The organism is Shewanella olleyana, assembly GCF_023283825.1.
GTDB lineage: Bacteria > Pseudomonadota > Gammaproteobacteria > Enterobacterales > Shewanellaceae > Shewanella > Shewanella olleyana.
Window position 1 is genome coordinate 115,344 of sequence record NZ_JAKILD010000005.1, and the last position, 57,671, is coordinate 173,014.

Below are 57,671 nucleotides of genomic sequence, written 5' to 3' on the forward strand. Positions count from 1 at the left end.
CAATAGAGGTTGAGGCGGCTGTATTACCACTCACCATGCCATAAATGCCGCTGGCAGTATTGTGCACGGATTGACTAAAGGCGAGGGGAGATAAGGCTTCTTTGCTTACAATATCTTGTAATAACCCGAGAGTGCGGGTGAGCTCGCCGTGTCTTGAAGCAAATACACTACGACAGTTGTTAGCAGGCTGACAATCATGGGCAGCAGTCAACATCATTTTAGTTAAACGACTAAAACGGCGACGCTGCATAGCGGGAACGTGAGCTAATGCAGGGGATGTTTTATTGTCTGATGACGCTGTGACGTTATTATCCCAATTGAGCCAGCTTTCTTTATCTTGAAAGTCGACAGACCAGGCGCCCCACGAAAGAATATCAAATACTAATTGCACTACATTGCCTCTGATATGACTCAGTAATCCCTAGCTGAGAATTTTGTGCTGTTGGATAGATAGAATTGGTATTAACTAGCTGTTCTAAAATCGCTATCAGATTGTACCGTAATACCTGCGATTTGATGAAGCTTTTTCAATGGCTGAAAAATAAAAAAGTAGCGGCACTTATGCCACTACTTTCTTTACACGGTAAAACCTAATTTTTAACTACACTAAAATTTATAATTAAGCTTTTATAGCAATAACTTATTTTGCTAATTCTTGCTGTAGTTTTCTAACGGCAGCTTTAATCTTACGTGTGTTTTCTGGCCCCATTCGTACCATGAATTTCTGCACGTTGGGTAGGGCTTCAAGCTTAGTATCAACAAATTGATAATTCACACTGATTGACGAAAGCTCAATAGGATCTTCGATAATCGGTGCAGCTAAGATCATTTTAAATGCATCTTGCATGCGATCTTCAAAGGTCATGTCACCATAGCCTAGTTCATCAAATGCTTGATTAAATAGAGGAGATAGCTCTTCAAAGGTGCTAACCAGTTGCTCGTCATTCATACCTGAAATCATATCTGCGTATAAATCGTAGCGGTGGTAACTGTCTGGGTTTAAATAGGTTTTGTTGGTAATCTCACTCACACTAAAGCTGTCTTTCGGGCCTTTTAATGGGCTCGCTTTGCGGATGACTTCACCTTGGGCCATATTATCGACAAATACTACAAACTGGCGGGCAATATCTTTTTTCAAAATGATCGATTCGATTTTCATGCCATCAGCCATATCGATGGTCTTTTGCTCGACAAAATCATCACTTTCAGTCAGTGCCGGTAATGGTTCAACCACCACTTCAGGTTCGGCAGGAAGCACTTCTGGCTCAATGACTTCAGGTTCTACAATCACTTCTTCAATCGGTTCTTGCTCAATAGGTTGCTCAGGCACAGGTTCAGGTAGTTGAACCGGAATAGGCTCAATGACTTCAGGTTCTTTCTCTGAAGTAAAATAAAAATAACCCGCAGCCGCTAATAATACGGCTACAGTGATTCCGATGACGCCTGCATTGCTACCACTGGCTTTGTTTGACTGTGGTGTCGCTCTGTCTTCTTGATTGACTTGCATTTCTATTCCTTAGCTTTAAACGCCGAAAGTGGAACTGAACACGGGATAAAAGTATTTAACCTTAAGCTCAAATCTCATTCTGCAATATTCTTAACGCTTGTCTAGTGATAACAGACTTAGGTTAACAATAATTTATGCTTGTACGTATTGTTGGCGATCACCTAACCAGCGATGAATGATGCCATCAACATTATCAGGGACTTGCTGCATCACATGTCCTGCTAGCTTTTGAGTATTCTCAATTAAATACTGGTCCCTGACTAAATCTGCAATTTTCATTTCAGCCAGCCCAGTTTGACGAGTGCCGAGCACTTCCCCAGGGCCGCGAATTTCTAAATCTTTTTGAGCAATCACAAAGCCATCGCTACTTTCTCTTAAGACACCTAAACGTTTGGTGGCCGTTTGAGATAAAGGGGCTTTGTAAAGTAATACACAGTGACTGGCAATGGAGCCACGTCCTACTCGGCCACGTAATTGATGAAGTTGCGCTAAACCTAATCGCTCTGGGTTTTCAATGATCATTAAACTGGCATTGGGCACATCAACGCCCACTTCAATGACTGTGGTAGCCACTAATAAATGTAGCTCACCTGCTTTAAATTGGGCCATTATTTGCTGCTTTTCGGCGCTTTTCATGCGCCCATGTACTAGGCCAATTTTAAGCTCGGGCAGTAAGCGGCTAAGTTCTTCTGCTGTATCTTCAGCAGCTTGGCACTCTAAGACTTCCGACTCTTCGATTAAGGTACAAACCCAATAGATTTGTCGATTGTCGTTAAGCGCCGCTTGTTTTACTCGTTCAATGATTTGATCGCGTCGGTTATCGCTAATAGCAACGGTGGACACAGGAGTACGCCCTGGTGGTAACTCATCAATCACTGAGGTTTCTAAATCAGCGTAAGCTGTCATTGCCAGCGTACGCGGAATTGGGGTCGCGGTCATAATCAATTGATGCGGATGAAAACCTTGGCTAACCCCTTTTTCACGTAAACCTAAACGTTGGTGCACACCAAAACGATGTTGCTCATCAATGATGATTAACGCGAGTTTGTTGAAGCTAACTTGCTCCTGAAAAATAGCATGAGTGCCAATCACCATTTGAGCGCTGCCATCTGCAATGTCAGCAAGGGATTGCGCACGAGCTTTACCTTTTAACTTACCCGCAAGCCACCCAATTTTTAGCCCCAGAGGTTCAAACCAAGCGGCAAAATTAACCGCATGTTGTTCAGCTAACAGTTCAGTGGGCGCCATCATGGCGACTTGGTAGCCGTTTTCAATCGCTTGCAGTGCGGCAAGTGCAGCCACAAGGGTTTTACCTGAACCAACATCACCTTGCACCAAGCGCATCATAGGGGTTGGTTTTTCGATATCTAGCGAAATGTCTGCGCCAACCCTTTGCTGAGCGCCAGTAGGCTTAAAGGGTAAAGAGGTTAAAAATGGATTTAATAACTGGCCTGTCGCTGGCAAAGTCACAGCTTTATCGAGATTGTTTCGCTGACGCAGTTTAAGCATACTTAAGTTGTGAGCCAACAGTTCTTCTTGCACTAACCGCTGCTGCGCGGGGTGCATACCCAGCTCTAAGTCGGCTTGGGCAATATCATTGGGTGGTCGATGAATAAGCTGTAAAGCTTGGCCAATACTCATGTTATTGGGCTGCAACTCAATTGGCAGCAATTCGCTTAGGCCGCCTTGGGACAATTTATTAAGTGCTTGCTCAGTAAGCTTGATCCAACTGGCTTGTTTGAGGCCTTCAGTGGATGGGTAAATTGGCGTGAGTGAATCACTTAAGGCAGGGTTTTCGCCTTCTTTGATAATTTTGTATTCTGGATGAATTATCTCAAAGTGACGTTTGCCGCGTTTGATTTCGCCATAGGCACGGATAATGGCGCCGTTTTGCATGCCATTGCGCTGGGCGACAGAGAAATTGAAAAAACGTAATGTCAGCATACCGCTGTCGTCAGCAATAGTGCAGGTCAGCATCCGTCTGCGACCGGGGACAATTTGAGTCGAGATAATCTCAGCTTCAACGGTGCCATACATGGCAGGGTATAATCCGGCAATAGGGTAGATTTGGGTGCGGTCTTCGTAGCGCATAGGTAAATGAAACAGCACATCTTGTACTGTTTTGATACCCAGCTTCTCGAGCTTTTCAGCGACTTTTTTAGCGACGCCTTTTAAGTCGGTTATAGGAACCTGATCCAATGGTTGCAAATCCACAATGCCTTTATATTGTCAGTGACGACTATATTTACGAATTACCTTTCACTCTTTTAGGGTTTAACTAAATAGAGTTATCCCAAGAGTTATCCAACTCACTATTCAGCGTTAATGCTTGCTAGGGACGATAGTACTGTAAATATATACAGATATATGGCTTATCTTAGCAGAGTTTTAAAACAAGGCAATAATATTACCCAATTCTATGCTAAGCGACTCTATAACCAGCCTTTTTGTTTGGCAATACGGGCGGCATCGATGCGATTGGTGGCATTGAGTTTACTGATGGCCTCCGACAGGTAGTTTCGCAACGTCCCTTCAGCAATAAATAATTGAGCTGCAATATCACTGGTGGTTAATCCTTCACTGGCAAGCCTTAGGGCTTTGCGTTCTTTGTCATTTAGCGGGTCGATATCACCAATGGCGCTTATGGCAAGTTCAGGGTCGATGACCTTCTTGCCTGACATCACTTGCTTAATCGCAGAGAGCAAGCTCTCAGTTGGCGCATCTTTTAACAAGAAACCTTCAACACCAGCGCTTAATGCACGTTTGATATAACCTGCACGGCCGAAGGTGGTTAAGATAATAATCTTGGTTTTGTGGTCTGATTCGGCTTGAAAACCTTGTAGCCATTGGGCCAGCTCAAGTCCTGTGTGTTGCGGCATTTCAATATCACTTAACAGTAAATCATATGAATGCTGCTTTAATAACGCCATTGCTTGAGCACCATCTTCTGCCTCAGTCACTTCAACTTGGCCAAGCTCAGTATCATCGGTAAGTGTTAATAACGCGGAAAGTGCACCGCGTACCATGGCCTGATCTTCAGCCAGCAAAATTTTCATTAATTAATATCCTTATTAGATTCTTCATTTGCAGCTGGATTCGGTAAAGCTATCAGTGGATAGAGGCAGTGAAATCGTGAATCGATATCCATCGGTAATATCATAACTAAATTGGCCAGCAAGTAGCTCAACACGCTCTCTTATACCTTTAATGCCATTGCCTTCAACAATGTCTTTAGCTGCAGCGTTGTCACTGAATTGAATGTTGATTTGGTCATTAGCTGATTCAAATTGCCACAGACACTGAGTCGCATTGCCGTGCTTAATCGTATTATTGACCAGCTCTGTAAACATCAGTCCTAATTGCGACTCGACTAAGCTGGGCATAGTCGGCAGCGAGCCACTGACATGAACCTCTATGCTTTGCTCGCGCAAAAGCTCGGTTAATTGCTGTAGCGTGTTGGCAAGCCCTTTATGTTTATAGTCTGATACGGTTTGGCGTATTTGGCTTAAACTGTCTCGAGCGATATCAGCAAGCTGCTTAAGGTGCTCTTGAGCTAAAGGTAAGTTGCCTGTTTCAACTAACTTCTCAGCCAGCTGGGCTTTAAGGGCAATTGAGGACAAGTTGTGACCCATAATATCGTGTAAATCTCGGGCAATACGTTCACGCTCTAATGCAGTCGCAAGACTGGCGATTTCATCTTTAGATTGGCGCTGTTGGCGTCTTACTCGTTCATTATTGTGCTCGATGACACCAAATACACCGACAACAAACACGATAAGCATGCCATAAAGCGGGAAGTAATAGCCCTGAAAACCAACTAGGTAATCAAGTATCCACAGCCAAGTCGAAATAATGATAAAACTTATCACAGCTGTGCGAAGTGAATAGAAAAAACCAATAAAGAACGCAGCAAAGCTGAAAAATGAAATTGCACCAGCGGTAAAGGGGGCGGCAATACTCGCCGTGAACAGCATTAAGCCGATGGGGTAAATGGCCTTTGTTGATGAACTTTTATATGCCCAAAAGTAGCTATATAAAAAAGGCACCAACAGCAGCAGGCTGACACTGACTCTTAATAAATCATCCTGTAAAAAATACAAAGGAATAAAGTAAAAAATCAAATTGATCAGATACACCCATGCTGTTTTTTGCTTATAAGCTCTTTCTGGGTGGCAAATATCTTGAGTGGTCATATCCTTGTGAACCATTCCTTGTTTGTTGGCTGATAATTGTGGGTTATTCATAACCTTTCCTTAAGAAGTTAACATACTGCTACTCATTAACAATGGGTAGCAGTTGCTATCGTTATCTAATATTGGGTTATTCAGCTGCAGGTGGGTTTAACAGAAAGTTAGCCCATGCGTATTTAGGATCAATATCGATAGCTTGTTGCCAGTCTTGCTCTGCGCCTTGTTGATTACCTAACTCTTGTTGAGCAAGTCCACGCCACGTATACGCTTCGCTGTGTCCCCAGCAAATGTCATCACAAGGGTTTTGATAACGCTCAATGGCAACTGAAGCAAATTGTTTGGCTTTTTCCATGCCTCCACCGTATTCCGTAGGGGTATAAAAGGCACTCATGGCTTTGACTAGTGCAATGCGAGGGTTATTAGGTGTTAACTGTTCTGCGCGCTCAAGTAGCACACCAGATTTCATCCCTAATATTTGCCCTTTGCTTGGGTCTGCTGATATTTGCATGCCATAAACTGAGGCGAGTAATGCCATTGATTCAGCATCATCTTCACGAGTAAGAATACTTTCTAAGGTTGATTGTGCTTCATCAAGAGCACGTTTTGAAACGCTACGTTGACCAACAATATTCGCTGTAATTGCTGTGCGGTATTCTGCATAAGCATGTTCGTAATCCACGCTTTGTTCACTAATCTGTTTAAGCTCATTGATGTTCATTGTGTTGGCAGCGGCATCAATTGCGCTGATATCTGCCAAGCTGCTATGGCTGACTAATGACAAGGTTACTGCGATAAATAATGTTTTCATGATTAACTCCGTTTAACTCAATTTAGTGTGGGTTGTTTTTTAGTACAGAGCTAGTATTCAAGATTTGGCTAAATTAGTGCAGGCACAAACGTCATCAGTTTGGTGTGACAAATGTCATGGATGTATTTTCAATGGCGTAAAATGCAAAACGCCAGCCTATTGCATCAATAGACTGGCGCTTGAAAAAGGCTAGCGTTTAAAAGACTGGCTTTGAAATAGACCTGTGTTTGAAAAGAGGAGTGAAGCCTTACGCTTGCAAGACTAAATAACCGATATAACCAAGATAACTGAGAACTAAAAAGCTAGCTTCACGGCGACCTATACGCAGCCCTGTATAAGCAAAAGGCAGTAATACCATCGCCAGCGCTATCATAGTGAACCAATCAAGGGAGCTAATTTCGCTGTTCAAAATTGGATGAATTAACGCTGTTACACCTAAAATACCTAAGATATTAAATAGGTTTGAGCCAATAACGTTGCCAATGGCAATATCACTTTCGCCTTTCATTGCCGCAACGATAGAGGTAACTAACTCTGGCATGCTTGTCCCAATCGCGACGATGGTTAAGCCGATAATCACTTCACTAATGCCAAACGATTTCGCCATAGCAACCGCGCCATCAACAAATAAAATACCACCGCCCACAAGCATAGAAATACCAATAATGATTAATACTATTGATAGCCAATTACTTTGTGAATTCGCCGCTAAACCTTCGTCATTACTTTGCTTGTCTGCAGTAAAATAGCTAAAAGATAAGTAACCGACGAGCAAGGTTGTCAGCAACATTCCATCCCAAATGCTTAAGCCCCCATCTAATAATAAGCTCCAAAACAGCACTGAAGCGGCAATCATGATTGGAATATCACGGCGCACCATTTGTGATTCAATTTTTATTGGACGAATGAGTGCGGTAATACCCAAAATTAAACCGATATTGGCAATGTTTGAGCCAATTACGTTACCTAATGCGATGCCACTATTGCCCGCCATCGCAGACTTTACACTGACCGCAAGCTCAGGTGCACTGGTACCAAAAGCCACAATGGTGAGACCGATGATTAACGGCGTCAGTCCTAATTTTAGTGCTATCTGACTCGCACCTCGCACTAGGGCTTCAGCTCCTATGGTTAGGATTAAAAAACCGCCAATAATCGATAGTAGAATTAACATGATTAACGCTCACAAGTGGGGTAAATCGAAAAGGATGGCAAGCATAGAGCCTTTTGTACTTTGCGCAATTTAATTTAGTGGTTGCAGGGTTAAATTTCGTTAATTCAGCCAATAAAAAGGGCGCACTAAATAGTGCGCCCAATAGGTTAATCAATGTCGAAAGTATCCCTGCAAGTTACAGCTCGTCTTCCCAAGTTACTTTAGCACCACGTACACCATCAACTTTAGCGCTAAATTGCTTTTCAAGTACATGACGCTTAATTTTTAACGTTGGTGTTAGCGCATCATTTTCAACAGTCCAAGGTTCAGTCACCACAACAACAGCATCCACATGTTCATGTGATTCAAGATTTGGATTAATGCTATCAAGTGTTGCTTTAAGCGATGAGCGCACTTCTTCACGAGGTTGCAAAGCTGAGCCTTCAGATAACTGCACTAAGGCCACAGGATGTGGTAAACCAGACCCAATCACACATAACAATTCAATATGTGAATCTTGGGCTAACTTACGCTCAATTGGCACTGGCGCAACATACTTACCTTTAGAGGTTTTAAAGTTATCTTTTACACGACCAGTAATTGAAATGTAGCCATCTTCATCGATTTCACATAAATCACCGGTATGGAAAAAACCATCTTCATCAAAACAAGCTTTGGTGGCTTCTTCTTGCTTATAGTAGCCCGTCATTAAACCAGGGCTTTTAACCATTAGCTCGCCATCATCAGTGCGGCGCACTTGGCAGCCTTCGACTGGGCGACCCACGGTGCCAATTTTACTGACATCGAATGGGAAGTTAATAATTGAATAAGCACAGTTTTCGGTCATACCCCAAGCTTCTGAGATATTCATTCCAATTTTGTTGTACCACTCCAATTGTGTCGGCGGAATTGGCGCAGAACCAGAACCTAATAAGCGGCAATGCTCAAGGCCCAATCCTTTTTGAATCTTACGTTTAACTAGGCTGCTAATAATGGGGATTTTAAGTAAGAAGTCCAGTTTAGCTTCACCCGCTTTATTAATAATGTTGAGCTGAAACAGAGTCCATAAACGCGGCACTGAAAAGAATACTGTCGGTCTACAGCGCTGAACGTCAGCCACAAACGAATCTAGGCTTTCAACAAATGCAACCGAAGAGCCTGAATAGAAAGACGAGCCTTGAATAGCCACACGTTCAGTAATGTGCGCTAAAGGCAGGTAAGACAATAAGCGATCTGCAGTATTGGTTTTTAAATCACGCACTACCGCCTCACAAGTCCAGCCGTAGCTACCAAAGGTCTGCATTGCACCTTTAGGTTTACCGGTTGAACCTGAGGTATAAATTAACGTCATCATTTGCTCAGCTGATGGCGTAGGTGCATCAACGAGTGGGGTGCCTAATTCAAGGAACTTTTCCCAATGGTACTGAGCGGGCATAGTTTCGTATGGCATAGAAATACGTAGAATTTCGCCACCGACACCGGCTTCTTGATCAGCCCAGTAATCTAATTTACCCGTGAAAATGGCTTTCGCGCCGCTATGTTCAAGGACATAACGAATCGTTTCTGCGTTGGCAGTCGGATAAATTGGCACACTGATATAGCCGCCATACATTAAGGCTAAGTCGGTGATAAACCACTCGGCGCAGTTTTTTGATAACACAGCAATTTTATCACCTGGCTCAAGGCCTAAATGACGTAACGCGCCCGCTACTTGCTGTACTTTTTGTTGTACTTCACGCCAGGTAAAGTCAACGTATTGACCATTAATTGGTTGGCGTAAATATACCGTGTCGCCTTGAGTCTCAACCCAGTGCGATAACATTTCTACCGGCGTTTTCATTAGATTTTCCATCGACAATTCCGTGTTCGTTTTTGTTTTAATGTAGGACGTACATATTTCAATGTCATTAACGCAATAATCTATTGTAATCGGATTGAATATCTAAGCAGTTCAGACCAGTCTCAATTAGCTTTAAATGGGCTTTATGCAGTAAAAGCGAATGGCTATTACTGGATGAAAAACCTTAAAGCTTATTTCGACCAGCCCCCATTGAACGGTAAGATATTGAATAAGATTGGTATCAGTATGGCTTTATAAAGATACCTGCGCAAACGATAACCTATAAAATTTAGGTAATTACGACTAATAAACTAGCAGGTTTCGCTGAAAAGTGAACCACTATCGAGTAATAGCTCTAATAAAAAGGGCGCCATTAGGCGCCCTGTAGTGGAAAAGTCGGTTTGTGACCTAGATCTCCATTATTCCATCCATTTCGACTAAAGAGCCTTTTGGCAGCTGTTTTACCCCAATTGCAGCTCGTGCTGGGTAAGGTTGAGTGAAATAACGCGCCATAATTTCATTTACAGTGGCAAAGTGCGATAAATCAATCAGGAAAATATTTAGCTTAACGATATCAGCCATGGTGCCGCCAGCAGCTTCAGTCACAGCAGTTAAGTTTTCAAATACTTGAACCACTTGATCAGAGAAGTCATCGCTAACCATTTCCATGGTGCTTGGTACGAGTGGGATTTGGCCCGATAGGTAAACAGTGCTACCTACTTTTACAGCTTGAGAATATGTGCCAATTGCTTGTGGAGCTTTATCGGTTGCGATAATGATTTTTTCTGCCATGACGCCCTCTACGAATTTAAAATCTGCGAGATGAATAAAAGATGCAAACACACCTAAACCGAGTGAGTCAGTTAGGAGAGTTAAATCAGCAAACAAACCTAAGCTGACTCATAAAGTTAGAGTTATTCAGCTTAGGAAAGTGAGATATTAGGTTAGCAATCTTACTAGCGATTACGTGAGGTACGCAAGACTTCCGGTAATACACGAATACGGCGCATTACATTAGCGAGGTGAACACGGTCGTCGACCGAGATACGCAGATTGATTAAATAAACTCGACCATCACGTTCTTCAGTGCTCAAGTTATGAATATTTGAGCCAGCAGCTGCGATGATATTGGTAATTTTAGCCAAAGCGCCTTGATGGTTAACAATCTCAACTCGAAGGTTTGCTTGGTAAGTTTCGCCTTCAACATTATCCCAATGGACTGGAATATACTTGTCTGGCTCGCCTTGATAACCTCGGATGTTGGCACAGTTTTCCATATGGACCACTAAGCCCTTGCCTGGACTTACATGGGCAACAACGGCATCACCTGGAATAGGACGACAACAGTTAGCAAAGGTCACTAGCATACCTTCAGCACCACGGATCGGCATCAAGTGCTCTTCGGTGTCGTCATCGTTATTGGTTGTTGTCAGTTTTTTACCTAACAAACGCTGAGCAATAACAATACTCATGGCGTTGCCTAAACCGATATCAGCAAGTAATGAAGCTAAGTCGTCATGCTTGGTTTCTGAAATCACTTTTTCGAGCAGATCTGGATCTATGCTATCAAGCTTGGTTTCACCCAAAGCGTGATTTAATAGGCGTTTACCTAGTGCTACCGCATCGTCACTGGTTAAGCTCTTTAAGACTTGGCGTATTTTGCCACGGGCTTTACCGGTTACCACAAAGTTTAGCCACGCCGCATTAGGGCGGGCGCCTTTGGCAGTAATAATCTCAACGGTTTGACCGGAGATTAATGGTTGGCTTAACGGGTAAGCTTGACGGTTAACACGAGCACCAACACAGGTATTACCTACATCGGTATGCACTTCGTAAGCAAAATCGACAGCAGTCGAGTTGACGGGTAATTCTAAAATACGGCCTTCAGGGGTGAAGACGTAAATTTCCTCAGGGAATAGTTCGGTTTTAACGTTTTCCACAAACTCAAACGAACTACTGGCACTTTGTTGCAGTTCCAGCAAGCTTTGCATCCACTTATGGGCGCGAATTTGAGTGGTACTTTGTTGTGAACTATTGGTGCCGCTCTTATACATCCAGTGAGCAGCAACCCCTTTGTCCGCCATCAGATCCATTTCTTCAGTACGAATTTGTACTTCAACAGGAACCGCATGAGGGCCAAATAATGAGGTATGCAATGATTGGTAACCATTGGCTTTTGGTATGGCAATATAATCTTTAAAGCGGCCAGGATGTGGCTTATAAAGACCATGCATGGCACCTAATACGCGGTAACAGGTATCAATGGTATCGACCATGACTCTGAACGCATAAATGTCCATGACTTCTTGAAACTGCAGTTCTTTATTGCTCATCTTACGATAGATGGAATAAAGGTTTTTCTCACGACCTTTGACGGTGCCTTTAATGCCGGCATCTTCAAGGCGAGTCGTAATAGCAGCTTCAATACTGTTAATCAGTTCTTTTCTATTACCACGGGCTGCTTTAACCACTTCTTTAAGCACACGATAACGCATTGGATAGTAGGCTTGGAAACCTAAATCCTCTAACTCGCTTTTGATATTGTGAATACCAAGACGGTTGGCGATCGGCGCATAAATCTCTAAGGTTTCGCGAGCAATACGACGACGTTTGTCAGGACGTAATGCCCCCAAAGTACGCATGTTATGCGTTCTATCAGCAAGCTTGATTAAAATAACGCGGATATCCTGCGTCATTGCCATCATCATCTTGCGGAAGTTTTCAGCTTGGGCTTCTTTTTTATCGCGAAACTTAATTTTGTCGAGTTTTGACACGCCTTCGACAAGTTCAGCCACAGTAACGCCGAATAACTCAGTGAGTTCTTCTTTAGTAACTGGGGTATCTTCGATGGTGTCATGAAGCAGGGCTGCCATTAATGTCTCGTGATCAAGACGCATGTCAGCCACGATGCGGGCTACCGCAACGGGATGGGTAATATAGGGTTCGCCACTTGTGCGCATTTGCCCTTCATGGGCATCACGCGCAACAATGTACGCCTGCTTGAGTAATTCTACTTGCGCGGGTTCTAAATAACCTGACGCAGACTCCTTAAGACCTTCAAACAGATACAAGTGGCGCTACTCCTTAAAGTGAACGGCCTTCAGCAATTGCTGCAACAGCGGCAATTTCAGCTGCTTCGCGTTCACGAACAGTTTGACGCTCATCAGCGTCTAATGTGTTAGAGGTGACTAAGCCTAATTCGATTTCGCGTAAAGCGATAACCGTTGGCTTATCATTCATCTCTTCAACCATTGGGTCTTTACCTTGCACAGCGATTTGGCGTGCACGACGCGCTGCAACCAGGATCATATCAAAACGGTTGCCGATTTGTTCTACGGCGTCTTCTACAGTTACGCGAGCCATGTGGTGAAACTCCAGTGTTATATATGGGAAAAAATGACGCAAAATTGTACACTATGACAATTAATCTGCCAATAGATCGCTAATCATATCATTGTGAGTATGGATCTGACTAGCACAGGTTGATCTTTGACTGCGAATGATCGCGCAAAGATCGCCTAAAGCGACATCAAAATCATCATTTACTATAATATAATCTGCATCTTTATAGTGTGACATTTCAGATACGGCCTCAGCCATACGTCCATCAATCACGTCTTGGCTGTCTTGACCACGGCCTGTTAGGCGGCGTTCAAGCTCAGCTCTCGAAGGAGGTAAAATAAATACCCCAATTGCTTCAGGCATGAGTTTTTTTACTTGTTCGGCGCCTTGCCAATCAATATCTAAAAATACATCAATACCGTTTGCTAATGTTTGTTCAATAACCTTGCGGGAGGTGCCGTAATAGTTGCCAAACACTTCAGCCCATTCAAAGAAAGCTTCTTCAGCAATTAATGCCTTAAATTCTTCAACCGAGACAAAGTGATAATGTTGACCATTCACTTCACCTGGGCGAGGCTGACGGGTGGTGTGAGACACTGACACTTGCATGTCGCTTGGCTTATCTTTTAATAATGCAGAGATAAGTGAAGACTTACCGGCGCCACTTGGGGCAGACACAATAAATAGATTTCCACGAGCGCTCATAGTGCAATTTCCAACCAGATTATTTATCAGGCCGAGTATTATACTCAAAGCGATGCAATTTGCGAGATTTGTGATGGAGAAAAGTGCAGAAATCTATCCTTACACCGTTAGGCCAATACGACGGGAAATTGTTATCAAAGGCCTTTGCAGCGTAAGCTTAGCAGCCTAACAGACTGAAATTAACCTTAATTAAAAATCGGGCTGGCTGTGGTTTCGAAGTGATTTAGCTTCAAATTGACGTTTTTAGAATTAATTTATGTCATTTTTACACGGTTTCACTGACTTTAGCGGTGAAATTGTTTAGTCTGCCAACAGATCATTTTTTAGATAGTAGGATTTCTCGTGTCAATCGCATTCTTATTTTGTCGTCAAGGTCGAGACAATGGCCTAAGAGCCTTAGCCATTCAATTAAGCTGCTTAGTGTTTGTGTTGATCATCGCGCTATTATTTTCAAATACAGTGGTGACCTTAATAGCGGCTGCTATCGCGCTGCCTGTTTGTGGCTTAAGCAGTTTACGCCGTGTAAAAGACGCTGCTAAACCTAATTCTTTAATTGCCGCTCCGCTCACTTTGTTATTGATATTCAGTTTATCACTGAGTTTGAGTTTTCCTGCCGTTGTGAGCAGTATTGTATTTATTTTAGCTGCATTAGTCAGTGCGGCTTTTGCGTGGTTACCTGCGCCAAAAACCAATCAACGTAAAATGACCTATGTCATGGGGTACAACGGACCACATGTAAAATCGGATTCAGTATCTGGCCAAGCGCGTCGCAGACGAGAGCCAACGATGGGGGAAACTGGTCACGGTAATCTAAATTCGGGCAGTTTGGATGCGGGATTTGATGACGAACAAGCGTACGATCAAGATTTTGAACCTGGATACCAGCAAGAAACCGTATATAAAGAAGAGTCAGATACAGCATCTGACTTTGGTGATTCAGGACAAGGCTATTCTGCTCAAAATCACGATGATACAGAGTCAGCTTACGCCTCTGATGATAAACCAAGCTATCGAGTCGATCGCGGCGCATTAGAATCAGGCTCGTTATCAGAGCTATTAAAATCTTGGCTTATTTGGGCGCAAAGCAATCAAAAAGCATTAATGATGGTGGCTAAAGGTTTAGGCGTAGTATTAGCCATAAGTTTAGTGATTTATCTTATCAGCCTGTTATTTTCAGGTGATGAGGTTGAACAAGAACCAGTAGAGATTGCCCCAATAGCTCAACCAGAAACCATTAACGAAACCGCACGCGTAAAACTACCCGATGGCTTTTGGCTGATACTACAACAAGACGTATTAGTGCTGCGCTGGTTAGGGGACGAGGGGGATGCTCAGCCTATTTGGCGTTTAGATACTGCCGAAGGTGATAACCGCTGCGCCGAAATGATTTTCAACGATGGCAGTAAATTCCGCCCAATGCAGGTGGATTTAATGGCAGACAGTGGCACCGAAGCAAGGTTTTCGCCCTTAGATAACAAACGAATCATCGACAGTATTGCCATGCGTGGCAGCTTTAAATTGTGCGGCTATAACTTCAGTTTGAAAGGCAGCCAAGCAACGTTATCAAGCCAGCCAGCCTTTGAAAAATACCTTAAAGGTTTATAAGGTCAGTTACAGAGTATTACACCAAGCTAAATGTAATACTCAGTAAAATACACTTTGTAAGTGTTGTGCTTTATATCAATCGTATTAAACTGTCCCGCTTGCAACAAAAGTTATGGAGACTTGGGTGGTTGAGTTTATTAGGCAAACAATTCTGCCTTTATATGGAATTACTGATGAAAATGCGAGCGTTTCGCCGTTAGGCAATGGTCATATTAACCAAACTTACCTAGTAAGATGGTCAACTGGCCAGATGGTGCTACAACAAATTAATACCACTGTGTTCACCAAGCCAGAAGTGTTAATCGACAATGCCGCAAAAGTCAGCCATCACCTCATTCAAAAAGCCAGCAATGGCGAGTATCAACTCGACGTGATTTCCCCTGTAGTGTTAAAAGATGGCAGCTTATCCGTCGACTTAGCCGATAAAGGCTTTTGGCGTGCGATTCGCTATTTAGCCAACAGTCACACCATTGAAGTGGTATCCAATCAAGATGAAGCCAAAAGGGCGGCCAGTGCATTTGGTCATTTTGCCCATGCGTTAAGTGACTTAGACGCCAACACGCTTGAAGATGTTATCCCGAACTTTTTAAATCTCCCTCAACGTATTGAGCAGCTTAAGCAAGCCGTTGCCGATGACAAATCTGGCAGACTGGTAGATTGCCGTGAGTGGGCAGAACTTGCCTTGTCGCAACAAAACTTGTTTGACGAGCTCGAGCAAATTGAAAGCGAGTTACCGCTGCGCATTTGTCATAACGACACTAAAATCAACAATATGTTGTTTGATAAGCGTGATATGTCGAGCATGGCCGTGATTGATATCGACACCTGCATGAAAGGCTTCTTAATGTATGACTTTGGTGACATGGTGCGCGCATTTTGCTCGCCAGAGGAAGAAGACTCCACCGCGCTTGATAACGTCATCGCGCGGCCTGAAATTATCGCCGCCGCGTGTGAAGCTTACACCGAGCAACTGGCTGATATTTTAACGCCAATTGAAAAACGCAGTTTGTGGTTAGGCATTAAAGTGATGGCGCTTATGCTGGGTTCGCGCTTTTTAACTGATCATTTAAACGGTGATGTGTATTTTGGTATCCACCGTGAAGGCCATAACCTTGACCGTGCAGCCAATCAACTGACCGTATTCAAAAGTTTAGTCGCACAAGAATCGACACTTAAAGCTTTGTTTGAATAGCAAGCCTTGTTTGAATAGAAAGCCTTGTTTGAAAAAAGCAGTTTTGAGTTTGTGCTAAAAGGTATATGTATCACCTCATCTTGTGCAAGCATCCTGCTGTTAATTATCTAAAACCCTAAGGGCTAGCAATGAAGTACCAATGGATATTGTTTGACGCTGACGAAACCTTGTTTGATTTCGATATTTTCGCAGGGTTAAAGCTGATGTTTTCCCGCTTTGATATCGACTTTGATACTACTGATTACGCGTTTTACCAGTCGGTAAACAAACAGCTGTGGGTTGATTACCAGCAAGGCTTAATCGACGCTGCCGAGTTGCAGCACACTCGCTTTTTACATTGGGCGCAAAAACTAGGCGTGACCACCAAAAGGCTTAACAGTGACTTTTTAGCCGCCATGGCCGATATTTGTCAGCCGCTGCCAGGGGCGAAACAATTGGTTTCAAGCCTTGAAGGTAAAGCGAGTTTAGGCATTATTACCAATGGTCTTACTGAGCTGCAACATGTTCGCTTAGAGCGCACAGGTTTTAAAGCCTCATTTGAACATGTGGTGATTTCAGAGCAATTTGGCAAAGCAAAACCTGATGTGAGCATTTTTGAGCACACCTTCGAACTCATGGGCAATCCTGATAAAAACACCGTATTGATGGTGGGTGATAACCTGCACTCAGATATCTTAGGCGGAGTTAACGCTGGCATTGATACCTGCTGGCTCAATCATCATGGCAAAGATGTAGTGGATGGCATTACTCCAACGTTTGAAGTGAAAGACTTGCATCAGTTACATGATGTACTGCATTCGGCTAAGTAAGTTTTTATTTATTTTAAGACAATGAGCTTCTAAAAAGTTTGAGTTAATCAGGCTTAAGTCTATATAAGCAAAACCACTCAATTGAGTGGTTTTTATTGCATTTGTTATTGCGTTTGTTGTTGCATTAAACCTTATCCGGTTTAGGAAAGGCCGTGTGATAAATTTCCATAAAATCTTTTCTAATATCTTGCTCTAAGTGTGTTGCGCGCTCTGTTGGACAGAAAATCATAATATGCACAACCTGCTCACCAGCAGGGCCACTATTCACGTGAATGTGCGGCTCGGGCCCCGGTAAATCGACCCCAGCATGTTTCTCAATCACATAATTGTAGCGTGTGGCAACTTCGTGAAAGTCCTCACAATGCGCCTCTATCTTCTTGTGAAGTAAGGGAAATAACGGGTACAAATTGACAAAGTCTACCACCATAATACTAAAGCTGTGGTACACATAGCGTTTCATAAAGTTAAGGTTTTTAACCGCATAACTGAAGAACATACTATTAGGGAAGGTGACCGTTTTACCCGTGTAATGGTATTGGCCGTGGTGTAAGTCAATCTCCTGGATCACCGTTGCCATTAAGTTGTGCTCAATCACTTCACCGCACAATTTACCCACTTCAATCCAATCGCCAATCACGAACGAGCGTGAACTCGCTCGCTGAATCGAGCCAGTAAAACACAAAATAATTTCTTTCGAAGCCACCACAAAAGCAATGGCAATCGCGGTGACCGACAGGGCAAACTTGTTGATCTCGGTTTGCCACAAGATAAACAACACCACCACAATTAAGATAAAGGTGCCGTTTTTAGTCCGCGACATCCACTTACGTTGATCTTCGCTAACAAAAGCGACATCACCGCGGATTTTCGACACAACAAAGCGTTTAAGCATTGATAAAAATAGAATGATTAAAACGGTAACAAACAACTTATAGCTTGCTAAAAAATCAATGACGATAGCCAGTTTTTCCACAAAACCCTCTTAAATATCGATAACTTGGTAGTAATTTGCTTGGAAAGCTCACTGTAGCATAGACAAGAATTAAGTCAGCTTTGACCAGTAGTAAAGCGACAAATAAATCAACTCATTTGAAGTGCTGCTCTACCTGCTATAGCGTGTAAATCTTGATTTACCTGTTGTAGCGTGTAAAGAGAGTGATATATAAGCGTTATAGGTACAAAATATGAAGGTGACAAACTCAAAGCAGCTCAGCGCATACCTTAAAGATGCACGATTGAATATGAAGCTGCCTCAAAGCAAAGTGGCAAGTAAAGTGGGTATTCGTCAAGATACCTTTTCAAGCTTTGAGCAAAGCCCTGATACAACCAAAGCCCTGATTCAACCAAAGTAGAAACCTTATTTAAAATCTTATCCGCATTAAACCTTGAACTCGACATTAAGGTGAGAGGTACTGATCCCGAAAACCAGAAAGTCAGTGATGATAACAAAGTTACTGGACCACACTGGAAAGAGGAATGGTAATGGCCACGCTTGATGATTATATGAATGGCTATTTGATGGTAACCCACTAAATGATTTGACGGTGCTGACTAACCCGGAAGATAACTTCCGCATCATCATGAAAGACGGCAAGGTGTACAAAAATACCACAGAGCAATAATGCCTATGCGTTAAAGTTGAAGTTGAATTGGCATTGGTATTGAGTTAGTTCAATGAACAATAAACCCAGCGAAAGCTGGGTTTATTTGTTTTGGGGGAGTTCACACATACACAATTGCCATAGTGCAGGCTGAGTTATTACTCGCAGTTTTCACTCAAATAACAATTCAGATAAATCTTCCATTTTTTGATTCTTAACATAGTGAGCCATGACGTCATTAGGGCATACGTAATAGCACGTAATAGGTGGATACTCGGGATCTAAAACTGCACCCGATGATTTATCACGCATATGAACCTTTCTGATAGGGCCTGACTCTGAACCTGGAAATATAAACGCATTACTCACTGAAGAATTGTCTGGAATTATTGTTTTCAATGCAGTTACATAAAAGAACTGCTTAACTAAGTCTGCCCAAGCCGGTACGGAAGCAATAGAAGAAGCACCGTAGTACTTAGCATCAACAACACTATACTCATCAGTATATGGTCGCCTTAAAACTATATCCGTCCGCTGTGAATTCTTTTTAGCATCAACAATTGATTCCGTTCCGTCAGAATTTTGCATCAGATAGGCAGGTGAAGGTAATAGAGTATTAACCTCAATGGTATTTTTAAGCACCTTGCAAAGCATGTGCTCCCACATAACATGGAATGAACGGAGCCCCATCACTTCAGCTACTGGTTTATTGCCTCGTTGCTGGCTAATAAAGCGCTTTAATTGGGTTAGTAACCAGATATCACGGTCAGAATAAGTAACTTGTAACTCCTTATTTAACATAGATAACTGTATTGGAACTTTATCTGACTTGGGATTAGGGACTTGTTCTAGTTCTTTAACTTGTAAGCTACCGGATATCAACCAGCCAAAACGACTAATTAACTGCTTCATAATAGCTGCATGAATCCTAGTAACCTCACTATCTTGGCTGTAGCTATGCTTAGTCCCCCAAGTATCAAAATACAACGGCCCATTTTTACTAGGGAAGGCCATCGATTTAGCTATTGTTTTACTCCAATTAGTTTTGCCAGAGTTAAACACGGACTCTACAAGCCTATGGCTATAGAGACCGTTTATTTGATAGTCCTTAAGTAAAGAAATAATTAGACCAAGCTGCGAGTCGCCGATAAAACCTGCGCCATCATCATCAGCGTATTTAATAGCTTTAGATTGAAGAGAAAAGTTATAAATAGCTTGAACAAAAAGTCTAGATGCATTCTCTTTAACCGAAGCTGTGGTTGCTAATGTAGAATTGCGCGGAAAAAATATATGCGCTTGATTATCACTTACAATCATCCCACAAAATTGAATGCGCCTATCTTTATCTAACAATAACTTATGAGTTTTCAAAACAGCTTTTATATCGCTTGGAACCTCATTAAGATGACTTCGGTCATGGTAAATTTCTATCAATTTACTCACCTACCTCAGCATCTAGCAGGCTTTTCAACTCCGATATAAAGGTGTCGCTAAATATATTTTCATTAGATTTTATACCGTTTACGAGCTTGTAGAGTGTAGGGTATACATCAGTATTGAATATGGTATCTCGACCACCATGGCGCAGAACATCCTCCCATAAGTACATCACTATTTTACCAGCAAGAGCCTCAATAGGATTGGCCAGTTCATTCGTAGATACAAACCAAGGACCAAGCAGTCTATCTTCAGGAATATGTTCCTGTTCACTAAGAAGCATATTGATAGTTTTAGATAAGCTCTCCCAACTAACTATTAAGTCACCAGTAGGATCTGAAATAGTAAAATCACCTTGAGGGTACTCGACGCTTTCTAGACTTACATATTCAAACTGCCACCTGCGCTTAAATGCAGAGTCCATAGGCATTACAGCTTGGTCACTACTGTTCATTGTGGCTAAAAATGATAGATTAGCAGGGATAAATAATCTGCCACCTTTGAGAACATTGGGGGCATGCTCTTCAAGGTAAGTTTGCATATCAGGATCAGTGATATCAATAGAGTATTGGCTTCTACCGTTATCAGCTCTATCCAATAATTGGAACGTTTCACCAAAAACAGCAGCTGCGGTAGCACGGTTAATTTCTTCAATCACTAGATATATAGATTTACTAGAGTCCAAAGAAGCTTTTTTTAAAGCCAAACAGAAAGGGCCAGGTCTAAAAGAATACTCAATCCCTCTTTCTGACATACTAGGCTTTAAACAGCCAACAAAATCACTATTTTGAGTATCCGTATGAAATACAGTTCTTACTGAATTATTATTATTTACTCGCTGTTCAATCCTATGGCTTTTACCTGTACCTGGTGCACCATAGTAGATTTTGTTCTCACTAATACCAGTGAAGTTACTAATACTCTTAAGGTATTCTTCATTACTTGGTAGTTGTGTCTTTAAATACGAAACCACATTGGATATGCGTACTGGAGAAAGCGCCATTGTCTTCAAAATGAACGGCTCTTCTATTCCATTAACAATATGATTAACTTTGTTAATAACAGAAAATAAAGGAAGAGTTTGAACTGTAGACAGAGCATTCACTATTTCGTTAGTTAAATAATGAGAGAACAGGTCACGCCACGTACCCTCAACGTAATGTTGATTTGGTTCAAACTCATCAAAATGAGCATTAATATCTTCAAAAACAGATATTAACTGAGTAAGAGATATAGAGAAATATTTAGGTTCACCTCTTCTCCCTGTATTCGAAAAGCTTATTGATGGAGCTAGATTTAAGTAACTAAAATCCATAGAATCATCGAGTGCCTTACACTCCATGGCAAACTCGTCCATTCGTTTATCAAACATATATAACCTTGTCTCTTGTCAGTTTTAGTACCTAGTGCTACCATCCGGGTAATAAACCGGATAAATTAAGCGTGCTAATGAATCATATAACAAATACCAAAGCAGAATATATCAAAAAAACAAGAGAAAACCTTGGCTTAGGTCAAACTGAGTTCGCTAATTTACTGGGAATGGCATCAACAGGCGAAAGAACGGTAAGAGGATGGGAGTCTGGAGAGCATAAGCCCAGCCCTAAAAAATGGTTAGATATAACCATGCTCGAAGAAAAAATGAGCGAGAAACTACAACAAGCGCCTTTTAGTCATGACCCACTTTCAGAGGTGAAATTTAAGTTTATTGATTTATTTGCAGGCATAGGCGGGATACGCCTGCCATTTCAAAAGGAAGGTGGACAATGCGTATTCACCTCTGAATGGGACAAGTTTGCTCAAAAAACGTATTTAGCTAACTACGGTGAAATGCCAAAAGGCGATATAACTCAAATTCCAACAAAAGATATTCCCGATCACGATGTGTTACTCGGTGGTTTCCCTTGCCAGACATTTTCACAGGCAGGGTTAAAGAAAGGCTTCAGTGATACTCGAGGAACGATGTTTTTCGAGATCCAAAGAATTCTAGCGGACAAGAAACCTAAAGCTTTCCTTCTTGAAAATGTGAAGCAGTTAAAAGGGCACGACAAAGGAAAAACGCTCGAAACTATTTTAGCTATAATCCGTGGTGAACATACCCAAGATATCCCAGAAGATGTACCAATGAGCGAAGAGGCAAGACATGCGTTAAGTGAAAAGCTCAATTATTGGGTTGATTATAAAATACTAAGAGCTGCTGATTTTGGTGTGCCTCAAAACAGAGAGCGAGTATTTATAGTCGGGTTTGATAAGGACCACTATAAAGATGTCGATTTTGATGAAGCTTTTAGTTGGCCAACACCTCCTAAAACTCCCACTCGTTTAGGCGATATTTTAGAAGATCTTACAGAGTTAACAGAAGAACAAGATAAATTTACTATTTCAGATAGATTGTGGGCAGGTCATAAAAAGCGTAAAGAAGCTCATAAAACAAAAGGTAATGGTTTTGGTTATTCACTATTCAATAAGGAAAGTGAATATACCAGCACTATTAGTGCCCGGTATTATAAAGATGGCTCTGAAATCCTGATTGACCAAGAGGAACTGGGGAAAAATCCAAGAAAACTAACACCTAAAGAATGTGCAAGTTTGCAAGGTTTCCCTAAGAATTTTATTGTAGATGCTGTTTCACAAGGACAGATTTACAAGCAATTTGGTAACTCGGTATGTATGAAAGTTGTAGATGCTGTGGCAAGCCAAATGATAAAAACAATGACAAATAATAAATAAATCGGGTTGGATTAAACTTTATCACTTGGAATTATTTCTTCACAAAAAACCAGCAATTAGCTGGTTTTTTAGTTTCAAACACAGAGAAAACCAATTACTCAACGTTTTGGATCTGTTCTCTCATCTGCTCAATCAATACTTTAAGCTCTACCGCTGCTGCAGTGACTTTTGCACTGATTGATTCAGACGTTAGAGTGTTCAGCTACAGCTTGATATGTTTTATCTCTTCAGCTTGTGCAAGATAGTATTCACATCGTGTTTTAATGGACTGCTTATAGGCTTTTGCATACGCAAATTCTGCTTCCGTTAGTTCTCCAGCTTGTTTTGCCACGTTATCCAGATTGTCGATGATTGCTTTTGCCATTTGCTTGAGGGTTAATTCAAGTATGTTTTGTTTAATTCCACACTCTTCTGCAAATGTCATTAATTGATAGGCGTGGATCTTATTGGCTTCAAATTCATCACCAATCGCCATTGCTAGTTCTTGATCAAAGTCAGGATACATCTGCACGTTGACAAGGTCATACCATGGAGTCGCTTCAAGCCCATTAGCAGTTACATAGAATGAATAGTTTTTGCCATGTGAGTCAGCATTGCATACGAGCAAGTTAAAGATTGTCCAACGAAGCATGTCGAACTTGGCTTGGGCAGGGTTAGCGCAGTACTCAGCGATGCTAAACAGCTTTTCTAAGCTCACCCCTTCACGAATATCTCGCACGTCACGACCACTTCCCAGATGTCGTTCATATTTTCTTGCGACGGAATAACCTAAAGCCTGACATGCATCGATTTGGTGACGACGCATCACTCTATGATGCGTAGAGTCATATAGGCGATCAAAGCGGGTGACAGACAATGCTTTGTATTGCCCAATTGGCATTATCTCAACGTCGGCTACCTGCATGCCAATAAGTTTAGCCAGTGTCATGGTCATAAATTCATTGAGTACCAGATGCTGCTGATTGTTCTTTTCAAATTTAATGATATGTGTTGAACAGAGTTCTCCTTCACCAAAGCCGTAATCATCATCGATGTGAAATAGATTTAACTTTGATTGAACGCCCGCCACCGAAAGGCGTGGTTTTCCGTCCCAAACTTCCATCGGCCAATATTCAGGGTTTTCGATGCGCTTGATGAGGTCGGCTTTACTAATTGGGGTAAAAGAAGTCTCTGGTGGTTTAGTGCCTTCTGGGAGGTACAATATTGCACCAGAGGTATCAAACCCAATGCCCTTGATCAAAGCATATGTATTACTTCTGGCAATGCCAAGGGCTTCAATTAGGTGATCAAGTCCCTTATTTTCAGGAAGTAGGTTAGTTAAGTAAATGGAAATTTGAGAGCTACTAGCTTGGCCATCAAGTGGTAGTTTGGGTGAAATTGGAAAGCCATTTTCCTGCCAAGCTTGAGTGTATTCGATAGAGAATTGTTCTGTGTCTTTATCAAAACTTATCGCACCAATAATCATGTCTCTAAAATGCATTTCTAGAGTGTGAACGTTAGAACCATTCATTGCTGCCACCCATTTTACTATTAGGTGTATTAACGGTCAGCTTGATGCCAAGACCATTGAGGATTTTAATTATTGTTGAAAAGTACACATCTTCGCCTTTCTCGACTCTAATCAAGGTCTTCTTCGTCACACCACAAAATGATGCGGCTATTTCCTGATTCATACCTGCGGCTTTACGACAGTCTTTAATTCGCTTGCCTAAACTGCTGGGATCGAGTTGAGAGGCCATTTTTTTTCTCTTAAAAAGTGTACATACGGTTACTTTAGTGTTTTATATACGACTTATCAAGATAAAGGTGTAACAAGCTACACTATTGAAGTGGATGAAAGTTATTTCTGTTAAATAGTGTAATATTGTACACCTTTAGTGCGAATGTACCTTAATGTGTTTTAAAAGAGTAACAAAGTACACTTTTGAGTGGGGAGTCAGTCACTACTTTAATGTTAGTGGCTAAGCTTGAGTGCTATTCGTTCGAGTATCATTTCTTTTTGTGCAGTGCTTTGAATGAGATTGCAGCATATAAAAAGCCCAGCATTCGCTGGGCTTATCGTTTGAGCGTAAATAGAGACTAATTACTCTACGTTTTGGATCTGTTCTCTCATCTGCTCAATCAATACTTTAAGCTCTACCGCTGCGGCAGTGACTTCTGCGCTGATTGATTTAGACGCTAGGGTGTTAGATTCGCGGTTGAATTCTTGCATCATGAAGTCTAAGCGGCGGCCTTGTGCGCCACCTTTTTTAAGGATTAAGCGCGTTTCAGCAACGTGTGCGTCAAGGCGATCCATTTCTTCTGCCACATCCATCTTTTGTGCAAGTAATACCATTTCTTGTTCCATACGTGCTGGATCAAGTTCGCCAGTGATTTCGGCTAAACGGTTGGTAAGTTTGTCACGTTGCCATTGCATAACTGCTGGCATGTGCTCACGCACTACTGCAACTTGCTCAACGATTTGGTCGAGGCGAGTTTGTAGCATGGCGTTGATGGCTTCACCTTCACGGCCGCGGGCTTCGATAAATTGTGCCACTGCACCGTCGAATGCGCCGAGTAAATCTTTATTGATTTCGCCCATGTCTTGTTCTGCACCGGCCATAACACCAGGCCAGCGGAGAATATCAACTAGGTTCAGTTCGCCTTGATTAGCTTCTTTTTTAAGCCATTCTGCTGCGTTTAATAACTGCTTGGCTAAGTCTTGGTTTAGGCGCATTTCGCTGCTGCCAGATTCAGATAGTTCGTAACGTAGATTGACCTCAACTTTACCGCGATTTAAGCGCTTACGTAGGCGATCACGTAATACTGGCTCAAGGCTACGCATTTGCTCTGGTAAACGTAGGTACGTTTCTAAGTAGCGTTGATTGACTGAGCGGATTTCCCAAGAGGCAGTGCCCCATTCGGCTTTATGCTCAATGCGAGCGTAGGCGGTCATACTTTGGATCATGGTTGAGCCCTGAATAGTTAGCAGCAAGTGTGTTGTCGATTATAGTCTGCTGGCATTGAAGGTCAAAGCGAACAGACGTAAATTCAGTTTAATTATCGAAACTTAACCCGTTTTACACGGTCACATCACTGAAGTGTTTATCGCTTTGGGTTATCTCGGCCTGTTAAATGGCGTTATCGATGGGTTTGTCATCGAATTCGTTAAGTGAATTGTTTATAGTAGGCTCAATCACCAACTTAGATCTGCGGATTTAAGGTGTTATCAAATTTTGGAGTAGGCAATTGGACCATTTCGTGTGGAATCTCGACCCAGTATTAATTTCATTTATGGGTCTTAAAGTACATTGGTACGGGGCGTTATTTGCATTGGCGATTGCCAGTGGTTTTCAGGTAATGAAGCGCATGTACAAGCAAGAAGGCTTGGATGTTGAGTCGCTAGATAACTTGCTGATGTATTGTGTGATAGGGATTATTGTTGGTGCGCGTTTGGCCCATTGTTTCTTTTACGATCCGAGTTACTACTTTGCCCATCCGATGAAGATTTTGGCGATTTGGGAAGGCGGCTTAGCCAGCCACGGCGGCGGATTAGGGGCGATATTAGCGCTGTATTATTACAAGCGAAAAACCGATATGCCATTTTTATTCTTGCTGGATAGATTAGCGATTGCGACCGCGATATTTGGCTTCTTTGTGCGTATGGCAAACTTTGCCAACTCTGAGATATTAGGCCTGCCGACCACTAAACCTTGGGGCATTATTTTTGAGCGTGTGGATTTAATACCGCGCCATCCTGCGCAGTTATACGAAGCGATTAGCTACTTAATTATCTTTATATCGCTTTATGCTGTGTACAAGTTTACTAACCTAAAAGAAAAGCACGGCGTTATATTCGGCTTGTTCTTATGTAGCGTATTCAGTGCCCGTTGGGCGATTGAAATGGTGAAAGTGAAGCAAGCAGCTTATGCCACTGAGTGGGCCATGAGTGCAGGGCAGCTACTGAGTATTCCGTTTTTACTTGTGGGTGTCGCTTTGCTTATTTTACCGTTTGTGAAAAAGCAAAAGTAAGGCTTTACGATAAAGTTCTGCCAAAAGAGAACTGACAAAACAAAACAGGCCGTAACTTAATTAAGTCGCGGCCTTTTTTATGCCGACTAAGCGAGTGATTCAATATCGACCTTTTGGCCTTGTTCTAGCTGCTTAATGGCGCTGACGATAGCGGCATTAACAGGCGTAGCAACCTGATGTTGTTGCCCAAGTTTGACCACGGCTTGATTTAAATAGTCTATTTCGGTTTTACGTTTCGCCTGAATGTCCTCCCACATAGACGAGCGAGCCTGTGGGTCGATATCGAGCATTTGTTTAGCGAGCAGGGTGAAGAGGCTGTCGGGTAAAGATAATATTAGCGGCAACCATTGCGGCTTCAGCATAGTAAATTTCGCCAATGGAAGCTGGGCTTTTTTACACACGCTTAGCCACTCTTTCATCGCGAGGCTTAATAATTTACGGGTCTGTTTTTTACTCAATTGCTGCTTAATAGGCACATCAGTAATCGCATTAAGCGCATTATTTAGGTTAAGCAGTAGCTTGCCGTAAATGATCGGCGCCATATCTTCTACTAAGGTGCAGCTTAAGCCAGCTGAAAGCATTGCTTGTTGGATAGTTTGCGTATGGGGCGTGTTGGCAAAAGTGAATTGGCCTTCGGTGCCTTTATGAAAGGTGGCATGTTCTTTTTGCAGCACATTAAACGGGGTAATGCCTTGTAACAGCAGCCTTGGCTGCGCTGGGGCGTTAGCGAATGCTTGCTTAACTTCATCTAAACTGCCCAAGCCATTTTGCATCAATACTATGGTGCTTTGCTGGTGGGTTAACTGCAGTAGTTGCTCAGTTATATTGCTAAGTTGATGACATTTTAAGGTGACAAAAATCAAATCGAATCTGGGAGTGTCAGCGTCAAGCTCAGTTATCAGCGCGTTCGGCATGACTTTTTGATGTAAGCCTTGGTAACTTGTGAGCGTGAAACCTTGGTTGTCGATAATGCTGCGTTTAATGCGCTCGCGACAAATTAAGCTGACATCGAGCTTTGCCATGAGTAGTTCGCCCGCTAAGTAACATCCTGTTGAACCTGCACCAAAGATGGCTATTTTCATCATTTCCCTTAAAGCATGAGTCACATTCCATTGACCAGTGTGCCGTTTTGTTAATAAAAATCCAATAAGGGTTTTGTTTGACGTGGCATCAAGGCTAACAAGTCACTATAATGCTGTTCAATTATGAGCGTTGGTTGTGGGTTTATCTTGTTAGCTGCTATTTGAAGGGGCTACAAACGATAATATGCCCCCCGATTTTAGCTAAAACTTAGGTTTAATACTTAGGTTTAATACTTAGGTTTAGCGCTCAATTTAGTCACTGATTCCACACAATAGGAAATGCATATGCGTCCAAGCGACAGAACACCTGCACAATCTCGTCCAGTTACGATTACTCGTCAATTTACAGCTCATGCTGAAGGTTCGGTGTTGGTTGAATTTGGTGACACTAAAGTTTTATGTACTGCAAGTTTTGAAGAAGGCGTACCGCGTTTTCTTAAAGGCCAAGGCCAAGGCTGGGTAACTGCTGAATACGGTATGCTTCCTCGTTCGACTCATAGCCGTATGCAACGTGAAGCTGCACGTGGTAAACAGTCTGGTCGTACTCAAGAAATCCAACGTTTAATCGGCCGTTCTTTACGTGCTGCAGTAGACATGAAAGCCTTAGGCGAGAACACGATCGTTATCGATTGTGACGTGATTCAAGCTGATGGCGGTACTCGTACTGCTGCAATTACCGGTGCATGTGTTGCATTAGTCGATGCATTAAACTGGGCGCGTGGTAAAGGCATTTTAAAAACTAACCCGCTTAAGTTCTTAATTGCTGCTGTTAGTGTAGGTATTTACAAAGGTGAGCCAATCTGCGATTTAGAATATATCGAAGATAGCGCTGCTGAAACTGACATGAACGTTGTGATGACTGAAACTGGCAAGATGATTGAAATCCAAGGCACTGCCGAAGGTGAACCGTTCAGCCACGAAGAGTTATTAAGCTTACTTGAGCTTGCGAAGCATGGCATTCGCGAAATTGTCGATACGCAAAAAGCGGCATTAAGCTAAAGCGTATTTGATTAAGGGGCTGCTTGAATAAGGTGGCCCTTTTTTTAAGCTGTATTTATTACAAAAAAGATTACCCAACAGATAACAGTGTTAAGGAGATAATGTGAAAGCATATCAACGTGAGTTTATTGAATTTGCTCTTGAGCGTCAGGTATTACGCTTTGGTGAGTTCACCTTAAAATCAGGCCGTACTAGCCCTTATTTTTTCAATGCGGGTTTATTTAACACAGGTCGTGATTTAGCGCGTTTAGGTCGTTTTTATGCTGCTGCATTAGTTGATTCTGGTATCGATTACGATTTAGTGTTTGGTCCTGCTTACAAAGGCATTCCGATTGCGACAACTACGGTTGTTGCTTTATGTGATCATCACGATGTGGATGTGCCATATTGCTTTAATCGTAAAGAGAAAAAACAGCATGGTGAAGGCGGCTCATTAGTGGGTAGCGAGCTTGCGGGTAAAGTGATGCTAGTGGATGATGTGATTACCGCGGGTACTGCTATTCGTGAGTCGATGGAAATCATTGCTGCACACGATGCAAGCTTAGCGGGTGTGTTAATTGCACTTGATAGACAAGAAAAAGGCAAAGGCGAATTGTCAGCGATTCAAGAAGTTGAACGCGACTTTGGCTGTGACATCGTGTCTATCGTTAAGCTGTCTGACTTGATCAGCTACTTATCTGAAAAACCAGGTATGGAAAAAGAGCTAGCGTCAGTGAGTGCTTACCGCGAGCAATACGGTATTTAATCTCTCATCTCACTTTACTAAAAGCTAAAAGCAAAAAGCCAGACTTGATGTCTGGCTTTTTTGATTCTGTCTATCACGTTCTAAAATATGCTTAATTTAATTCGTTTTAAAACTCAAACTAGCATTTTGATTGATGCAAGAATTCGGCACGTGTGGCTGGGTTAGATTTAAAAATCCCGCCTAATGCTGTGGTGGTGGTTGAGCTGGTGGAGTCCATCACGCCGCGCGATTTTACGCAGTAATGTACCGCATCCATTTTTACCGCCACATCTTTGGTTTCAAGCAAAGTTTGCAACGCAACCAGTACTTGTTGAGTCAGTCTTTCTTGCACTTGTGGGCGCTGGGCAAAGAAGCGCACAATGCGGTTAATCTTCGACAGGCCAATAATCTTAGTGCGCGGCAGGTAAGCAACTGTCGCAAAGCCATCAATGGTCACTAAGTGGTGCTCACAGGTGCTGGTAAGGCTAATGTCTTGTACTCGGACCATTTCATCAACGCCCATCTTATTATCGATGACAGTGATTTTAGGGAAGTTTTGGTAATCAAGACCAGAGAAGATCTCATCCACATACATTTTGGCAATACGGCGAGGCGTATCCATTAAGCTATCGTCTGACAAGTCTAACGCCATTAACGTCAGTACTTCTTTCATGTGATGCTCAATCTTTTCTTTACGCTCTTCTGCAGTTCGAGTTTGCGGCAACATTGGGGTTTCAAGCCCTTGTTCAGTCAGTGCTGCTTTAACTTTTAACGCGGCTTCACTTAATGCCATCTTATCCTCCAACCACAGGGGCAATACGTATTACTGAGTGTATGTTATAAATCGCCTTGTTGCTGACGAAGCAAATTTACTTGTGCTTAATGCGTAGCAATCATAAGGGATGGGGATAATAGCGTGATTTGAGTCAAATTAATATTATTGAAATAAAAAAGGCCGACCTTTTTAGTCAAGTATTTGTTTTATGCTTGTTTTGAAAACCACTGATGCGGATGAGATATTAATTTGAGGGATTAAAAAAGCACTCTATTGAGTGCTTTAATTGCTGCTATTTATTAGCTGCACTATTTATCAGCTCCGCAGTAGCTGTTGCTGAACAAACTGCCATTGCTCATCGAAATGTTCAGTTGGCTTTTGTTTAAACTCACTGCGAACAAATTGAGCTATTCTGCCTTCTGCGATGGCGAGTAATAAGTTGGCTAAGATGGCTTCATCTAAGCTAAAGCCATGACCTTCACGTAAGGTTTTTTCACGGAGGATTTGTTTTATTTGAGTTTCAATTTTAGCGAATAAGCCGCTAATACGGCTACGTAAACGCTCATTTTCACCTAATAACGCATCACCATTAAGTACTCGCGAAATACCAGGGTTACGTTCTGAAAAGACCAGTAATAGCTGCAGCACTAGCTCACAGCGTTTCATGGTGTCTTTCTCTTCATCCATGATGATGTTCAATCTAGATAAAATGGCATCTTCGATGAACTCGATTAAGCCTTCAAACATTCTTGCTTTACTTGGGAAGTGGCGATAAAGCGCCGCTTCAGAAACACCAACTTCCGCTGCCAATTTAGCAGTGGTGATACGTTGGCCAGGGCTGGTTTCCAGCATGTGCGCGAGACATTGTAAAATGTGCTCACGACGGTTTATTTTTGGGCTAGCCGCCATTTGTTATTCCTAGGCTTGTGACTACTTGTAAAGGTTACTTGGTACCTGAGTGACCAAATCCGCCTTCACCACGATCTGAGGTATCAAACTCATCGACTAAGGTAAATTGTGCTTGTACGACAGGGACAAATACCAGCTGAGCTAATCTGTCGCCGATTTCTAATGTAAATGGCTCATCGCTGCGATTCCAGCAAGACACCATTAATGGGCCTTGATAATCAGAGTCGATTAAGCCCACTAAGTTACCAAGTACAATACCGTGTTTATGGCCTAAACCTGAGCGCGGCAAAATCACGGCTGCAAGACTTGGGTCGGCAACATGCACGGCAATACCTGTAGGGATCAGGACGGTTTTACCAGGTTCGATAACCATAGTGGTATCTATCATGGCGCGTAAGTCCATACCTGCACTGCCTGGTGTGGCATAGTTTGGCAACGGAAACTCTCCGCCAATGCGAGAGTCGAGTAACTTAAGTTCTACAGGTGTTTTCATGATGTTTTAATTTTTGTCGCTATCAGAGTAAGTAATTGTTTTGCAAGCGTCAGTTTATCGGTTACAGGCAGTTGTTGACTACCATCTTTCCAAAAAACATGTAGCGCATTAGCATCAGCGTTAAAACCAAGGCCTGCTATTGATACGTCGTTAGCGGCAATTAAGTCCAACTTTTTACGTTCAAGCTTGCCACGGGCATATTCTTCTACGTTATCGGTCTCTGCAGCAAAACCTACAGTAAAAGGTCGTTTAGTCAGTGCTGAAACGCTGGCTAAGATATCAGGGTTACGCACAAGCGCAAGCTGCATATTTTCTGATGACTTCTTAATTTTCGACTCGGCAACTTCAGCAAGTCGATAATCTGCTACTGCAGCGCAGCCAATAAAAATATCTTGGTTATCAACATTATCCATTACTGCATTAAGCATGTCTTGGGCTGACTCGACATCAACACGCTTTGCACCAAGTGGTGTTGCTAAGTTAACGGGTCCAGTGACTAAGGTGACTTCAGCGCCCATTTGGGTTGCTGCAGCGGCGAGGGCAAAGCCCATTTTGCCAGAGCTGTGGTTCGAAATGTATCGCACTGGATCGATAGGTTCGCGCGTTGGGCCTGCAGTTAGCAGTAGTTTATGACCTGTTAGTGGTTTAGGGCCAAAGAATTGCACCAATTGCTCGGCAATGGCTAGAGGTTCTTGCATGCGTCCTGGGCCGACTTCGCCACAGGCTTGGTCGCCACTGGCAGGGCCCCACACCGTGATGCCTTTGCGAGCGACATTAGCAAGATTTTCTTGGGTCGCTTGATTACGATACATCTGCTGATTCATTGCTGGGCAAATAATTACAGGCGCTTCGGTTGCTAAGCATGTGGTGGTTAATAGCTCATCAGCCATGCCAGCGTTAATACGAGCAATTAAATTAGCCGTGGCAGGGGCTACGATTACCACATCAGCCCAACGTGCTAACTCAATATGTCCCATTGCCGCTTCTGCTGCCGGATCAAGCAAATCTGAGGCAACAGGATGGCCTGACAAGGCTTGAATGGTTAGCGGAGTAATAAACTCCATTGCACTCTGGCTCATCACCACACGGACATCTGCGCCGCGTTCTTTAAGACGACGAATTAAATCAGCGCTTTTATACGCTGCAATACCGCCACCAATTCCTAAAAGGACTTTTTTATTTGTCAGCATGTTTTGCTCAATCCTGCTATTCGCTTTATTGCCGCTACGATATCACAAACGGCTTTAATGGGGATGATCCGAAATTAAAATTTTAGGCCATACTCATTGCTCAACGGAGTTAATTTTAGTTTGTTAACAGCAAAACTAATTATGAATATATAGCCCAATAAACAAGGGAGTGTTTATGGCAATTAAAGATTGGCCTGATGGAGAAGGCCCGAGAGATAAATTATTAAAGCACGGTGCAGGGCATTTATCTGATGCTGAGCTTTTGGCGGTGTTATTACGTAACGGATTAGCAGGACATAATGCGGTCGATTTAGCGCGAGGGATGATCAGTCGATTTGGTGGATTAAGGCCATTATTTGCAGCGCCCAAGTCTCAAGTGTGTCAGTTGGCGGGTATTGGGCCGGTAAAATATGCGCAATTACAGGCGGCATCGGAGATTTCTAAGCGAATTTTCGAAGAAAATATGAATAGAGGACAAATTTTAATAAATCCTGATTTAACTCGGGACTATTTAATGAGACAATTAGCAGACCGATCCTATGAAGTGTTCGCGTTATTATTGTTGGATAGCCAACATAGAGTGATTCAGTTTGTAGAATTATTCCGCGGAACGATTAATTCGGCATCAGTTTATCCACGTGAAGTGGTGACGCTTGTGCTGGAGAAAAAGGCTGCGGCAGTCATAGTGTGTCACAATCACCCGTCTGGCATTGCAGAGCCAAGTCAGGCAGATCGGCAAATTACTGACAGATTAAAAAAAGCCCTCTCGACTATCGATGTTTCCCTTTTGGATCATATGGTTGTAGGCGATCAAGAGATAGTTTCCTTCGCTGAACGCGGATGGATATTATAAACAATACTTGATCTTAGTTTTGTTATCGTGTATAAAATGCGCCCTCTTTGTGCCTCGGGCGACGGCCACACGAGGCACATAAATGCTCGAGCGTTTTAAAATTGTTTTTGGAGAAGATTGACATGTCAAGAGTATGCCAAGTTACTGGCAAGAAGCCTATGGTTGGTAACAACCGTTCGCACGCTAAAAATTCGACTCGTCGTCGTTTTTTACCTAACCTACAAAACCACCGTTTTTGGTTAGAAGAAGAAAAACGCTTCGTGCAACTACGTGTATCTACTAAAGGTATCCGTATCATCGACAAAAAAGGTATTGAAGTTGTAGTTAAAGAACTTCGTGCCCGCGGCGAGAAGGTATAATAGAAAATGGCTAAATCTAAAGGTAATCGTGAGAAGATCAAATTAGTATCTAGTGCTAAAACTGGTCACTTCTACACTACTGAAAAAAATAAGCGTAACATGCCTGAAAAAATGGAAATCAAGAAATTTGATCCAGTTATTCGTCAGCACGTTATGTACAAAGAAGCTAAAATCAAGTAATTGATTTTGTTCTTTTGAAAAGCCCCTTTATTGGGGCTTTTTTTTGGCCTTTTTTTACCCTTTGCTTATCTAATTCTTCCTTTCTGAGTGTTACGTCCCTAAATCTTCCCTTGTCTTATCAGAACTTTACCCGCCATCACTGAAACGTCTGATGAAAACTAGCAAGATAACTTTACAGTGCGTTAGTAGGTTAAACCTTTATTCGACTTTAATTTGTCATCTTGCGTCTCTAGGCTGCCGCTTTGTGAGTCTAAAGGCAAGTGGTATGAAAACAAGCTAGGTTTATAGCTAGTGCTGCCAAAGCATTTAAAGCAGCTACTTTGCTGTTTATGTTCAAGCTTATGAGCCCACAAATATACTAGAAGTGTCGCCTATTCATAGGTCGCGAATTCAGCATTTAAGCTTGTTAACGCAATTTGGAGCAATGAACTTACTTAATTTAACTGCTTACAGTTAGACAGATTCAATAAGTATTCATGAGTTAAAGATTAAAAAGTCATTATCAATACGATATAAAGCTTTTAAAGTGAATTTAAATGCAATAATATTGATTAATTATATTTATTGGCGGGTTTGCTAATAAAACCGATTCGATTACTTGTTAGGGGTTAATGTGCCTTTAAGAACCACAGAGCTTGTTGATGGGTTCCGTCATTCAGCACCATACGTTAATGTTCACAGAGGAAAAACCTTTGTGGTTATGCTGGGCGGAGAAGCGTTATTACATAACCAATTTCGCGGCATTTTAAATGATGTTGCATTATTGCATTCACTCGGTATCAAAGTGGTATTGGTGTATGGTGCGAGGCCGCAAATTGATGCAGCGCTTCATGACGCAAACATTGAACCTTCTTATCACAATGGCGTCCGTATCACTGATGAAGACTCGCTAAAAGTGATTAAGCAAGTTGCGGGTGCGGTGCAGTTTGATATTACCGCAAGGCTATCTATGAGCCTAGGTAATACGCCGATGCAAAATGCACAAATTAACCTAGTCAGCGGCAATTTTGTCATTGCTCAGCCTCTTGGGATTGATGATGGCGTTGATTTTTGTCTGACCGGTAAAGTACGCCGTATTGATACCCAAGGACTTGAGCGTCAGCTAAACAACAATTGTATTGTACTAATGGGCCCTATGGCGGTGTCAGTAACCGGTGAGAGCTTTAATTTAACTGCTGAAGAGGTTGCCACCCAAGTGGCGATAAGATTAAAAGCAGACAAGATTATCGGCTTTAGTAGCACGCACGGTATTCTAGACCAAGCGGGTGAAGTGATTGCTGAACTTATGCCAAATGGTGCGCAAACCATTTGGGATGAGATGAACCAATCGGGCCAAGCTTGTGTGGGCACTATGGCGTTCTTAAAGGCCAGTATTGATGCATGTCGAAATGGGGTGCCTCGCTGTCACTTAGTCAGTTACCTTGAAGATGGTACTTTGCTGCAAGAGCTATTCTCCCGTGAAGGTATTGGTACTCAAATCGTTACCGAAAGTGCTGAACGGTTAAGACGGGCTAACATTGGCGATATTGGTGGGGTACTGGATTTAATCCGTCCGTTAGAAGAACAAGGCATTTTAGTGCGTCGTTCACGTGAGCAGTTGGAAATGGAAATTGAGCAGTTCATGCTGATTGAACGTGATAGCTTAGTTATTGGTTGTGCTGCGTTGTATCCGTTTGAAGAAGATAATGCCGGAGAGTTTGCGTGCTTGGTGGTGCATCCTGATTATCGCGATGCCGATCGCGGCAGTGTGTTACTGAATAATATTATCGGTCAAGCCAGAGTGCGCGGGTATTCACGTTTGTTTGCGTTAACCACGCGCAGTATTCATTGGTTCTTAGAGCATGGATTTAATATCGTTGATGTTGATGCGCTGCCGAATGTGAAAAAGCAGTTATATAACTTCCAGCGTAAATCAAAAATTTTAGCGTTAGATTTATAAGCCTAAAAATTTTAGGGTAATAAAATGCCACTTCATGGTCATGCATGGGTGGCATTTTTGTTATGCTCGACAAAAATAACAGCTCGCTATTAAAACTTATAAGCCTTTGGGAAAATGATGAATATTGAACTTGCTGGACTCTCTAGTAATGCCATGGCGAATTTTATTGGCTTGTTAATTGGCTTAGTGCTGTTAACGATACTGCTGAAAGTAAAAAAATTACCAAGTGCGGCGTTTTATTCGAGCTTAGGGATCATTATTGCGGTATTCGCTTTGTTTTCGCTGACCTTGTATCAATCGAGTCAAGCAAGGGTATCTGTGAGTCAGTCGGGCGCAGTTGAGGTGAATATTCCATTATATGGTCAAGAGTTTGAGGCAGGTGAGGTGGATTGGCAGCAAGCGCAGTTAATCAACCTATCTCAGGCGCCTCAATTCACCCCTAGTAGACGAACTAACGGTCTAGGCTTAACAGGATACTCTTTGGGGTGGTTTACGCTTAAAAATGACCACAAGGCGTTGGTATCGGTGACGAGTAATGAGCAAGTGCTTTTGGTGCCAACAGACAAAGGTTATTTGCTGCTGTTATCAGTGGAAAACCCGCAAGCAGCCATGACCAAAATCGCTGCTTTGCAGGAATAGTTGAAGCCAGCTTTTTTGAGCTGACCCCCTAAGTTTGCTTGATGCGACGTCTACGTTGCAATGCCATATCGGCAGTAAAGATAATTAACGCACTCCAAATAAAGCCAAAGGTGATGCCTTTTTCAATATCGAAGGGTTCCTTGTATAAAAATATCGCCAGAATAAACATGATACTCGGGCCAATATATTGGAAGAAACCTAGCATAGACAACGGAATACGCATCGCAGCGCCTGCAAAACATAATAGAGGCACTGTGGTGACAATACCGGCAGCGATAAGGGTTAAGTTCATCGTCATGTCGTTGGTGAATATGTTGGCAGTGGCAGTGTCTATGGTCAGCATTAAATAACCTAACGCCACTGGCAGTAAAATAGCCGTTTCAACCAATAAACCTGTTTTAGCATCAATGTTGACCTTCTTGCGCAATAAGCCATAAAAACCAAAAGAACAGGCTAAAGCTAGTGATACCAATGGAATTGAACCAAACGAGATAAGCTGAAATAACACGCCAATACTGGCAAGCGCGACAGCCACCCACTGTAATTTTCGTAAGCGCTCAGACAAGAACACCATGCCAAGTAACATATTGAATAATGGGTTAATAAAATAGCCTAAGCTAGCATCTAGAATGTGGTCATTATTAATCGCCCAAATGAAAATCAGCCAATTAGCAGCAATCAGTATTGAGGTTACTGTTAACACCAGCAGTTGCTTGGGCTGTTTCAGAACAAGTTTCAGGCGCGAGAACCCACCGATAAACTGCATTAAGATAATGATGAAGAAAAATGACCACACCACACGGTGAGCCAAGGTTTCAAATGCAGAAACATCGCTTAATAATTTAAAATAAAGTGGTGCTATTCCCCAAAGGAAATAGGCACAAATGGCAAGGGCTATGCCTTTACGGTGTTCAAGATCTTGCATGGAACCCACAACGCAGAAAAAAGAGAGGGCGATTGTAGGTTGCTGGGGAGGATCACTCAAGTTATTCGGATAATCATTTTGTTCATTTGCCTAACTGGCATGTGATGAACTAGTACCATTTGGGCTAGTTCATCGTAGTTAGCGCCTAGTCTCTTGTATTAATCCATCATTCTAGCGCTTAGCCCATCATATGAGTCCACGATATTAGCCGACCATGTAAGTACCTGTGCCAAAGGCCAAGTGGGTTCCTTCTTCATTATGCAGCTCCATCCGACAAACTGACACACGATTGCCTGAGCGAATAACACAACCTGTGCCAGTAAACACTTCGCCGCGACCCGGACGTAAAAAATCCACCCGCATATCAATGGTGCCTAAAGTGGTTAAGCGTTTTTCTAATTGCTCGATGGTCCAATCCTCACGACTTGAGACTAACCCTGAAAATGCGGTTAAACCTCCAACCACATCCAATAAAGTAGCCGTTACGCCGCCATGAAGAATGTTTTGGTGAATATTACCGATGAGTTCGAGTTTCATACGAATGACAACTTCCACGCCTTCAGTATCATAGCGCTTAATTTCTAATCCCAATAGGTTATGAAATGGAACATGTTTATCAAATATTTCAGCAACTTGCTTTAGCGCATTTAATTGAATTTCTGTTGTCATGAATGGCCTTTATTATTTTAGTTTCATGTCGTTACGCATGATTGCTCCTTGATAGAGTATTTAATCTAACTTAATTAGCTTTATAAAATCAATGATGCATATTTGAGCAGTTAGTTTCGGGTTTACCACATTGCATCGAGACATCTGCACAGCAGTGCTTTAAAATGACGCTCGTTATCTTCAGCCCAAAAAATGGACAGTCCTATTTCAAGCTCAAGCCAAGCAGTAGATCAAATCGAAGTCACACCCAACGCGACTCAGCATGAAGCGCAGGATGTGCTTGGGCATCAGTTACAGCAAATTTTTGGTTATCGTGACTTTCGTGAAGGACAGCGGGAGATCATTGAGCAGACGCTAAGTGGCCAAGATACCTTAGTGATTATGCCTACTGGTGGCGGCAAGAGTATGTGCTACCAACTGCCAGCGTTAATCTTACCTGGGCTGACTGTGGTGGTTTCGCCACTGATTTCATTGATGAAAGATCAAGTTGATAGCTTGACTCAATCGGGTGTCGCAGCGGCTTACTTGAATTCATCATTGCCTCGTGATGAAACCGTATCGATTTTACGTCGTTTGCATCAAGGCGAGATTAAACTGCTTTATGTTTCACCTGAGCGATTATTAAGGCCAGATTTTATTGAGCGGTTGCATGAGCTCAATGTGTCGTTGTTTGCCATTGATGAAGCCCATTGCATCAGTCAGTGGGGACACGACTTTAGACCAGAATATGCCGCGCTTGGTCAGTTGAAAGAAATATTCCCTTATATTCCGCTAATGGCGCTTACTGCAACGGCCGATCAGGCTACACGCGATAGCATTTGCCAGCGTTTGCGCATTAATCCATTTTGTTTATTATCCAGTTTTGATCGACCTAATATTCGCTACACAGTGGTTGAAAAACTCAATGCTGCTAATCAGCTCAAACAGTTTTTACAGCTGCAAAAAGGAAGTAATGGCATTATTTATTGCAGCAGCCGTCGCCGAGTCGATGAGGTGGCTGATCGCTTAAAACTGCAAGGTTTCAGCGCTGCGGCATATCACGCAGGTATGAGCCAAGAAGAACGCATTGATATTCAAGATAAGTTTTTAAAAGACAAAATCGATATTGTGGTCGCGACAGTGGCTTTTGGTATGGGGATTAACAAGTCCAATGTACGCTTTGTGGTGCATTACGATATTCCTAAAAGCGTCGAGTCTTATTATCAAGAAACCGGTCGTGCTGGCCGTGATGGTTTAGATGCTGAAGCTTACATGCTATTTGACCCTGCAGATATTGGTCGTGTGAAGCACTTGATTGAGCAGTCAGAACCAGGCCCTCAGCAAGATGTCGAGTTTCACAAAATGAATACCATGGCAGCCTTTGCAGAAGCGCAAACCTGTCGTCGCCAAGTGTTACTGCATTATTTTGACGAAAGCGCTGATAAGCCATGCGGTAACTGCGATGTGTGTATTGATCCGCCTAAGAAATATGATGGCACTGAAGATGCTAAAAAGGTGCTTTCTTGTATCTTTAGGCTTAAACAATATTTTGGTGTGAATCAGGTCATTGACGTATTGCGTGGCTCAAAAGCCGCTAACGTGATGGATCGTGGCCATAACAAATTATCCACTTGGGGTATTGGCAAAGATCAGAGTCATGAGTATTGGTTATCGGTCACCCGCCAGCTGATCCATTTAGGTTTAGCGAGCCAAGACATTACCCGTGGTTCATCGGTTAAGCTTAATGAGTCAGCAAGACCCGTGTTACGTGGAGAGGTGAAGCTAAAACTTGCAGAGCCTCGTATTCAGTTAGTGACCACCAAGCGCCGCAACAGTTCATCTCGTGCACCGCAGCAATATGACCGTAAACTGTTTGCTCGCCTTAAACTACTGCGCCGTGAGTTGGCTGAAGAACACGACGTACCCCCGTATTTGGTGTTCAATGATGCAACCTTAGCCGAAATGTCAGCCATGGTACCGACTAGTGCGGGTGAGATGTTGGCTGTGAATGGTGTTGGTGAGCGTAAATTGAGCCGCTTTGGTAATGCCTTTTTAGATGAAATCAGCCAATACTTGATTGAAAACTAAATTGCTCTAGCTGTTGTAAATCAATGTCATCACAGGCCCTAGTAACAGCTCTTGTTGCCGAAAAACAATAGGAATAACTAACCTGAGCTCGGGATAACAACTTGCTTTCTAGAGGTTATTTTTACTGATAACGGCGTTAAATTTGTTTGCAATAGGCCAGCTATTGACGCACAAATTTGCCTTGTTCTAAGCAAAAATATCTCTCTAGAATAAGATTGAAAGCAAACATGTAATAATTCAACAGTTTAACTAACTTCTTATCCCGAGTTCAGGTTAACTAAGTTCAGTATTCACTGAGTGCTATGTCTCTATTTTCGAACAATCATCTTTTCTGACAAATTCCTATCTATGCTTGCAGATACTGCAATCGCATTAAGCTAGTTTCATATTTGATATAACAATTTTTGTTTAGTCGCTTTCAATTTTTTTATGCAAGTTTTATCCATTGATGTGACTATTTTCAACCACGGTAAAATTGAGTGAAAATAAATGCTTAAATCAGTGTATATCAAGCTTTACGGCACGATACATAGCTCAAATGAATTGGTTTAACTCAATTTGTGGTGGGCAAACCTACAACATTATGTTTGCTAATGGCTAAAAGATGAATAAATTGGGGTTGACACAGCAGGCTGGTCACGTTAAAAAGTGGGTATAGAAAATTTTAATTTAAGAATAATTAGTTAACTTTAATGAATATTTATAGTGGTAACATTCTCCTAGGTCTCCTTCTTCTCTTACGCAATATTTGCGCGGAGTCCTTTGTGTTACTTGCTAAATAAGTTTACTGGCATTCACAAACCCCGCGCTAACAGCCGCGGGGTTTTTTGTTTCTAACACCGATTGATTTTAAAAACTGACAATTTAAACGAACATTTACAGCTAACGAATTGGATTTAAGTATTACCAAGTCACAGGATGAAATCGTTAGCTAGGCGAGCAAACTTTTACGTGAACTATAGGTTCGATGGAGAAAACTGATGTCCAATAGAGTCATAATATTTGATACCACATTGAGAGACGGCGAACAGGCGTTAGCAGCAAGTTTAACTGTGAAAGAAAAGCTTCAAATCGCACTGGCGCTTGAACGCTTGGGTGTTGATGTTATGGAAGTGGGTTTCCCTGTGTCATCGCCTGGTGATTTCCAGTCGGTACAAACCATTGCTAAAACGATTAAAAATAGCCGTGTTTGTGCCTTATCTCGTGCACTTGAAAAAGACATTGACGCTGCCGCTCAAGCCATGGCTGTTGCTGATCAGTTCCGAATTCATACCTTTATTTCCACTTCGACCATTCACGTTGAGAGCAAGTTAAAGCGCTCGTTTGACGATGTATTAGAAATGGCCGTAAGCGCGGTTAAATATGCGCGCCGTTTTACTGATGATGTTGAGTTTTCTTGTGAAGATGCCGGTCGTACTCCCATTGATAACTTGTGCCGCATGGTAGAAGAAGCCATTAAAGCGGGCGCACGTACCATTAATATCCCTGATACTGTGGGTTACACTGTGCCGAGTGAATTTGGCGGTATTATTCAAACCTTATTTAATCGCGTACCTAATATCGACCAAGCGGTGATCTCGGTACATTGTCACGATGACCTAGGTTTGTCTGTGGCGAATTCGATTACTGCGGTTGAGCATGGTGCTCGTCAAATTGAGTGTACCGTGAATGGTATTGGTGAGCGTGCGGGTAATTGTTCATTAGAAGAAATCGCGATGATCCTTGCGACACGTAAGAATTTATTGGGCCTTGAAAGTAATATCAATGCCAAAGAAATTCACCGTACTTCATCGCTTGTGAGTCAGCTATGTAACATGCCTATTCAAGCTAACAAAGCTGTGGTGGGAACTAATGCATTTTCTCATTCATCAGGTATTCACCAAGATGGCATGCTAAAAGCCAAGAATACTTATGAAATCATGACACCAGAAAGCATAGGTTTGAACCGTAACAACTTGAATATGACTTCTCGTTCAGGCCGCCATGTGATTAAACACCGTATGGAAGAAATGGGCTACAAAGAAACCGATTACGATATGGATACTTTGTACGAACAATTCTTGAACTTGGCAGATAAGAAAGGCCAAGTGTTTGATTACGATCTTGAAGCGTTAGTGTTCATGGAAGCGCAAACTCAAGATGATGATAACTATTCGCTGCAGCACTTAATGGTGCATTCAGATTCAACTGAAGGTGTGGCAACAGCAACCGTGCGTATTGTGGTCGATGGTAAAGAAATTACCGAAGCAGCCACAGGTAATGGCCCAGTCGATGCGGCGTATAACGCCATTGCACGTGCAACAAATCGCACCATTAATATTACTAATTACAAATTAGGTGCTAAAGGCGAAGGCCAAAATGCACTCGGTCAGGTGGATATTACTGCTGAATACAATAAGCAGACATTCCACGGGGTCGGCTTAGCGACAGATGTGGTTGAGTCATCAGCACAAGCTTTAGTGCATGTGATGAACTTGACCTACCGCGCCGATAAGGTCGCTGATTTTAAACAACAGATTCATAAAGATAGGGAGTTAGGTGGAGTATGAGTTATCAAGTAGCAGTATTAGCAGGTGATGGTATTGGTCCTGAAGTCATGGCTGAGGCACGTAAAGTGCTTAAAGAAGTAGAAGCCAGATTCGAACTAGACATTGAATATGCTGAGTACGATGTCGGTGGTATTGCCATTGATAACCATGGTTGCCCACTGCCAGATTCAACTTTAAAAGGCTGTGAAGCTTCAGATGCCGTGCTATTCGGTAGTGTTGGAGGTCCTAAATGGGAACATTTAGCGCCTAACGATCAACCTGAGCGTGGGGCATTATTGCCACTTCGTGGTCACTTCGATTTATTCTGTAATTTACGTCCTGCCAAGTTACATACTGGGCTTGAACACATGTCGCCGCTGCGCAGTGATATTTCGTCTCGTGGTTTTGACGTGTTATGTGTCCGCGAATTAACGGGTGGCATTTACTTTGGTAAGCCAAAAGGTCGCCAAGGTGAAGGGCCTGACGAAGAAGCGTTCGATACTATGCGTTATAGCCGACGTGAAATCGAACGTATTGCTCGCATTGCATTTGAAGCAGCCGAAGGCCGCAGCAAGAAAGTCACGTCAGTTGATAAAGCTAACGTTTTAGCCTGTTCAGTATTGTGGCGTGAAGTGGTTGAAGGTGTTGCTAAAGATTTCCCTGATGTCGAGCTTGAGCATATCTATATTGATAACGCGACTATGCAGCTGTTACGTCGCCCAAATGAATTTGATGTCATGCTATGTTCAAACTTATTTGGTGACATTATTTCTGATGAAATTGCCATGTTGACTGGTTCTATGGGCTTATTGTCGTCAGCCAGTTTAAATAGTTCTGGCTTTGGTATGTATGAGCCTGCTGGTGGTAGTGCCCCAGATATTGCAGGGCAAGGTATTGCTAATCCAGTAGCACAAATTTTATCAGCGGCGTTATTACTGCGTCATAGTTTAAAACTTGAAGATGCGGCAAGTGCTATTGAACGCGCAGTGACAAAAGCACTTTCACAAGGTTATTTAACCGGTGAACTATTGGGTGCTGATGAACGTCATAATGCCAAATCAACCAGCCAAATGGGTGACTTTATCGCTAACGCTGTTAAGGAAGGTGTCTAATGGCTTCTCAAGTAAGTGCTGCTCAAACTCTATATGAAAAAGTATGGGATGCGCATGTATTAGCATCACCAGAAGCGGAGGCGCCGATTATTTATGTCGACCGTCACCTTGTTCATGAAGTGACATCGCCACAAGCATTCAGTGGTTTAAAAACCGCAGGTAGAAAGTTGCGTGCGCCGCAAAAAACCTTCGCGACCATGGATCATAACATCTCTACCTTGAGCGCAAGCCTTGATGCAATGAGCCCAATGGCACGTATTCAAGTGGAAACCTTAGCGCAAAACTGTAAAGAGTTTGGCGTCAAGCTTTATGACATTCATCATCCAAACCAAGGTATTGTCCATGTAATGGGCCCTGAGCTTGGTATTACCCTACCGGGTACAGTGATTGTTTGTGGTGACTCACATACCGCGACACATGGTGCATTTGGTGCATTAGCATTTGGTATTGGTACTTCTGAAGTTGAGCACGTTTTAGCTACCCAAACCTTACGTCAGTTAAAAGCCAAAACCATGAAAGTGGAAGTTCGTGGTCAAGTCGCTGAAGGCATTACCGCAAAAGATATCGTACTGGCGATTATTGGTCGTTTAGGTATGGATGGCGGTACAGGTTACGTGGTTGAGTTTTGTGGCGAAGCTATTGAAGCCTTATCAATGGAAGGTCGTATGACCTTATGTAACATGGCTATCGAAATGGGCGCAAAAGCAGGTATGGTTGCGCCAGATCAAACTACATTTGATTACCTTGAGGGCCGCGAATTTTCACCAAAAGGCGATGATTGGGACCAAGCAGTTAAAGATTGGACAGCTCTGAAAACAGATGCGGGTGCCACGTTTGATGCCGAAGTTATCCTTGAAGCCGCTGATATTGCGCCGCAATTAACTTGGGGAACAAACCCAGGCCAAGTGGTATCGATTGATGCTGAAGTGCCAAACCCTGCCACAGAATCTAACGCGACTGTGCGTGGCAGCATGGAAAAAGCACTTGAATATATTGGCCTGACTTCAGGCACTAAAATGGTCGATATTCCGATCAATAAAGTGTTTATTGGCTCGTGTACAAACTCTCGTATCGAAGATTTACGTGCTGCAGCCCATCACGCTAAAAACCGTAAAGTCGCAGATGGCGTTGTTGCCATTGTGGTTCCTGGTTCTGGCCAAGTGAAGTTGCAGGCAGAAGCAGAAGGTTTAGATAAAGTCTTTTTAGAGGCGGGTTTTGAATGGCGCTTACCGGGTTGTTCAATGTGTTTGGCAATGAATGATGACCGCTTAGAAGCAGGCGATCGCTGCGCATCGACCAGTAACCGTAACTTTGAAGGCCGACAAGGCCGTGGTAGTCGAACTCACTTAGTGAGCCCAGCGATGGCAGCGGCAGCTGCGATTGCAGGCCACTTTGTTGATATTCGTAAGCCTTACTAACCGTCAACCCAAAGGACAAACAGATGCAAGCTTTTACACAACATACTGGTCTAGCGGTGGCGATTGATAGCGCTAATATCGATACTGACCAAATTATTCCGAAGCAATTTTTATCAAAAGTGACCCGTGATGGCTTTGGAGTGCACTTATTCCATGACTGGCGTTATTTAGATGAAGCAGGTGAGCAAGATAACCCGACATTCTCGCTAAACTTACCACGCTATAAAGGAGCTTCGGTATTATTGGCTCAAGAAAACTTTGGTTGTGGTTCAAGCCGTGAACATGCGCCATGGGCGTTAGCTGATTTTGGTTTACGAGTGGTGATAGCACCTACATTTGCCGATATCTTTTACGGTAACTCAATCAATAACGGTTTATTGCCTGTAAAGCTGACCCATGATCAAGTTAATCAGCTAATGGCAGAAGTTGAAGCCACTGAAGGTGCTAATATTACTGTTGATTTAGAGTCATTAACTGTGACATCTCCATCTGGTAGCGAGTTCAGTTTTACTATTGCAGAATCTGCAAGACACAAGCTGTTAAACGGATTAGATGCTATTGGATTAACGCTTGAATATGCGGCGGCCATTAGTGATTACGAAACAAGCATTCCTGCTTGGCGAGCTTAATAGCGAATAGTAGATAGTAAAAGGCGTGTCATTTATTAGCTTAATCAGAGTGCCGAGTTAAGCTATTTTTTGATTAGGAAATGCGTCATTATTTAAGTGATAAGATTTAAGCGTACACCTGTACCAAGTTTATATTAGTTAAAGCCTCTACTGGATTCAGTAGAGGCTTTTTTATTGCAATAAGAAAATGATGTCGCAATAAGGCTATGAATTTAAATGATATATCTATAATTGGTTTCTGTTTGGTAAAAACTTAGTTTAAATCACTATCAATTTAAGCGTACTGGTGTTTAACATATTAAACCTTATATCTATATGATAAATATATATTTAATCTTTCTGTTGTTGATGTGTGACACAAGTCTTAGCGAATAAATTATTCAAAATGGGTTTGTTTGGGTAATTGCTGTGTGACTTGGGTCACTTAAAATATTTAGTATTTGTCTTTTTGTAGTTATTTACTCTGTTTTATGGCTTTTGGTTGTAAATTTATTCTGTATCAGTAGACTTGCCGCGATTTCAAATGGAGCAATTGCTCTAATGATGTAAGAGATTAGGCAAACATAAGATTTGCTATATACAGGGACTAATAATGAAAAAAACAATATTGACTGTGGCAGTTAGTGCCATGCTTTTCGGGGCAACGACTCAAGTGAATGCGGCTGGTTTTCAGTTAGCTGAATATTCTTCGACTGGTTTAGGCCGTGCTTTCGCTGGTGAAGCTGCCATGGCAGACAATGCAGCAGCTCAAGCTAGAAACCCTGCAATGTTAACTTACCTTGAAGGCCGTCAGCTTTCTGGTGGTGCTATTTATGTCATGCCAAATGTTGATGTTGTTGGTGATGTTAGCATTAGCTCTCCATTGTTAGGTCCAGATCCTATTTCAATGCCTGCTGATGCTATCGACTTCGCTGGCAGTGCAGTTGTGCCTAATTTCTATTATTCAAATCAGCTTAATGATCAATGGACTTGGGGTTTAGCCGTAAACTCTAACTATGGTCTAGCAACCGAGCTTGACGCGACTCATCCCGCTGCACTTTTTGGTGATGAAACTGGTATTACAACAGTTGAGTTCAATCCGAATATTGCTTACAAAATCAATGAAGCATTTAGTGTAGGTGCAGGTTTTCGTATTGTTTATGGTGAAGGCCATGTCGGCGCATCAATGCCAGGTTGGATTGACGGTGTAAAACAAGCGGTACCAGATTTAGCGCCAATGCTTCCTGAAGCTGGTGCAAGTCTGAAGTACATGGAAGGTGATGATATTGCTTTCGGTTGGCAGTTAGGTACGAGCTGGCAAATCAATGAGACTCACCGTTTAGGTTTTGCTTATCATAGTGGTGTTGAATTAGAGCTTGATGGTCATGCTTCTGGTTTACTTTATGATGGCGGCCAAGATGTTTACATCGAAGGTTACTTACCTATCGAATTGCCTGCATTTGCAGAGCTTGCGTCGCATCATCAATTCACTGACAACTGGGCAATGCACGCAAGTGTTAATTGGACTCAGTGGAGCACGTTTGAAGAGTTAGTTGCTTATTTCCCTGGTGATATTAAGCCAATCGATCCTGAAACAGGGTTGCCAATTGAGTCTGACTTAGTAAAAGAAGAGAACTTTAAAGATAACTGGCGCTTTGCATTAGGCACCACTTACCAGTTGAATGACAAGTGGTTAGTACGTGGTGGTATGGCATTAGATAAAGGTGCTGCGCAGGACGAATACCGTTCGACGACTATTCCTGATTCTGACCGTTTATGGTTTAGTGCGGGTGCTGGCTACCAAGCGACTCAAAATCTAACAGTTGATTTTGCCGTAACTTATATTAAAGGTGTGGGTGATGCACCGATTGACGAAACTCAAGACTTATTGGGTTTAGCGTCGGTTAACTACAGCGGTGATGTTGAAGCTGACGTATGGTTAGTTGGTGTTCAATTTAGCTACAAGATGTAGTTTGTTGGCGTAAATTGCTGATTTAGATTTAAGCCTCGCAAATGCGGGGCTTTTTTATGTTTGTTATATACATCTTATTTCAATAACTTGCATTACATCTGCTATCAGGCTTGTGATTGAGCAGTATCCGTCTTAACTTATTATGATAAAGCAATTAAGGTGCAGAGATATTTATTACAGCACCACCTGCATTGATAGGCTAATCATGAATTCGAAGAAATATGTTATCGCGCTCGACCAAGGCACAACCAGCTCAAGAGCTATCGTTTTTGATCATAAAGCCAATATGGTGGCTGTATCCCAACGCGAGTTTACCCAAATATACCCTCAAGCCGGCTGGGTTGAGCATGATCCGATGGAGATTTGGTCATCTCAAAGCTCGTCGTTAATCGAGGTGTTAGCAAGAGCTGGGATCAGTTGTGATGATGTTGCCGCAATCGGTATCACTAACCAGCGTGAGACAACTGTTGTATGGGATAAACATACAGGTAAACCGATCCATAATGCGATTGTATGGCAGTGCCGCCGCAGCCAAGCTATCTGCCAGCAATTTAAAGCTGACGGATTAGAGAATTATATAAAATCGGCCACAGGCTTAGTGTTAGATCCTTACTTTTCAGCAAGTAAAATTAAGTGGTTACTGGATAATGTTGAAGGTGCCCGTGAGAAAGCGGAAGCGGGTGACTTACTATTTGGCACCATTGACACTTGGTTGGTGTGGAAACTCACCCAAGGTAAAGTGCATGTCACTGAACCGACAAATGCATCCCGCACTATGCTGTTTAATATTCATCAGCAGCAATGGGATGAAAAGCTACTGCAGGCTTTTGATATTCCTCGCGCTATGCTTCCTGAAGTTAAGCCCTCTTGTGCAGTTTACGGCACAACCAGTATTGCAGGAGGTGAGATTGCCGTAGCAGGCATGGCGGGCGATCAGCAGTCAGCGCTGTTTGGTCAACTGTGTTTTGAACCTGGCATGGCCAAAAATACCTATGGTACTGGCTGTTTCTTATTGATGAATACCGGCGAGAAAGCGGTAGCTTCTACCCATGGCATGTTGACCACCATAGGTATAGGTGGTGATTTATCGGTTAATTATGCTCTAGAAGGCGCGGTATTTATGGGCGGCGCAGTGATCCAGTGGCTGCGTGATGAAATGGGCTTAATTCAAGATGCACAAGATACTGAGTACTTTGCCAATAAAGTGGCAGACACCCATGGTGTTTATTTAGTGCCGGCCTTTGTCGGTTTAGGCGCGCCTTACTGGGATGCCGATGCCCGAGGGGCCATTGTGGGATTAACCCGTGGCGTTAACCGAAGCCATATTATTCGCGCCGCATTAGAAGCCATTGCTTATCAAAGTAAAGACTTACTGGAAGCGATGAGCCAAGACTCTGGTGTTGAGCTTAAACAAATAAGGGTTGATGGTGGCGCCGTTGCTAATGACTTCTTAATGCAGTTTCAAGCTGATATCAGTGATGTTGATGTTATTCGACCTCAAGTGACAGAAACCACTGCGATGGGCGCTGCTTATCTTGCTGGATTAGCCGTTGGGTTCTGGCAATCAACTGATGAACTTAAGAACATTGCTATTACTGATAAACAATTCTCTGCGCAAATGGATGACGCTGTGAGAACAGACTTATATCAAGGTTGGCAGAAGGCGGTACAGCAAACTATTGCAAAATAATAGCTCAGGTTAATCTGCAATTGCTCAAGTCGGTATTCGGTTGAATTTAACCGTTTTGAAGTGTTGGTATTAAGGTGATTAGGCTTTAATACCTAATTGCTGAAGCTCTGAGATATTCGAGGTTTAACTTCTATATCTGGCAAATTAAACCTCGATATCGATGTGTTTAATGATTGAGTCGTCACCAGACTGCTTAGAAGCTTTACTTGAGCTAGTACTTTTTTGCGCTAACTTGTTTTCTGGTGGTAGTTGAGATTGAGGCGCTTCATGACTGTCAGCGGAGATAGAATCACTATCGCTGACTTTTTTAACATTTCTTTTTACTCCATCTACCTGTCGTGGTGGTCTGGCGGTAATGGCATAAATACTGTCTAAACTCATTTTAGCCTCCTCAATCAAAATGCACGTTATCTACTACACGTTATCTACTAACTATTAGTATATCGACAATTATTAGTTTATCGGCAATTGTTGATTAATATTTAATCTATTTATTTTAAATTACTTAAAATGTTAAGCCGTTTCAATTTAGGAGCGATATCTGAAATACTTGGCAGATATTATTTTCAGAAAGTGAGCTATCCCACATTGGATGGATATTTATCAATTAATAATTCAGCTTAGATCGATGCTTATTGTTATTTTTATATGAAAAAAGTCACATTTTAGATCAAATTCCCCACATTTATTACTGATATGAATGCTGTTATGTCTATGGTTTCGTTCATTTACCCGCCTATAAACCACTTTTCTCCACCTCGAACTCCTTAATAATAAATTGCTGCTAACCCGCTTCAGAACTGGATTTAATTAATGTTCTCATCCCTTGACAATACTTGTGTTGTATCCCTAAACTTAAGGGTTGTGGGGAATTGTGGATATTTGTGGGATTTTTAATAACAATTAATAGGAATTAATCACTGTGTTTCGGGGTGCTAGTGCGATAAACATGGATGCAAAAGGGCGGATCGCTATTCCAATGCGATACCGAGAATCCTTGCGTTCTGAGCACGAAGGTATCGTTGTTATTACAGTAGATATTCAATCGCATTGTTTATTGATCTATCCGATCCACGAATGGGAATTGATAGAAGCAAAGTTAATGCAGCTATCTGACACCGACAAAGTTGAACGCTCCATGAAACGAAGATTATTAGGCCACGCTCATGAATGTGAGTTAGATGGTAATGGACGCGCGCTTGTTCCTCCAGCTTTAAGACAGTATGCAGGGTTACAAAAGAAAACCATGCTGGTGGGCTTATTGAACAAGTTTGAATTGTGGGATGAGGCCGCTTGGCAGACACAAATGGATGAAAGCCATGAGTTGATCCAAGCTGAAGATCTCGCTAACCATGAAAGATTAGCTAATTTTTCATTATAAATAACCAATTAAGAAGAGTGTGATGAGCCAAGAATTTGCCCATTTATCTGTACTACTAAAAGAAACCGTTGACGGTTTGAATATCCATGAAGATGGCATCTATATCGATGGCACTTTTGGACGTGGTGGTCATTCTAGGCATGTGCTGAGTCAACTCGGTGAAAATGGTCGCTTGATTGCTATCGATCGCGACCCTCAAGCAATTGAAGCTGCAAAACAGTTTGCTGACGATCCTCGCTTTCAGATTGTTCATGGTGGATTTGGTCAGTTGGCTGAATATGTTACTGAGCTAGGCCTAAAAGGCAAAATCAATGGTGTGTTACTGGATCTCGGTGTGTCGTCACCGCAATTAGATGATGCTGAGCGTGGATTTAGCTTTTTACGCGATGGGCCATTAGACATGCGTATGGATAACAGCCAAGGCCAAACTGCTGCCCAGTGGATTGCGAAAGCTGATATTGAAGATATGGCTTGGGTATTTAGAACCTATGGTGAAGAGAAAAACTCGCGCCATATTGCTCGTTGTATTGCGGCTGACCGTGATGAAAAGCCTTTTCTAAGAACCAAAGATTTAGCTGATTTAATTGCTCGTATTACTAAAAATAAAGAGCGTAACAAGCATCCTGCTACTCGTGTTTTCCAAGCGATTCGAATTTATATCAACAGTGAGCTTGAGCAAATCGAGCAAGCATTAGAAGGTGCTGTTGAAGTACTGGCGCCTGAAGGTCGCTTGTCTGTGATCAGTTTCCATTCGTTAGAAGATCGAATGGTGAAACGCTTTATTCGTAAGAATAGCCAAGGTGAGAGTGTGCCACATGGCCTGCCAATCACTGAAGCTGAAATCAATAAATCAAGAAAGCTTAAATCTATGGGTAAGGCAATGAAGCCTTCAGATATTGAGATTGAGCAAAACCCTCGTGCACGTAGTTCGGTACTTCGTGTCGCGCAGCGTCTTGATTATTAACAGTAAATGATGACGCTAATCTGCTATTCATTTAACGGGTTAGTGTTGTATAGATTGAAAGATAAATGGGGTTAACTTGGGGCAATCATCAATAAAATTATCACGTATTGTACTCGCTGATATTTGGCGACATAAGTGGATTTTATTAATGTCGATGGTCGTACTCATCAATGCAGTTGGTGTGGTTTATACCAGTCATGCAACCCGTAAGTTAACTTCGCAGATGGATCATTTATTACAAGAGCGCGACCGATTAGACATTGAATGGCGCAACTTGTTATTGGAAGAGCAATCTAAGTCGGAACACAGTCGTGTGACTCGAATTGCCACTAAAGATTTAAAAATGATGAGGCCATTACCCAAAGAAGAAGTGGTTATTCGGTTACCGTAGATTAGGTTGTAATAGCAGGGCTGCAGTCAAAGAGCTCGATAGAATAGGGATTGTTGAGTCACTAACTCAAGTTTAAATAATGAGCAGACAAGCTAAGCGTAAGTTAAATCCAGAGCTAATTCCGTGGCGATTATTCGTTGTGGTTGGTTTTGTTTTGCTTTTATTTACCGCTTTGATTGCTCGAGCAGCTTATATTCAAATTATTGAACCGGACAAATTACGTCACGAAAGTGATATGCGTACGCTACGAACCAGTAGCAACCAAGTACAGCGTGGCTTAATCACAGACCGAAACGGTGAAATGCTGGCAGTGAGTGTACCAGTTCGCGCGGTTTGGGCCGATCCTAAAATTTCCCACGATAAAGATGCCTTTAAAGACATGCGTCGCTGGAAAGCGCTTGCGGATGTGTTACATGAGCCTGTCGATAAAATCGTTAATAAAGTGCAGCGCGATCCAAAGCGTCGATTTATCTATTTAAAACGCCAAGTGACGCCAGCTGTTGCTGAATACATCAAGCAGTTAAAAATCTCGGGCATTTATTTAAAATCTGAATCTCGCCGTTATTACCCTGCGGGTGAAACCGCTGCACAGTTGGTTGGGTTAACCAATATCGATGATGTCGGTATTGAAGGTATTGAAAATGCATATGACAGTTGGCTAACAGGCACGCCTTCTAAACAAAAAGTACGTAAGTCTCGCGATGGTAAAGTGGTTCAGCGTCTAGATATCGTTGAAGAAGGTGAGAGCTCAAATGATTTAGTGCTCAGTATCGATCAGCGTATTCAGCAACTTGCCTATCGTGAGTTAAAGCGCACAACAGAAATTAACCAAGCGACGTCAGGGTCTGTGGTGGTATTAGACGTGCATACAGGCGAAGTCCTTGCAATGGTTAACACACCATCTTACAACCCAAATTCCCGTGAAAACTTACAATCCTATCGCATGCGTAATCGCGCATTGACGGATACCTTTGAGCCGGGCTCGACCGTAAAACCGTTCGTGGTCGCTGCAGCATTAGAGGCGGGTACTGTTGAGCGCAATGATTTAATTAATACTTCTCCAGGCTGGATGCGAGTGGGTGGACGACAAGTTCGCGACACAATCAACTACGGCAACATGACCTTAGACAAAATCTTAGTGAAATCCAGTAACGTCGGGATCAGTAAGGTTTCGTTATCTATGCCAGTTCAAGAGTTACTTGGAACCTACCAGTCTATGGGGCTAGGTAACTATTCAGGTATTAATTTGGCTGGTGAAAGCGCGGGCCTTATTCATGATCGTCGCCGTTGGTCAGACTTTGAACGTGCGACGTTATCTTATGGCTATGGTCTGACAGCGACACCACTTCAGCTAGCAAGAATGTATGCCACATTAGGCAGCGGTGGAGTGCTTTATCCCGTATCGATTCTCAAGTTAAAGCAAGCGCCTCGTGGCGAGCAAGTGATCTCCGAGCAGACGGCCAAAGATGTCATGGAAATGATGGTTGGGGTGACAGAACGTGGCGGCACAGCGACTAAAGCCCATATTGATGGCTACCCTATTGCAGGTAAAACCGGTACTAGTCGTAAATCAATAGCGGGTGGATATGGCGATGATTATGTCTCGCTATTTGCTGGTGTGGCACCAGTGCACAATCCTCGTTTAGCGATTTCGATTGTAGTTAATGAGCCTAAAGGCGATCGCTACCACGGTGGTGATGTTGCTGGTCCTGCTTTTGCAAAAATTATGTCCGGAGCATTACAGATGCTCAATGTAGAGCCATTAAATGAGAAAGAAAAAGTTGAATTGGCTGCTATCGCTAGGAGGGCAGAATAATGCTTCTTAGTGATTTATTAGCTCCTTGGTTTCATTATGCTGGCCGTGAGTCAGTCTCTTCAATGACTTTAGATAGTCGTGAAGTCAGCCAAGGTTGCTTGTTTGTGGCGTTACCTGGCCATCAAGTAGATGGTAGAAAATTTATTAACAAGGCCATTGATGCTGGTGCCCTTGGTGCGTTGATTCATACCGATAACCCTGATGAGCATGGCCAAGTGAATCATCATGATTCTGGCGTAGTATTAGTTTCATTTTTTCAGTTAAGTCGTCAATTATCGGCAGTCGCCGCGCAGTTATATCCTTTGCTTAATTCAAATATGGCGATCATTGGGATTACTGGGACAAACGGTAAAACCTCAGTGAGTCAGCTTATTGCCCAGCTAGTGACGTTGAAACAGCAAAAAGCCGCTGTGATGGGCACGCTTGGTAATGGTGTTTGGGGAAGCTTGATTGATAGTGGTAATACAACTGCAGATGCCATTACTCTGGTGCGACAGCTACATGAGTTTCAGCAGCAAAATGTTAATGCATGTGCGATTGAAGTCTCTAGTCATGGATTAGTGCAAGGCCGCGTAGAAGCAGTGCCTTTTAATACAGCTGTGTTTACCAATTTAAGTCGTGACCACCTTGATTATCATGGTGACATGGATGCTTACGGCGCGGCTAAAAAGCGCTTGTTTACTTTTGCATGTGTTAAAAAGGGCTTACTGAACCTTGATGATGCTGTTGGTGAGAGTTGGTTTACCGAGCTTAAGTCGGCCAATATGTTTGGCTTCAGTCTTAAAAAACATCCTTTAGCGCGCTTTTATACCGACAATATGCGTTTTAATGATGCAGGGGTGACATGTGATTTGTATTACCCTGCAGACATTAATGACTCTGACTCAGAATTATTGAAAGGGCAGTTATCTTCGCCGCTTCTAGGCGACTTTAATTTATCTAATCTTGTTGCTGCCTTAGGTTCCTTGTATTTACAAAGCTCGTTAAACGCCCAAACCGCTGGTCGAGAGTTGATGAATGAGCTACTAACGTTAGTGCCTCAGCTTAAGCCTGTCGCTGGACGGATGGAGCGATTTAATCAAGTTAATGGCCCAACATTAGTTGTTGACTATGCACATACACCAGATGCGATTGAGCATGCATTAAAAGCACTGCGTATTCATTGCGAAGGCACCTTATGGTGCGTATTTGGTTGTGGTGGTGACAGAGATAAAGGTAAGCGTCCATTAATGGCCCAAGCTGCTGAACAATATGCAGATAAAGTGATGGTTACCAGTGACAATGTTCGTAGTGAAGATCCTATGAGCATTATTAACGATGTGGTTGCTGGGTTTACAAACTCAGAGCAAGCCTTAGTTGAGGTCGATAGAATTGATGCGATAAAAGCGGTGTCACAATTGGCTGAAGCTGGCGATATTGTTTTGCTCGCGGGTAAAGGGCACGAAACTTACCAAGAAATCGCTGGTAGCCGAGTCGATTACGATGAACGTGCATTAGCCCTGATGTTAACCAGTCCAGATGCAGAGCAACCTCTTGTCAAAACAGGAGGCATCTGATGATAGAGATTAAATTATCAACTTTAGCTGCTGAGCTTAACGCTCAACTCATCGGCGCTGACATCACCATTAATGATGTAACCAGTGACAGCCGAAAAATGCTGGAAAGCAGTTTGTTTGTTGCCTTAAAAGGTTTACGTTTTGATGGCCATAGCTTTGCTGAAACAGCAATCGAAAATGGTGCCAAAGCGTTATTGGTAGAGCGACAACTTGATGTCAATATTCCACAGCTTGTTGTCGAGAACACGCAAAAAGCCATGGGCGCTATTGGTGCATTTGTTCGTCAACAAGTGAATCCTAAATCAGTTGCACTGACTGGCTCTAATGGCAAAACGACGGTTAAAGAAATCGTTGCGACAATATTAACTCAGCACCATAAAGTGTTGTTTACTGCTGGCAATTTTAACAACGAAATCGGTGTGCCATTAACACTATTAAGACTTGAGCAAGGCCATGAGTATGGTGTGTTTGAGTTAGGCGCAAATCATCAGGGTGAAATTAATTATACTTCATCTTTAGTGACGCCTCAGGTGGCATTAGTGAATAATGTCGGCCGTGCTCATCTTGAAGGTTTTGGTTCAATTGAAGGCGTTGCTGAGGCAAAGTCTGAAATCTTTAATCATCTAAGTAAAGACGGTACTGCCATTATTAATGCTGATGATGATTTTGCTGATTTCATGGTAAAAAAAGCATCGGCCTTTAAGCAACTGACGTTTTCTATTTCTGAAACTATCGACGCTGATATTAAAGCGCTTGATATTGTTGCTGATGATACTGGTTGTTATCAGTTTACTTTATTGGTTTCGGGTCATTCATATCCAGTACAACTTCCATTAGCAGGCTTACATCAAGTCAGTAATGCATTAGCTGCTAGCGCCATTTGTATCGCTTTAAATATCCCTGTTGCAGATATTGTAACGGGGTTAAGTTCGTTAACGCCCGTTAAAGGAAGAATGGTACCGCACAAGATGGGGCGGATCTTACTCGTTGATGACAGTTATAACGCCAACCCGACTTCTGTGGATGCCGCGATCAGCTGGTTAAAACAAACTCGCGGTTTTCGGTGTTTAGTACTGGGAGATTTGGGTGAATTAGGTGACAATAGCGCCCTTTTGCATTTTGAGGTTGGCGAACAAGCCAAGCTCGCTGGAATCGATGACCTGTTTTGTTGCGGACAACTCACTGAATCAACTAGTAAAGCGTTTGGTTCTGAGCACTATAGTGACTCAGATATACTCGTTAAAACATTAATGAAAAAGATAAATCAGTTACCGGATGATGTAACTATTTTAGTTAAAGGTTCTCGAAGCGCAGCGATGGAAACTGTGGTCGAAGAATTATTAAATGCCAATAGGCGCGGGGAGTTTGTTTAGATGCTGGCTTATTTAGCTGAGTATTTAACCCAGTTTTACAGTGGGTTTAATGTATTTTCATATCTGACCTTAAGAGCCATTTTAGGGCTTATGACGGGGCTAATTTTTAGCTTATGGTTTGGTCCCAAG

The 57,671-nt window shown here is 42.5% G+C and carries 53 protein-coding genes and 1 pseudogene (2 of these 54 cut by a window edge); 27 read left to right on the top strand and 27 right to left on the bottom strand.

Annotation, left to right across the window (positions count from 1 at the left end):
• The 12 genes from L2735_RS05350 to gmk all read right to left on the bottom strand — a co-directional run.
• Positions 1 to 391 carry the 5' portion of a beta-ketoacyl synthase chain length factor gene (locus L2735_RS05350; RefSeq protein ID WP_248983724.1) on the bottom strand. It extends 383 nt beyond the left edge of the window, so only the first 391 of its 774 coding nucleotides appear in the window; the start codon lies at positions 389 to 391; its stop codon lies off the left edge, out of view.
• 249 nt (positions 392 to 640) lie between these two features.
• Positions 641 to 1,507 carry a DUF3014 domain-containing protein gene (locus L2735_RS05355; RefSeq protein ID WP_248983725.1) on the bottom strand — a complete coding sequence of 289 codons (867 nt, stop codon included), beginning with the start codon at positions 1,505 to 1,507 and terminating at the stop codon, positions 641 to 643.
• Positions 1,508 to 1,639: 132 nt separating this feature from the next.
• Positions 1,640 to 3,715 carry an ATP-dependent DNA helicase RecG gene (gene recG / locus L2735_RS05360; protein ID WP_248983726.1) on the bottom strand — a complete coding sequence of 692 codons (2,076 nt, stop codon included), beginning with the start codon at positions 3,713 to 3,715 and terminating at the stop codon, positions 1,640 to 1,642.
• A gap of 224 nt (positions 3,716 to 3,939) precedes the next feature.
• Positions 3,940 to 4,563: a response regulator transcription factor gene (locus L2735_RS05365; RefSeq protein WP_248983727.1), complete on the bottom strand. Its 624-nt coding sequence runs from the start codon at positions 4,561 to 4,563 to the stop codon at positions 3,940 to 3,942.
• A gap of 24 nt (positions 4,564 to 4,587) precedes the next feature.
• Complete coding sequence (locus L2735_RS05370) at positions 4,588 to 5,751, bottom strand: sensor histidine kinase (protein ID WP_346348123.1); 1,164 nt, start codon at positions 5,749 to 5,751, stop codon at positions 4,588 to 4,590.
• A 76-nt stretch (positions 5,752 to 5,827) separates the two neighbouring features.
• Positions 5,828 to 6,505, bottom strand: coding sequence for a tetratricopeptide repeat protein (locus tag L2735_RS05375; protein ID WP_248983728.1), 678 nt, complete (start codon positions 6,503 to 6,505; stop codon positions 5,828 to 5,830).
• A gap of 247 nt (positions 6,506 to 6,752) precedes the next feature.
• Positions 6,753 to 7,679 (bottom strand): calcium/sodium antiporter, encoded by a 927-nt coding sequence (locus tag L2735_RS05380; RefSeq protein WP_248983729.1) that lies wholly within the window; start codon positions 7,677 to 7,679, stop codon positions 6,753 to 6,755.
• A gap of 175 nt (positions 7,680 to 7,854) precedes the next feature.
• Positions 7,855 to 9,510 carry an AMP-binding protein gene (locus L2735_RS05385; protein WP_248983730.1) on the bottom strand — a complete coding sequence of 552 codons (1,656 nt, stop codon included), beginning with the start codon at positions 9,508 to 9,510 and terminating at the stop codon, positions 7,855 to 7,857.
• Positions 9,511 to 9,906: 396 nt separating this feature from the next.
• On the bottom strand, positions 9,907 to 10,290 hold the full coding sequence (locus L2735_RS05390) for a RidA family protein (protein WP_248983731.1): 384 nt from the start codon (positions 10,288 to 10,290) through the stop codon (positions 9,907 to 9,909).
• A 164-nt stretch (positions 10,291 to 10,454) separates the two neighbouring features.
• On the bottom strand, positions 10,455 to 12,569 hold the full coding sequence (gene spoT, locus L2735_RS05395) for a bifunctional GTP diphosphokinase/guanosine-3',5'-bis pyrophosphate 3'-pyrophosphohydrolase (RefSeq protein WP_248983732.1): 2,115 nt from the start codon (positions 12,567 to 12,569) through the stop codon (positions 10,455 to 10,457).
• A gap of 13 nt (positions 12,570 to 12,582) precedes the next feature.
• Positions 12,583 to 12,861, bottom strand: a complete 279-nt coding sequence (rpoZ, locus tag L2735_RS05400) for a DNA-directed RNA polymerase subunit omega (protein WP_102531199.1) — start codon at positions 12,859 to 12,861, stop codon at positions 12,583 to 12,585.
• Between the two features lie 60 nt (positions 12,862 to 12,921).
• Positions 12,922 to 13,545 carry a guanylate kinase gene (gene gmk, locus L2735_RS05405; protein ID WP_248983733.1) on the bottom strand — a complete coding sequence of 208 codons (624 nt, stop codon included), beginning with the start codon at positions 13,543 to 13,545 and terminating at the stop codon, positions 12,922 to 12,924.
• Positions 13,546 to 13,887: 342 nt separating this feature from the next.
• Between gmk and L2735_RS05410 the strand changes: the two genes are divergently transcribed.
• The 3 genes from L2735_RS05410 (at position 13,888) to yjjG (ending at position 17,151) form a co-directional block, all read left to right on the top strand.
• Complete coding sequence (locus tag L2735_RS05410) at positions 13,888 to 15,150, top strand: hypothetical protein (RefSeq protein ID WP_248983734.1); 1,263 nt, start codon at positions 13,888 to 13,890, stop codon at positions 15,148 to 15,150.
• Positions 15,151 to 15,274: 124 nt separating this feature from the next.
• The gene (locus tag L2735_RS05415) at positions 15,275 to 16,342 is read left to right on the top strand and encodes a phosphotransferase enzyme family protein (protein WP_248983735.1); all 1,068 of its coding nucleotides are present in this window, start codon (positions 15,275 to 15,277) and stop codon (positions 16,340 to 16,342) included.
• A gap of 128 nt (positions 16,343 to 16,470) precedes the next feature.
• Complete coding sequence (yjjG, locus tag L2735_RS05420; protein WP_248983736.1) at positions 16,471 to 17,151, top strand: pyrimidine 5'-nucleotidase; 681 nt, start codon at positions 16,471 to 16,473, stop codon at positions 17,149 to 17,151.
• A gap of 124 nt (positions 17,152 to 17,275) precedes the next feature.
• Here yjjG and L2735_RS05425 read toward each other — a convergent pair whose 3' ends face one another.
• The gene (locus L2735_RS05425) at positions 17,276 to 18,124 is read right to left on the bottom strand and encodes a mechanosensitive ion channel family protein (protein ID WP_248983737.1); all 849 of its coding nucleotides are present in this window, start codon (positions 18,122 to 18,124) and stop codon (positions 17,276 to 17,278) included.
• Positions 18,125 to 18,335: 211 nt separating this feature from the next.
• On the opposite strand from L2735_RS05425, the gene L2735_RS20165 reads away from it, so the two are divergent.
• Positions 18,336 to 18,503 carry a helix-turn-helix domain-containing protein gene (locus tag L2735_RS20165; RefSeq protein WP_248983738.1) on the top strand — a complete coding sequence of 56 codons (168 nt, stop codon included), beginning with the start codon at positions 18,336 to 18,338 and terminating at the stop codon, positions 18,501 to 18,503.
• A 420-nt stretch (positions 18,504 to 18,923) separates the two neighbouring features.
• Here L2735_RS20165 and L2735_RS05435 read toward each other — a convergent pair whose 3' ends face one another.
• Both L2735_RS05435 and L2735_RS05440 read right to left on the bottom strand, forming a co-directional pair.
• Positions 18,924 to 20,186 carry an LlaJI family restriction endonuclease gene (locus tag L2735_RS05435; RefSeq protein ID WP_248983739.1) on the bottom strand — a complete coding sequence of 421 codons (1,263 nt, stop codon included), beginning with the start codon at positions 20,184 to 20,186 and terminating at the stop codon, positions 18,924 to 18,926.
• A 1-nt stretch (position 20,187) separates the two neighbouring features.
• Complete coding sequence (locus L2735_RS05440) at positions 20,188 to 21,561, bottom strand: AAA family ATPase (RefSeq protein ID WP_248983740.1); 1,374 nt, start codon at positions 21,559 to 21,561, stop codon at positions 20,188 to 20,190.
• 77 nt (positions 21,562 to 21,638) lie between these two features.
• Here L2735_RS05440 and L2735_RS05445 point away from each other — a divergent pair, with 77 nt between their 5' ends.
• A complete protein-coding gene (locus tag L2735_RS05445; protein WP_248983741.1) occupies positions 21,639 to 22,919 on the top strand; it encodes a DNA cytosine methyltransferase in 1,281 nt (426 codons plus the stop codon).
• Between the two features lie 94 nt (positions 22,920 to 23,013).
• Here L2735_RS05445 and L2735_RS05450 read toward each other — a convergent pair.
• The 4 genes and pseudogenes from L2735_RS05450 to L2735_RS05465 form a co-directional block, all read right to left on the bottom strand.
• Positions 23,014 to 23,118, bottom strand: a pseudogene (locus tag L2735_RS05450) (endoribonuclease YicC domain-containing protein); the annotation flags it as partial.
• A gap of 3 nt (positions 23,119 to 23,121) precedes the next feature.
• Positions 23,122 to 24,429, bottom strand: coding sequence for a HipA domain-containing protein (locus L2735_RS05455; RefSeq protein WP_248983742.1), 1,308 nt, complete (start codon positions 24,427 to 24,429; stop codon positions 23,122 to 23,124).
• Positions 24,416 to 24,658 carry a helix-turn-helix domain-containing protein gene (locus tag L2735_RS05460; protein WP_248983743.1) on the bottom strand — a complete coding sequence of 81 codons (243 nt, stop codon included), beginning with the start codon at positions 24,656 to 24,658 and terminating at the stop codon, positions 24,416 to 24,418. Before L2735_RS05460 ends, L2735_RS05455 begins: the two co-directional genes overlap by 14 nt.
• 344 nt (positions 24,659 to 25,002) lie before the next feature.
• The gene (locus L2735_RS05465) at positions 25,003 to 25,866 is read right to left on the bottom strand and encodes a YicC/YloC family endoribonuclease (RefSeq protein ID WP_248983744.1); all 864 of its coding nucleotides are present in this window, start codon (positions 25,864 to 25,866) and stop codon (positions 25,003 to 25,005) included.
• A gap of 281 nt (positions 25,867 to 26,147) precedes the next feature.
• Between L2735_RS05465 and lgt the strand changes: the two genes are divergently transcribed.
• Positions 26,148 to 26,930: a prolipoprotein diacylglyceryl transferase gene (gene lgt, locus L2735_RS05470; RefSeq protein ID WP_248983745.1), complete on the top strand. Its 783-nt coding sequence runs from the start codon at positions 26,148 to 26,150 to the stop codon at positions 26,928 to 26,930.
• Positions 26,931 to 27,016: 86 nt separating this feature from the next.
• Here lgt and L2735_RS05475 read toward each other — a convergent pair whose 3' ends face one another.
• Positions 27,017 to 28,012, bottom strand: coding sequence for a 2-dehydropantoate 2-reductase (locus tag L2735_RS05475; protein WP_248983746.1), 996 nt, complete (start codon positions 28,010 to 28,012; stop codon positions 27,017 to 27,019).
• 285 nt (positions 28,013 to 28,297) lie between these two features.
• Between L2735_RS05475 and rph the strand changes: the two genes are divergently transcribed.
• Both rph and pyrE read left to right on the top strand, forming a co-directional pair.
• Positions 28,298 to 29,011 (top strand): ribonuclease PH, encoded by a 714-nt coding sequence (gene rph, locus L2735_RS05480; protein WP_055025233.1) that lies wholly within the window; start codon positions 28,298 to 28,300, stop codon positions 29,009 to 29,011.
• A 103-nt stretch (positions 29,012 to 29,114) separates the two neighbouring features.
• On the top strand, positions 29,115 to 29,756 hold the full coding sequence (gene pyrE, locus L2735_RS05485; RefSeq protein WP_248983747.1) for an orotate phosphoribosyltransferase: 642 nt from the start codon (positions 29,115 to 29,117) through the stop codon (positions 29,754 to 29,756).
• A 118-nt stretch (positions 29,757 to 29,874) separates the two neighbouring features.
• Here pyrE and folE read toward each other — a convergent pair whose 3' ends face one another.
• From folE to coaBC, 4 genes are all read right to left on the bottom strand, one after another.
• Positions 29,875 to 30,528: a GTP cyclohydrolase I FolE gene (gene folE, locus L2735_RS05490; RefSeq protein ID WP_248983748.1), complete on the bottom strand. Its 654-nt coding sequence runs from the start codon at positions 30,526 to 30,528 to the stop codon at positions 29,875 to 29,877.
• 297 nt (positions 30,529 to 30,825) lie between these two features.
• Positions 30,826 to 31,419 (bottom strand): nucleoid occlusion factor SlmA, encoded by a 594-nt coding sequence (gene slmA / locus L2735_RS05495; protein WP_153914492.1) that lies wholly within the window; start codon positions 31,417 to 31,419, stop codon positions 30,826 to 30,828.
• 34 nt (positions 31,420 to 31,453) lie between these two features.
• Positions 31,454 to 31,912, bottom strand: coding sequence for a dUTP diphosphatase (gene dut / locus L2735_RS05500; RefSeq protein WP_248983749.1), 459 nt, complete (start codon positions 31,910 to 31,912; stop codon positions 31,454 to 31,456).
• Complete coding sequence (coaBC, locus tag L2735_RS05505; protein WP_248983750.1) at positions 31,909 to 33,102, bottom strand: bifunctional phosphopantothenoylcysteine decarboxylase/phosphopantothenate--cysteine ligase CoaBC; 1,194 nt, start codon at positions 33,100 to 33,102, stop codon at positions 31,909 to 31,911. The genes dut and coaBC overlap by 4 nt, the downstream gene beginning before the upstream one ends.
• A 175-nt stretch (positions 33,103 to 33,277) precedes the next feature.
• Here coaBC and radC point away from each other — a divergent pair, with 175 nt between their 5' ends.
• The 5 genes from radC to L2735_RS05530 all read left to right on the top strand — a co-directional run bounded on the left by radC (position 33,278) and on the right by L2735_RS05530 (position 37,072).
• Positions 33,278 to 33,955 (top strand): RadC family protein, encoded by a 678-nt coding sequence (radC, locus tag L2735_RS05510; protein ID WP_248983751.1) that lies wholly within the window; start codon positions 33,278 to 33,280, stop codon positions 33,953 to 33,955.
• A 122-nt stretch (positions 33,956 to 34,077) separates the two neighbouring features.
• Positions 34,078 to 34,314 (top strand): 50S ribosomal protein L28, encoded by a 237-nt coding sequence (gene rpmB, locus L2735_RS05515; RefSeq protein ID WP_055025225.1) that lies wholly within the window; start codon positions 34,078 to 34,080, stop codon positions 34,312 to 34,314.
• A 6-nt stretch (positions 34,315 to 34,320) separates the two neighbouring features.
• Entirely contained in the window at positions 34,321 to 34,494 is a 174-nt protein-coding gene (rpmG, locus tag L2735_RS05520; RefSeq protein WP_011494790.1) for a 50S ribosomal protein L33, read from the top strand.
• A gap of 613 nt (positions 34,495 to 35,107) precedes the next feature.
• On the top strand, positions 35,108 to 36,433 hold the full coding sequence (argA, locus tag L2735_RS05525; protein WP_248983752.1) for an amino-acid N-acetyltransferase: 1,326 nt from the start codon (positions 35,108 to 35,110) through the stop codon (positions 36,431 to 36,433).
• 117 nt (positions 36,434 to 36,550) lie between these two features.
• Positions 36,551 to 37,072 carry a PH domain-containing protein gene (locus tag L2735_RS05530; RefSeq protein ID WP_248983753.1) on the top strand — a complete coding sequence of 174 codons (522 nt, stop codon included), beginning with the start codon at positions 36,551 to 36,553 and terminating at the stop codon, positions 37,070 to 37,072.
• A 28-nt stretch (positions 37,073 to 37,100) separates the two neighbouring features.
• Here the strand turns inward: L2735_RS05530 and rarD are convergent, their stop codons facing one another.
• Positions 37,101 to 37,997, bottom strand: a complete 897-nt coding sequence (gene rarD / locus L2735_RS05535) for an EamA family transporter RarD (RefSeq protein ID WP_248983754.1) — start codon at positions 37,995 to 37,997, stop codon at positions 37,101 to 37,103.
• Between the two features lie 204 nt (positions 37,998 to 38,201).
• Positions 38,202 to 38,666 carry a thioesterase family protein gene (locus L2735_RS05540; RefSeq protein ID WP_248983755.1) on the bottom strand — a complete coding sequence of 155 codons (465 nt, stop codon included), beginning with the start codon at positions 38,664 to 38,666 and terminating at the stop codon, positions 38,202 to 38,204.
• 192 nt (positions 38,667 to 38,858) lie between these two features.
• Between L2735_RS05540 and recQ the strand changes: the two genes are divergently transcribed.
• The 7 genes from recQ to glpK all read left to right on the top strand — a co-directional run bounded on the left by recQ (position 38,859) and on the right by glpK (position 50,061).
• Positions 38,859 to 40,733, top strand: a complete 1,875-nt coding sequence (recQ, locus tag L2735_RS05545; protein WP_248983756.1) for a DNA helicase RecQ — start codon at positions 38,859 to 38,861, stop codon at positions 40,731 to 40,733.
• 980 nt (positions 40,734 to 41,713) lie between these two features.
• Positions 41,714 to 43,282: a 2-isopropylmalate synthase gene (leuA, locus tag L2735_RS05550; protein ID WP_248983757.1), complete on the top strand. Its 1,569-nt coding sequence runs from the start codon at positions 41,714 to 41,716 to the stop codon at positions 43,280 to 43,282.
• Positions 43,279 to 44,373: a 3-isopropylmalate dehydrogenase gene (leuB, locus tag L2735_RS05555; protein WP_248983758.1), complete on the top strand. Its 1,095-nt coding sequence runs from the start codon at positions 43,279 to 43,281 to the stop codon at positions 44,371 to 44,373. Before leuA ends, leuB begins: the two co-directional genes overlap by 4 nt.
• On the top strand, positions 44,373 to 45,791 hold the full coding sequence (gene leuC / locus L2735_RS05560; protein ID WP_248983759.1) for a 3-isopropylmalate dehydratase large subunit: 1,419 nt from the start codon (positions 44,373 to 44,375) through the stop codon (positions 45,789 to 45,791). The genes leuB and leuC overlap by 1 nt, the downstream gene beginning before the upstream one ends.
• Before the next feature lie 23 nt (positions 45,792 to 45,814).
• Positions 45,815 to 46,420, top strand: coding sequence for a 3-isopropylmalate dehydratase small subunit (gene leuD / locus L2735_RS05565; RefSeq protein WP_248983760.1), 606 nt, complete (start codon positions 45,815 to 45,817; stop codon positions 46,418 to 46,420).
• A gap of 592 nt (positions 46,421 to 47,012) precedes the next feature.
• A complete protein-coding gene (locus tag L2735_RS05570; RefSeq protein WP_248983761.1) occupies positions 47,013 to 48,371 on the top strand; it encodes an outer membrane protein transport protein in 1,359 nt (452 codons plus the stop codon).
• 205 nt (positions 48,372 to 48,576) lie between these two features.
• On the top strand, positions 48,577 to 50,061 hold the full coding sequence (gene glpK, locus L2735_RS05575) for a glycerol kinase GlpK (protein ID WP_248983762.1): 1,485 nt from the start codon (positions 48,577 to 48,579) through the stop codon (positions 50,059 to 50,061).
• Positions 50,062 to 50,205: 144 nt separating this feature from the next.
• On the opposite strand, the gene L2735_RS05580 is transcribed toward glpK, so the two are convergent.
• Positions 50,206 to 50,442, bottom strand: a complete 237-nt coding sequence (locus L2735_RS05580; RefSeq protein ID WP_248983763.1) for a hypothetical protein — start codon at positions 50,440 to 50,442, stop codon at positions 50,206 to 50,208.
• A 541-nt stretch (positions 50,443 to 50,983) separates the two neighbouring features.
• Between L2735_RS05580 and mraZ the strand changes: the two genes are divergently transcribed.
• The 7 genes from mraZ to mraY form a co-directional block, all read left to right on the top strand.
• The gene (mraZ, locus tag L2735_RS05585; RefSeq protein WP_248983764.1) at positions 50,984 to 51,442 is read left to right on the top strand and encodes a division/cell wall cluster transcriptional repressor MraZ; all 459 of its coding nucleotides are present in this window, start codon (positions 50,984 to 50,986) and stop codon (positions 51,440 to 51,442) included.
• A 22-nt stretch (positions 51,443 to 51,464) separates the two neighbouring features.
• On the top strand, positions 51,465 to 52,406 hold the full coding sequence (gene rsmH / locus L2735_RS05590) for a 16S rRNA (cytosine(1402)-N(4))-methyltransferase RsmH (RefSeq protein ID WP_248983765.1): 942 nt from the start codon (positions 51,465 to 51,467) through the stop codon (positions 52,404 to 52,406).
• A gap of 76 nt (positions 52,407 to 52,482) precedes the next feature.
• Positions 52,483 to 52,797, top strand: a complete 315-nt coding sequence (gene ftsL / locus L2735_RS05595) for a cell division protein FtsL (RefSeq protein ID WP_248983766.1) — start codon at positions 52,483 to 52,485, stop codon at positions 52,795 to 52,797.
• A gap of 79 nt (positions 52,798 to 52,876) precedes the next feature.
• The gene (locus L2735_RS05600; RefSeq protein ID WP_248983767.1) at positions 52,877 to 54,613 is read left to right on the top strand and encodes a peptidoglycan D,D-transpeptidase FtsI family protein; all 1,737 of its coding nucleotides are present in this window, start codon (positions 52,877 to 52,879) and stop codon (positions 54,611 to 54,613) included.
• Positions 54,610 to 56,169: a UDP-N-acetylmuramoyl-L-alanyl-D-glutamate--2,6-diaminopimelate ligase gene (murE, locus tag L2735_RS05605; protein ID WP_248983784.1), complete on the top strand. Its 1,560-nt coding sequence runs from the start codon at positions 54,610 to 54,612 to the stop codon at positions 56,167 to 56,169. Before L2735_RS05600 ends, murE begins: the two co-directional genes overlap by 4 nt.
• Positions 56,169 to 57,542, top strand: coding sequence for a UDP-N-acetylmuramoyl-tripeptide--D-alanyl-D-alanine ligase (locus tag L2735_RS05610; RefSeq protein WP_248983768.1), 1,374 nt, complete (start codon positions 56,169 to 56,171; stop codon positions 57,540 to 57,542). Before murE ends, L2735_RS05610 begins: the two co-directional genes overlap by 1 nt.
• Positions 57,543 to 57,671, top strand: the beginning of a protein-coding gene (mraY, locus tag L2735_RS05615) for a phospho-N-acetylmuramoyl-pentapeptide-transferase (protein ID WP_248983769.1). It continues 954 nt past the right edge of the window; the window shows 129 of its 1,083 coding nt (coding positions 1-129); it begins with the start codon at positions 57,543 to 57,545; its stop codon lies beyond the right edge, outside the window.

Coding starts and splice junctions, on each gene's coding strand:
- L2735_RS05380 (WP_248983729.1), bottom strand. CDS start 7,679: ATGTTAATTCTACTATCGATTATTGGCGGTTTTTTAATCCTAACCATA.
- L2735_RS05385 (WP_248983730.1), bottom strand. CDS start 9,510: ATGGAAAATCTAATGAAAACGCCGGTAGAAATGTTATCGCACTGGGTT.
- L2735_RS05365 (WP_248983727.1), bottom strand. CDS start 4,563: ATGAAAATTTTGCTGGCTGAAGATCAGGCCATGGTACGCGGTGCACTT.
- leuD (WP_248983760.1), top strand. CDS start 45,815: ATGCAAGCTTTTACACAACATACTGGTCTAGCGGTGGCGATTGATAGC.
- leuC (WP_248983759.1), top strand. CDS start 44,373: ATGGCTTCTCAAGTAAGTGCTGCTCAAACTCTATATGAAAAAGTATGG.
- rpmB (WP_055025225.1), top strand. CDS start 34,078: ATGTCAAGAGTATGCCAAGTTACTGGCAAGAAGCCTATGGTTGGTAAC.
- gmk (WP_248983733.1), bottom strand. CDS start 13,545: ATGAGCGCTCGTGGAAATCTATTTATTGTGTCTGCCCCAAGTGGCGCC.
- L2735_RS05465 (WP_248983744.1), bottom strand. CDS start 25,866: ATGATCCAAAGTATGACCGCCTACGCTCGCATTGAGCATAAAGCCGAA.
- L2735_RS05455 (WP_248983742.1), bottom strand. CDS start 24,429: ATGAATGGTTCTAACGTTCACACTCTAGAAATGCATTTTAGAGACATG.
- L2735_RS05460 (WP_248983743.1), bottom strand. CDS start 24,658: ATGGCCTCTCAACTCGATCCCAGCAGTTTAGGCAAGCGAATTAAAGAC.
- rpoZ (WP_102531199.1), bottom strand. CDS start 12,861: ATGGCTCGCGTAACTGTAGAAGACGCCGTAGAACAAATCGGCAACCGT.
- dut (WP_248983749.1), bottom strand. CDS start 31,912: ATGAAAACACCTGTAGAACTTAAGTTACTCGACTCTCGCATTGGCGGA.
- leuA (WP_248983757.1), top strand. CDS start 41,714: ATGTCCAATAGAGTCATAATATTTGATACCACATTGAGAGACGGCGAA.
- rph (WP_055025233.1), top strand. CDS start 28,298: ATGCGTCCAAGCGACAGAACACCTGCACAATCTCGTCCAGTTACGATT.
- rarD (WP_248983754.1), bottom strand. CDS start 37,997: ATGCAAGATCTTGAACACCGTAAAGGCATAGCCCTTGCCATTTGTGCC.
- slmA (WP_153914492.1), bottom strand. CDS start 31,419: ATGGCGGCTAGCCCAAAAATAAACCGTCGTGAGCACATTTTACAATGT.
- L2735_RS05580 (WP_248983763.1), bottom strand. CDS start 50,442: ATGAGTTTAGACAGTATTTATGCCATTACCGCCAGACCACCACGACAG.
- leuB (WP_248983758.1), top strand. CDS start 43,279: ATGAGTTATCAAGTAGCAGTATTAGCAGGTGATGGTATTGGTCCTGAA.
- rsmH (WP_248983765.1), top strand. CDS start 51,465: ATGAGCCAAGAATTTGCCCATTTATCTGTACTACTAAAAGAAACCGTT.
- coaBC (WP_248983750.1), bottom strand. CDS start 33,102: ATGCTGACAAATAAAAAAGTCCTTTTAGGAATTGGTGGCGGTATTGCA.
- L2735_RS05540 (WP_248983755.1), bottom strand. CDS start 38,666: ATGACAACAGAAATTCAATTAAATGCGCTAAAGCAAGTTGCTGAAATA.
- L2735_RS05610 (WP_248983768.1), top strand. CDS start 56,169: ATGATAGAGATTAAATTATCAACTTTAGCTGCTGAGCTTAACGCTCAA.
- recQ (WP_248983756.1), top strand. CDS start 38,859: ATGGACAGTCCTATTTCAAGCTCAAGCCAAGCAGTAGATCAAATCGAA.
- L2735_RS05370 (WP_346348123.1), bottom strand. CDS start 5,751: ATGAATAACCCACAATTATCAGCCAACAAACAAGGAATGGTTCACAAG.
- L2735_RS05375 (WP_248983728.1), bottom strand. CDS start 6,505: ATGAAAACATTATTTATCGCAGTAACCTTGTCATTAGTCAGCCATAGC.
- radC (WP_248983751.1), top strand. CDS start 33,278: ATGGCAATTAAAGATTGGCCTGATGGAGAAGGCCCGAGAGATAAATTA.
- L2735_RS05355 (WP_248983725.1), bottom strand. CDS start 1,507: ATGCAAGTCAATCAAGAAGACAGAGCGACACCACAGTCAAACAAAGCC.
- L2735_RS05475 (WP_248983746.1), bottom strand. CDS start 28,012: ATGAAAATAGCCATCTTTGGTGCAGGTTCAACAGGATGTTACTTAGCG.
- L2735_RS05530 (WP_248983753.1), top strand. CDS start 36,551: ATGAATATTGAACTTGCTGGACTCTCTAGTAATGCCATGGCGAATTTT.
- L2735_RS05570 (WP_248983761.1), top strand. CDS start 47,013: ATGAAAAAAACAATATTGACTGTGGCAGTTAGTGCCATGCTTTTCGGG.
- yjjG (WP_248983736.1), top strand. CDS start 16,471: ATGAAGTACCAATGGATATTGTTTGACGCTGACGAAACCTTGTTTGAT.
- L2735_RS05440 (WP_248983740.1), bottom strand. CDS start 21,561: ATGTTTGATAAACGAATGGACGAGTTTGCCATGGAGTGTAAGGCACTC.
- folE (WP_248983748.1), bottom strand. CDS start 30,528: ATGGCATTAAGTGAAGCCGCGTTAAAAGTTAAAGCAGCACTGACTGAA.
- glpK (WP_248983762.1), top strand. CDS start 48,577: ATGAATTCGAAGAAATATGTTATCGCGCTCGACCAAGGCACAACCAGC.
- L2735_RS05390 (WP_248983731.1), bottom strand. CDS start 10,290: ATGGCAGAAAAAATCATTATCGCAACCGATAAAGCTCCACAAGCAATT.
- L2735_RS05600 (WP_248983767.1), top strand. CDS start 52,877: ATGAGCAGACAAGCTAAGCGTAAGTTAAATCCAGAGCTAATTCCGTGG.
- rpmG (WP_011494790.1), top strand. CDS start 34,321: ATGGCTAAATCTAAAGGTAATCGTGAGAAGATCAAATTAGTATCTAGT.
- L2735_RS05445 (WP_248983741.1), top strand. CDS start 21,639: ATGAATCATATAACAAATACCAAAGCAGAATATATCAAAAAAACAAGA.
- L2735_RS20165 (WP_248983738.1), top strand. CDS start 18,336: ATGAAGGTGACAAACTCAAAGCAGCTCAGCGCATACCTTAAAGATGCA.